At 75.4% G+C, this 56,116-nt stretch carries 57 protein-coding genes (1 of these 57 only partly in view); 25 read left to right on the top strand and 32 right to left on the bottom strand.

All coding sequences use genetic code 11. The annotated features are described in order from the left end of the window. Nucleotides 1-101: 101 nt before the first annotated feature. From ACI79R_RS01305 to ACI79R_RS01290, 4 genes are all read right to left on the bottom strand, one after another. Entirely contained in the window at nt 102-1,304 is a 1,203-nt protein-coding gene (locus ACI79R_RS01305; RefSeq protein ID WP_456571766.1) for an MFS transporter, read from the bottom strand. 121 nt (nt 1,305-1,425) lie between these two features. Next, on the bottom strand, nt 1,426-2,739 hold the full coding sequence (locus tag ACI79R_RS01300; RefSeq protein WP_456571765.1) for a GAF domain-containing protein: 1,314 nt from the start codon (nt 2,737-2,739) through the stop codon (nt 1,426-1,428). 88 nt (nt 2,740-2,827) lie between these two features. Then, nucleotides 2,828-4,276 (bottom strand): mycofactocin biosynthesis glycosyltransferase MftF, encoded by a 1,449-nt coding sequence (gene mftF / locus ACI79R_RS01295; RefSeq protein ID WP_456571764.1) that lies wholly within the window; start codon nt 4,274-4,276, stop codon nt 2,828-2,830. Then, a complete protein-coding gene (locus tag ACI79R_RS01290; protein WP_456571763.1) occupies nt 4,273-4,812 on the bottom strand; it encodes a cysteine hydrolase family protein in 540 nt (179 codons plus the stop codon). The genes mftF and ACI79R_RS01290 overlap by 4 nt, the downstream gene beginning before the upstream one ends. Before the next feature lie 97 nt (nt 4,813-4,909). On the opposite strand from ACI79R_RS01290, the gene ACI79R_RS01285 reads away from it, so the two are divergent. Continuing rightward, nucleotides 4,910-5,914: an iron-siderophore ABC transporter substrate-binding protein gene (locus tag ACI79R_RS01285; protein WP_456571762.1), complete on the top strand. Its 1,005-nt coding sequence runs from the start codon at nt 4,910-4,912 to the stop codon at nt 5,912-5,914. Nucleotides 5,915-6,028: 114 nt separating this feature from the next. Here ACI79R_RS01285 and mftE read toward each other — a convergent pair whose 3' ends face one another. From mftE to ACI79R_RS01270, 3 genes are read right to left on the bottom strand one after another with little or no spacing between them, the layout of a single operon-like run. After that, entirely contained in the window at nt 6,029-6,724 is a 696-nt protein-coding gene (gene mftE / locus ACI79R_RS01280) for a mycofactocin biosynthesis peptidyl-dipeptidase MftE (RefSeq protein ID WP_456571761.1), read from the bottom strand. A 58-nt stretch (nt 6,725-6,782) separates the two neighbouring features. Further along, the gene (locus ACI79R_RS01275; RefSeq protein WP_456571760.1) at nt 6,783-7,649 is read right to left on the bottom strand and encodes an ABC transporter permease; all 867 of its coding nucleotides are present in this window, start codon (nt 7,647-7,649) and stop codon (nt 6,783-6,785) included. Between the two features lie 2 nt (nt 7,650-7,651). Then, nucleotides 7,652-8,656, bottom strand: a complete 1,005-nt coding sequence (locus tag ACI79R_RS01270) for an ATP-binding cassette domain-containing protein (RefSeq protein WP_456571759.1) — start codon at nt 8,654-8,656, stop codon at nt 7,652-7,654. A 29-nt stretch (nt 8,657-8,685) separates the two neighbouring features. Between ACI79R_RS01270 and ACI79R_RS01265 the strand changes: the two genes are divergently transcribed. Next, entirely contained in the window at nt 8,686-9,363 is a 678-nt protein-coding gene (locus tag ACI79R_RS01265; RefSeq protein ID WP_456571758.1) for a TetR/AcrR family transcriptional regulator C-terminal domain-containing protein, read from the top strand. 6 nt (nt 9,364-9,369) lie between these two features. Here the strand turns inward: ACI79R_RS01265 and ACI79R_RS01260 are convergent, their stop codons facing one another. Beyond that, nucleotides 9,370-10,647, bottom strand: a complete 1,278-nt coding sequence (locus ACI79R_RS01260) for a multidrug effflux MFS transporter (RefSeq protein ID WP_456571757.1) — start codon at nt 10,645-10,647, stop codon at nt 9,370-9,372. 80 nt (nt 10,648-10,727) lie between these two features. Between ACI79R_RS01260 and ACI79R_RS01255 the strand changes: the two genes are divergently transcribed. Next, nucleotides 10,728-11,210 carry a pyridoxamine 5'-phosphate oxidase family protein gene (locus ACI79R_RS01255; protein WP_456571756.1) on the top strand — a complete coding sequence of 161 codons (483 nt, stop codon included), beginning with the start codon at nt 10,728-10,730 and terminating at the stop codon, nt 11,208-11,210. A gap of 24 nt (nt 11,211-11,234) precedes the next feature. Here the strand turns inward: ACI79R_RS01255 and mftC are convergent, their stop codons facing one another. The 3 genes from mftC to mftA are packed head-to-tail and all read right to left on the bottom strand — an operon-like array spanning nt 11,235 to nt 12,942. Beyond that, nucleotides 11,235-12,449, bottom strand: a complete 1,215-nt coding sequence (mftC, locus tag ACI79R_RS01250) for a mycofactocin radical SAM maturase (protein WP_456571755.1) — start codon at nt 12,447-12,449, stop codon at nt 11,235-11,237. Then, nucleotides 12,446-12,808 carry a mycofactocin biosynthesis chaperone MftB gene (gene mftB / locus ACI79R_RS01245; protein ID WP_456571754.1) on the bottom strand — a complete coding sequence of 121 codons (363 nt, stop codon included), beginning with the start codon at nt 12,806-12,808 and terminating at the stop codon, nt 12,446-12,448. Before mftB ends, mftC begins: the two co-directional genes overlap by 4 nt. A gap of 8 nt (nt 12,809-12,816) precedes the next feature. Further along, on the bottom strand, nt 12,817-12,942 hold the full coding sequence (gene mftA, locus ACI79R_RS01240; protein ID WP_456571753.1) for a mycofactocin precursor MftA: 126 nt from the start codon (nt 12,940-12,942) through the stop codon (nt 12,817-12,819). A gap of 107 nt (nt 12,943-13,049) precedes the next feature. On the opposite strand from mftA, the gene mftR reads away from it, so the two are divergent. Beyond that, nucleotides 13,050-13,649, top strand: coding sequence for a mycofactocin system transcriptional regulator (gene mftR, locus ACI79R_RS01235; RefSeq protein ID WP_456571752.1), 600 nt, complete (start codon nt 13,050-13,052; stop codon nt 13,647-13,649). A 20-nt stretch (nt 13,650-13,669) separates the two neighbouring features. On the opposite strand, the gene ACI79R_RS01230 is transcribed toward mftR, so the two are convergent. Then, entirely contained in the window at nt 13,670-15,103 is a 1,434-nt protein-coding gene (locus ACI79R_RS01230) for a bifunctional 3-(3-hydroxy-phenyl)propionate/3-hydroxycinnamic acid hydroxylase (protein WP_456571751.1), read from the bottom strand. Between the two features lie 120 nt (nt 15,104-15,223). Between ACI79R_RS01230 and ACI79R_RS01225 the strand changes: the two genes are divergently transcribed. Further along, nucleotides 15,224-16,351, top strand: a complete 1,128-nt coding sequence (locus ACI79R_RS01225) for an NDMA-dependent alcohol dehydrogenase (RefSeq protein WP_456571750.1) — start codon at nt 15,224-15,226, stop codon at nt 16,349-16,351. Nucleotides 16,352-16,417: 66 nt separating this feature from the next. Beyond that, complete coding sequence (locus tag ACI79R_RS01220; protein ID WP_456571749.1) at nt 16,418-16,786, top strand: response regulator transcription factor; 369 nt, start codon at nt 16,418-16,420, stop codon at nt 16,784-16,786. On the opposite strand, the gene ACI79R_RS01215 is transcribed toward ACI79R_RS01220, so the two are convergent. After that, complete coding sequence (locus tag ACI79R_RS01215; protein WP_456571748.1) at nt 16,783-18,660, bottom strand: AAA family ATPase; 1,878 nt, start codon at nt 18,658-18,660, stop codon at nt 16,783-16,785. The genes ACI79R_RS01220 and ACI79R_RS01215 overlap by 4 nt on opposite strands. Nucleotides 18,661-18,685: 25 nt before the next feature. Next, the gene (locus ACI79R_RS01210) at nt 18,686-19,825 is read right to left on the bottom strand and encodes an NDMA-dependent alcohol dehydrogenase (protein WP_456571747.1); all 1,140 of its coding nucleotides are present in this window, start codon (nt 19,823-19,825) and stop codon (nt 18,686-18,688) included. Between the two features lie 177 nt (nt 19,826-20,002). Here ACI79R_RS01210 and ACI79R_RS01205 point away from each other — a divergent pair, with 177 nt between their 5' ends. After that, entirely contained in the window at nt 20,003-20,611 is a 609-nt protein-coding gene (locus tag ACI79R_RS01205) for a hypothetical protein (RefSeq protein WP_456571746.1), read from the top strand. A 14-nt stretch (nt 20,612-20,625) separates the two neighbouring features. Here ACI79R_RS01205 and ACI79R_RS01200 read toward each other — a convergent pair whose 3' ends face one another. The 5 genes from ACI79R_RS01200 to ACI79R_RS01180 all read right to left on the bottom strand — a co-directional run bounded on the left by ACI79R_RS01200 (nt 20,626) and on the right by ACI79R_RS01180 (nt 25,491). After that, on the bottom strand, nt 20,626-21,231 hold the full coding sequence (locus ACI79R_RS01200; RefSeq protein WP_456571745.1) for an MOSC domain-containing protein: 606 nt from the start codon (nt 21,229-21,231) through the stop codon (nt 20,626-20,628). 23 nt (nt 21,232-21,254) lie between these two features. Next, entirely contained in the window at nt 21,255-22,376 is a 1,122-nt protein-coding gene (locus ACI79R_RS01195) for an XdhC family protein (RefSeq protein ID WP_456571744.1), read from the bottom strand. A 41-nt stretch (nt 22,377-22,417) separates the two neighbouring features. Further along, the gene (locus ACI79R_RS01190) at nt 22,418-23,533 is read right to left on the bottom strand and encodes a vWA domain-containing protein (RefSeq protein ID WP_456571743.1); all 1,116 of its coding nucleotides are present in this window, start codon (nt 23,531-23,533) and stop codon (nt 22,418-22,420) included. Further along, on the bottom strand, nt 23,526-24,434 hold the full coding sequence (locus tag ACI79R_RS01185; protein ID WP_456571742.1) for an AAA family ATPase: 909 nt from the start codon (nt 24,432-24,434) through the stop codon (nt 23,526-23,528). Before ACI79R_RS01185 ends, ACI79R_RS01190 begins: the two co-directional genes overlap by 8 nt. Nucleotides 24,435-24,564: 130 nt before the next feature. Next, nucleotides 24,565-25,491, bottom strand: coding sequence for a DUF2382 domain-containing protein (locus ACI79R_RS01180; RefSeq protein WP_456571741.1), 927 nt, complete (start codon nt 25,489-25,491; stop codon nt 24,565-24,567). Between the two features lie 316 nt (nt 25,492-25,807). Between ACI79R_RS01180 and ACI79R_RS01175 the strand changes: the two genes are divergently transcribed. Beyond that, nucleotides 25,808-26,617: a DUF3097 domain-containing protein gene (locus tag ACI79R_RS01175; RefSeq protein ID WP_456571740.1), complete on the top strand. Its 810-nt coding sequence runs from the start codon at nt 25,808-25,810 to the stop codon at nt 26,615-26,617. A gap of 60 nt (nt 26,618-26,677) precedes the next feature. On the opposite strand, the gene ACI79R_RS01170 is transcribed toward ACI79R_RS01175, so the two are convergent. Then, nucleotides 26,678-27,517, bottom strand: a complete 840-nt coding sequence (locus ACI79R_RS01170; RefSeq protein ID WP_456571739.1) for an aldo/keto reductase — start codon at nt 27,515-27,517, stop codon at nt 26,678-26,680. Nucleotides 27,518-27,590: 73 nt separating this feature from the next. Next, a complete protein-coding gene (locus ACI79R_RS01165) occupies nt 27,591-28,826 on the bottom strand; it encodes an MFS transporter (protein ID WP_456571738.1) in 1,236 nt (411 codons plus the stop codon). Nucleotides 28,827-29,020: 194 nt separating this feature from the next. Here ACI79R_RS01165 and ACI79R_RS01160 point away from each other — a divergent pair, with 194 nt between their 5' ends. The 4 genes from ACI79R_RS01160 (at nt 29,021) to ACI79R_RS01145 (ending at nt 31,512) form a co-directional block, all read left to right on the top strand. Next, complete coding sequence (locus tag ACI79R_RS01160; RefSeq protein ID WP_456571737.1) at nt 29,021-29,890, top strand: hypothetical protein; 870 nt, start codon at nt 29,021-29,023, stop codon at nt 29,888-29,890. 96 nt (nt 29,891-29,986) lie between these two features. Further along, entirely contained in the window at nt 29,987-31,039 is a 1,053-nt protein-coding gene (gene moaA / locus ACI79R_RS01155; RefSeq protein ID WP_456571736.1) for a GTP 3',8-cyclase MoaA, read from the top strand. 7 nt (nt 31,040-31,046) lie between these two features. Next, nucleotides 31,047-31,292 carry a MoaD/ThiS family protein gene (locus ACI79R_RS01150; protein ID WP_456571735.1) on the top strand — a complete coding sequence of 82 codons (246 nt, stop codon included), beginning with the start codon at nt 31,047-31,049 and terminating at the stop codon, nt 31,290-31,292. Between the two features lie 13 nt (nt 31,293-31,305). After that, nucleotides 31,306-31,512 (top strand): hypothetical protein, encoded by a 207-nt coding sequence (locus tag ACI79R_RS01145; RefSeq protein ID WP_456571734.1) that lies wholly within the window; start codon nt 31,306-31,308, stop codon nt 31,510-31,512. Nucleotides 31,513-31,516: 4 nt separating this feature from the next. Here the strand turns inward: ACI79R_RS01145 and ACI79R_RS01140 are convergent, their stop codons facing one another. Then, on the bottom strand, nt 31,517-33,103 hold the full coding sequence (locus ACI79R_RS01140; protein ID WP_456571733.1) for a SpoIIE family protein phosphatase: 1,587 nt from the start codon (nt 33,101-33,103) through the stop codon (nt 31,517-31,519). Nucleotides 33,104-33,245: 142 nt separating this feature from the next. On the opposite strand from ACI79R_RS01140, the gene ACI79R_RS01135 reads away from it, so the two are divergent. Then, complete coding sequence (locus tag ACI79R_RS01135; protein ID WP_456571732.1) at nt 33,246-33,737, top strand: GAF domain-containing protein; 492 nt, start codon at nt 33,246-33,248, stop codon at nt 33,735-33,737. 19 nt (nt 33,738-33,756) lie between these two features. On the opposite strand, the gene ACI79R_RS01130 is transcribed toward ACI79R_RS01135, so the two are convergent. The 6 genes from ACI79R_RS01130 to ACI79R_RS01105 form a co-directional block, all read right to left on the bottom strand. Continuing rightward, complete coding sequence (locus ACI79R_RS01130) at nt 33,757-34,167, bottom strand: molybdenum cofactor biosynthesis protein MoaE (RefSeq protein WP_456571731.1); 411 nt, start codon at nt 34,165-34,167, stop codon at nt 33,757-33,759. Continuing rightward, nucleotides 34,164-34,754: a nucleotidyltransferase family protein gene (locus ACI79R_RS01125; RefSeq protein ID WP_456571730.1), complete on the bottom strand. Its 591-nt coding sequence runs from the start codon at nt 34,752-34,754 to the stop codon at nt 34,164-34,166. Before ACI79R_RS01125 ends, ACI79R_RS01130 begins: the two co-directional genes overlap by 4 nt. A gap of 12 nt (nt 34,755-34,766) precedes the next feature. Further along, nucleotides 34,767-35,819, bottom strand: coding sequence for an ABC transporter ATP-binding protein (locus ACI79R_RS01120; RefSeq protein WP_456571729.1), 1,053 nt, complete (start codon nt 35,817-35,819; stop codon nt 34,767-34,769). Beyond that, a complete protein-coding gene (locus tag ACI79R_RS01115) occupies nt 35,816-36,646 on the bottom strand; it encodes an ABC transporter permease (RefSeq protein ID WP_456571728.1) in 831 nt (276 codons plus the stop codon). The genes ACI79R_RS01120 and ACI79R_RS01115 overlap by 4 nt, the downstream gene beginning before the upstream one ends. A 91-nt stretch (nt 36,647-36,737) precedes the next feature. Continuing rightward, nucleotides 36,738-37,520 (bottom strand): molybdate ABC transporter substrate-binding protein, encoded by a 783-nt coding sequence (gene modA, locus ACI79R_RS01110; RefSeq protein ID WP_456571727.1) that lies wholly within the window; start codon nt 37,518-37,520, stop codon nt 36,738-36,740. A 70-nt stretch (nt 37,521-37,590) separates the two neighbouring features. After that, entirely contained in the window at nt 37,591-37,986 is a 396-nt protein-coding gene (locus ACI79R_RS01105; RefSeq protein WP_456571726.1) for a TOBE domain-containing protein, read from the bottom strand. 120 nt (nt 37,987-38,106) lie between these two features. Here ACI79R_RS01105 and ACI79R_RS01100 point away from each other — a divergent pair, with 120 nt between their 5' ends. Further along, nucleotides 38,107-39,195 (top strand): DUF2786 domain-containing protein, encoded by a 1,089-nt coding sequence (locus ACI79R_RS01100; RefSeq protein WP_456571725.1) that lies wholly within the window; start codon nt 38,107-38,109, stop codon nt 39,193-39,195. Nucleotides 39,196-39,241: 46 nt separating this feature from the next. Here the strand turns inward: ACI79R_RS01100 and ACI79R_RS01095 are convergent, their stop codons facing one another. After that, the gene (locus tag ACI79R_RS01095) at nt 39,242-40,984 is read right to left on the bottom strand and encodes a DUF222 domain-containing protein (RefSeq protein ID WP_456571724.1); all 1,743 of its coding nucleotides are present in this window, start codon (nt 40,982-40,984) and stop codon (nt 39,242-39,244) included. A gap of 372 nt (nt 40,985-41,356) precedes the next feature. Between ACI79R_RS01095 and ACI79R_RS01090 the strand changes: the two genes are divergently transcribed. From ACI79R_RS01090 to ACI79R_RS01075, 4 genes are all read left to right on the top strand, one after another. Next, entirely contained in the window at nt 41,357-43,060 is a 1,704-nt protein-coding gene (locus ACI79R_RS01090; protein ID WP_456571723.1) for a RecQ family ATP-dependent DNA helicase, read from the top strand. A 112-nt stretch (nt 43,061-43,172) separates the two neighbouring features. Further along, nucleotides 43,173-44,816: a carbamoyltransferase family protein gene (locus ACI79R_RS01085; protein ID WP_456571722.1), complete on the top strand. Its 1,644-nt coding sequence runs from the start codon at nt 43,173-43,175 to the stop codon at nt 44,814-44,816. A gap of 233 nt (nt 44,817-45,049) precedes the next feature. After that, a complete protein-coding gene (locus tag ACI79R_RS01080) occupies nt 45,050-45,496 on the top strand; it encodes a DUF4383 domain-containing protein (RefSeq protein WP_456571721.1) in 447 nt (148 codons plus the stop codon). A 131-nt stretch (nt 45,497-45,627) separates the two neighbouring features. Next, on the top strand, nt 45,628-46,836 hold the full coding sequence (locus ACI79R_RS01075; RefSeq protein ID WP_456571720.1) for an acyl-CoA dehydrogenase family protein: 1,209 nt from the start codon (nt 45,628-45,630) through the stop codon (nt 46,834-46,836). A 78-nt stretch (nt 46,837-46,914) separates the two neighbouring features. Here the strand turns inward: ACI79R_RS01075 and ACI79R_RS01070 are convergent, their stop codons facing one another. Both ACI79R_RS01070 and ACI79R_RS01065 read right to left on the bottom strand, forming a co-directional pair. Further along, a complete protein-coding gene (locus ACI79R_RS01070; RefSeq protein WP_456571719.1) occupies nt 46,915-47,115 on the bottom strand; it encodes a hypothetical protein in 201 nt (66 codons plus the stop codon). 78 nt (nt 47,116-47,193) lie between these two features. After that, entirely contained in the window at nt 47,194-47,385 is a 192-nt protein-coding gene (locus ACI79R_RS01065) for a hypothetical protein (RefSeq protein WP_456571718.1), read from the bottom strand. 163 nt (nt 47,386-47,548) lie between these two features. Here ACI79R_RS01065 and ACI79R_RS01060 point away from each other — a divergent pair, with 163 nt between their 5' ends. Both ACI79R_RS01060 and ACI79R_RS01055 read left to right on the top strand, forming a co-directional pair. After that, nucleotides 47,549-48,727 carry a hypothetical protein gene (locus ACI79R_RS01060; protein ID WP_456571717.1) on the top strand — a complete coding sequence of 393 codons (1,179 nt, stop codon included), beginning with the start codon at nt 47,549-47,551 and terminating at the stop codon, nt 48,725-48,727. A gap of 118 nt (nt 48,728-48,845) precedes the next feature. Beyond that, entirely contained in the window at nt 48,846-50,033 is a 1,188-nt protein-coding gene (locus ACI79R_RS01055) for a fibronectin type III domain-containing protein (RefSeq protein ID WP_456571716.1), read from the top strand. A 7-nt stretch (nt 50,034-50,040) separates the two neighbouring features. On the opposite strand, the gene ACI79R_RS01050 is transcribed toward ACI79R_RS01055, so the two are convergent. Continuing rightward, nucleotides 50,041-51,639 (bottom strand): LCP family glycopolymer transferase, encoded by a 1,599-nt coding sequence (locus tag ACI79R_RS01050; protein ID WP_456571715.1) that lies wholly within the window; start codon nt 51,637-51,639, stop codon nt 50,041-50,043. Between the two features lie 217 nt (nt 51,640-51,856). Here ACI79R_RS01050 and ACI79R_RS01045 point away from each other — a divergent pair, with 217 nt between their 5' ends. The 5 genes from ACI79R_RS01045 to ACI79R_RS01025 form a co-directional block, all read left to right on the top strand. Then, on the top strand, nt 51,857-52,792 hold the full coding sequence (locus ACI79R_RS01045; RefSeq protein WP_456571714.1) for an acyl-ACP desaturase: 936 nt from the start codon (nt 51,857-51,859) through the stop codon (nt 52,790-52,792). A 79-nt stretch (nt 52,793-52,871) separates the two neighbouring features. Next, nucleotides 52,872-53,675, top strand: a complete 804-nt coding sequence (locus ACI79R_RS01040) for an exodeoxyribonuclease III (protein WP_456571713.1) — start codon at nt 52,872-52,874, stop codon at nt 53,673-53,675. Nucleotides 53,676-53,714: 39 nt separating this feature from the next. Beyond that, complete coding sequence (locus ACI79R_RS01035) at nt 53,715-54,800, top strand: spore photoproduct lyase family protein (protein WP_456571712.1); 1,086 nt, start codon at nt 53,715-53,717, stop codon at nt 54,798-54,800. A 34-nt stretch (nt 54,801-54,834) separates the two neighbouring features. After that, complete coding sequence (yaaA, locus tag ACI79R_RS01030) at nt 54,835-55,593, top strand: peroxide stress protein YaaA (RefSeq protein WP_456571711.1); 759 nt, start codon at nt 54,835-54,837, stop codon at nt 55,591-55,593. Between the two features lie 152 nt (nt 55,594-55,745). Then, nucleotides 55,746-56,116, top strand: partial view of a SpoIIE family protein phosphatase gene (locus ACI79R_RS01025; RefSeq protein ID WP_456571710.1) — the 5' end (the start) only. The gene runs 2,212 nt beyond the window's last position; the window shows 371 of its 2,583 coding nt (coding positions 1-371); the start codon lies at nt 55,746-55,748; its stop codon lies off the right edge, out of view.

The following is a 56,116-nucleotide window of genomic DNA, read 5'->3' as shown; positions in this document are numbered from 1 at the left end:
CAACGGGGCAGTGACTTAGGCCACGCTTAGCTGGGTCGGGCACGGCTGCGGTTCCGCGGATGCGGATCGCTCGTCGTCGTCGGGATCCGCTGTTGCGGAGGTCAGGCGCGCGTCGTCCCCGCGACCGCGCCGGCCCGCAACGTTGCAGCGCCGTTGCAGCCCCGCTGCTCGCGGCGGCGCACCAGCGCCGAGACCGCCAGCGTCGCCAGCCCGATGGCGGCCAGCACCGCTCCGGCGACCGCGGGCGCGGTGTAGCCGGCGCCGGCGGCGATCACCACGCCGCCGAGCCACGCCCCGAGCGCGTTGGCTGCGTTGAGCGCCGAGTGGTTGAGCGCCGCGCCCAGCATCTGCGCCTCGGCGGCGACCTCCATGAGCCGCATCTGCAGGCACACCACCAGCGCCGAGGCGGCGGCCGCGAGCACGAAGACGGCGGCGAAGAGGCCGACCGCGGTCTGCACGGCCGCCGGGAAGGCGGCCAGGAGCACGCCGAGGGCCACCATCGCGCCGACCAGCGAGCGGAACAGCGCGAGGTCGGCCAGCCGGCCGCCGAGCACGGTGCCGAGCACCCCGCCGACCCCGAAGGCCAGCAGCACCCACGGCACCACGCTGCGGCCCAGCCCGGTGACCTCGGTGGTCACCGGCGCGATGTAGCTGTAGACGGCGAACATGCCGCCGAAGCCGACCACGCCGACGAGCAGGGTGAGCAGCACCTGCGGACGGCGGAAGGCGCCGAGCTCGGTGGCCAGCGACGCCCCCGGCTGCGGCGGGGACGCCGGCACGACGACGGCGACCGCGGCCACGGTGAGCGCGGCGAGCACGACGACCGCCCAGTAGGCCGAGCGCCACCCGAGCGACTGCCCGAGCCAGGTGGCCGCGGGCACCCCGGCGACGTTGGCGATGGACAGCCCCAGCATCACCGAGCTGACCGCGCGGCCCCGCAGGTGGGCGGGCACGAGCGAGGCGGCGACCAGCGAGGCGACACCGAAGTAGGCGCCGTGCGGGAGGCCGGCGACGAACCGGGCCACCAGCAGGCTGCCCTGTCCCGGCGCCAGCGCGCTGGCGGCGTTGCCGACCAGGAAGGCCACCATCAGCGCCAGCAGCAGGAACCGGCGGGGCAGCCGCGCGCCCAGCGCCGCGATCACCGGCGCCCCGACGACGACACCGAGGGCGTAGGCGGAGATCACGTGCCCCGCGGAGGGGATGTCGACGTCCACGCCGCGGGCGATGTCGGGCAGCAGGCCCATGGTGACGAACTCGGTGGTGCCGATCGCGAACGCGCCGAGCGCCAGGGCGACGACCGCCACAACCACCCGCCGGGTGCTGGGGAGGGCGGGGGCGGCTGCGGGGGACGGAACGCTCACATGGGAGGGGCAAGTCCGCCCGGTCGTGCGGGTATTCCCGACGCGCCGGCTCGGGCGACGGCGGTCAGTGCACGCGCCGGCCGCGGCGCAGCCGGCCGAGGTGGGCGGCGACCGCGGTGCGCCGCGGCGAGGTGGGGGGCAGCCACTCCAGGCAGGTCTGCCAGACGGCGACGTCGTCCCGGGCCTCGGGCAGCGCGCTGTACCGCAGCAGCAGCTCGGGACGGCGGCTGCCGAGGACCGCCTGCCGCAGCAGCGCGCCCACCCGTTCGCGGGCGACCGCGACGCCGGGGGCGGTCGAGCGGGGCAGCACCGCGCCGGCGTAGCGCTCCAGCGCCTGACCGACGGCGCCGCGGCCCAGCAGCCGGCGCACCTGGTCCAGATCGGTGTCCAGCCGGCCGAGCAGCCGGTAGGGCCGGGAGCCGACCAGGTCGGCGCCGACCAGCCGGCGCAGCCGGGAGAGCTCGGCGCGCACGGTGACCGGTGCGGCGTCGCGGGCGTGGCACTCGGCCGCCAGCTGCTCGGCGGTGCGGCCCTCCCCCGTCACCGCGGCTTCGGCGAGCAGCAGGAGCAGCTCGGAGTGGCGCAGCGACAGCTCCAGCGGCGCGACGCCGGGTCGCACCAGCCGGGCCCGCTCGCGGCCGAGGACGTCCAGCCGGGGAGCCGGGGGCACCGGCGCGGCGGCCGGCGGGCGGCTGCCGGCCCGCTCCAGCCGCTCCCGGTGCAGCCAGCGCAGCTCCGACTCGACGGCCGCGACGGTCGCGCGGACCAGGGTGAGCACGTGGGGGCTGGCCACCGCGTCGCCGCCGGTGACGTCGATCGCGCCGAGCAGCACCCCGGTGACCGGGTCGTGCACCGGCGCGGCCGAGCAGCTCCACGGCTGCACCGAGCGGCGGTAGTGCTCGCTGCCGTAGATCTGCACCGCGTGGTCGACCGCGAGCGCCGTCCCCGGGGCGTTGGTGCCGGCCACCTCCTCCGCCCAGCGGGCGCCCTCGACGAAGTTCATGCCGGCGGCCCGGCTGCGCAGCCGGGAGTCGCCCTCCACCCACAGCATCCGGCCGTCGGCGTCGGTGACCGCGACGATCATCCGGTCGTCCTCGGCGTCCTCCACGAGCAGCCGGCGGATGACCGGCAGCACCGGGGCGAGCGGGTGCGCCGCCCGGTAGGCGGCGAGGTCGTCGTCGAGCAGGTCCACCGGCGGGGCCTGGCCGTCGGGGTCGACCCCGCTGCCGAGGCTGCGCCGCCAGGAGTCCCAGACCACCGGGCGGACCGGCTCGCGCGGCGGGCCGCCGGCGGTGACCAGCGCCTCGTGGGCAGCCCGCAGCCGCCGCGCGAGAGCGGGGCTCGGCCGACCGTCCGGCAGCGCCAGCCACGGGTTCATCGGCGGTCGGCCGCGGTCCGGGGGCAGTGGCTCATGTCACGCCCATCGTCGCTGGTCGCGCGCGATTCCACCAGGCCGGGCCGTGCGGTCAGATCCGCGGTGGCCGCGCGGGCAGCAGCGCGCGGGGGCTGCGGGCCCGGGCGGCACCGGTCCACAGCCCCGCGCCGTAGGCGAGGTCCTCGAGCAGCCGGGCGGCCAGGAAGCGGCCGGGGCCGATCCGGTCGCGGTGCGGCCACCAGCCGGCCAGCCCGTCGGCGACCGCGGCGGCGGCCAGCAGCCGTCGGGCCCGGCGGGAGCGCAGCGCGGCGGCCCCGGCGACGGGCCAGTGGTGCCGGGTGGCGGCCCGGGCCAGGGTGCGTCCGGCCACCAGGCTGCCGCGGGCGACCAGACCCGCGGCCAGCGCGTACGGCCGCGGCTCCCCCGGCGCGGCCAGCCGGCCGGCCAGCCGGCGGGCCGCCTCGGCGAGCACGCCGGCGGACACCACGCGGCCCGGCCACCCGCCGGTCAGCGCGAGCCCCCAGGCGGCCGCCGACCACGGCGAGACCACCAGCGGGGCCACGGCGGCGCCGTGCCGGGCGGCCAGCGGCGCGGCCCCGGTGCCGTAGAACGCGCGGCGGCGCAGCCAGTCGCGCACGCCGGTGCGGTGGTCGTGGGCCACCTGGGCGGCCGGCTCGTAGCGCACCCGCCAGCCGGCGGCGCACAGCCGCCACACCAGGTCGACGTCCTCGGCCACCGGCAGGCGCTCGTCGAAGCCGTCACCGAGGGCGTCGCGGCGGGCCAGCAGGGCCGCGCTGGGCACGTAGGACAGCGCCGTCCCCGGGCGGACGGCGCGCGGCCGGGCGCCCATGTCGAGCGCACTGGCCAGCGCCTCGTAGTCGGCCGGCCAGCCGGAGCCGGGGCCGAGCGCGACGATCCGGGGGGCGACCAGCGCCAGCCGGGGATCGGCCAGGTGCCGCAGCAGCGGCGCGAGCCACCCCGGCCGGGGCACGCAGTCGGAGTCGAGGAAGGCGACGACCGGCGTCCGGGCCGCCCGCAGGCCGCGGTTGCGCGCCGCGGCCGGACCGCCGGACCGCTCGGCGCGCAGCACCTCGGCGCCGTGCGCCGCGGCGGCCGCCGCGACCCCCGCGGCGTCGGCCGACCCGTCGTCGGCGACCAGCACCGGCACGGTGGCGGTCGCCGGATCGGCGCGCACGGCCGCCAGCAGGCGGACCAGCCCCGCGGTGCGGTCCCGCACGGGGACGACGACGGTCACCGCCGGGCCGCCGTCCGCGACGTCCGGGAGCTCGGGATTTGCCAGCCCGGTGTCCAGCAGCCGGGCGGCCAGCGTGGCGGTGGCCCGGTCGGCGACGACCAGCCGGTCACCGTGCAGCAGGTCGCGGGCGCGCGGGCGCAGCCGCAGCTGGCGCATCGGAGAGCCGCCGAGCAGCACGGTGCCGCCGTTCCGCCGCCGGGTGCCCGGCGCCAGCCGGACCGCGTAGCCGGCAGGCAGGGGCAGGTCCGGCGGAGCGCCGACGGCGGGGCCGGGCGGGGGCGTCACGCCCGTCCCAGCACCTCGGCGGTCGACACGACCTCCACCAGCGGCGCGTAGCAGCCGAGGATCCGCAGGGTGTCCTCGTGCGCCTCGTCGTCGGCCCCGGCGCAGGCGTCGGACACCACGCGCACCCGCATGCCGGCATCGGCGGCGGGCACGACGGTGGAGAGCACGCAGCAGTCGGTGGCGACGCCGGCGACGGTCAGCGGCCCCTCCCCCACGAGGTCGACGACCTCGGGCACCCACTTGCCGAAGGTGGGCGCGTCGACGACCGGCGCGCCGCCCGGGTCCTCGACCAGCTGCCACAGCGGGGCGTCGGGGGGCTGCAGGGCGAAGTCGTACTTCTCGTAGTAGTCGACCCAGGCGCCGGTGGGCTTCTCGGGGGCCACGAACCGGGTGAAGACGACGCGCGGGCCGAAGGCCTCGACCAGCTCCCGGACCCGTGGGCGGATCTCGTCGAAGCGGGGCGCGGTCCACGGGGAGCCGGTGTCCCGGAAGACCTCCTGCAGGTCGACGACCACCAGCCAGCCCTCCGGACGCACCCGGGCAGCCTAACGAGCCGGTCACGATCGCCCCCCGGCCAGGGACGGCATTTCCCTCGAGTGGTTAGGTCAGGCTAACCAAGCCCGAGGAGAGTCCATGTCGTCCCGACCCCTGCTGCGCGGCGCGGCCGCCCTGCTGGTCGCCACCCTGTCCCTGGCCGGTTGCGGCTCCGACTCCGACCCGGGGTCGGGCTCCGGTGGCGATGGGGGCGGTGGCGGCTCGTCCTCCGGCGCCTTCCCCGTGACCGTCGAGACCGCCTTCGGCGACGTCACGGTCGAGGAGGAGCCGGCACGGGTGGTCGCGCTGGGCTGGTCCGACGCGGAGACGGCGCTGGCGCTCGGCGTGCAGCCGGTCGGCGCCAGCGACTGGCTGGGCTTCGGCGGTGACGGCGTCGGCCCGTGGGCCGAGGGGCTGTACGACGAGTCGCCCGAGATCATCGAGACCCTCGAGCCGAGCCTGGAGCAGATCGCGGCGCTCGAGCCCGACCTGATCCTCGACACCCGCTCCGACGGCACCCAGGAGCGCTGGGAGTCGCTGAACGCCATCGCGCCGACCATCGGCCAGCCCGAGGGCGTCGACGCCTACCAGACCACCTGGCAGCAGCAGCTCGAGCTGGTCGGCCAGGCGCTGGGCAAGGCCGACGAGGCCGCCCAGCTGCAGGAGGACGTCGAGCAGCAGATCGCCGACGCCGCGGCCGCGCACCCCGAGTTCGCCGGCACCGAGGTCGTCGTCGCCGCCTACAGCTCCGAGGGCTTCGGCGCCTACGTGCGCGGGGACGGCCGGGTCGACCTGCTCGAGGCCCTCGGCTTCGAGAACAAGCAGGCCATCGAGGACCTCCGCACCGACAGCTTCTTCGTGCCGGTGAGCGACGAGGAGGTGTCGCTGCTCGACTCCGAGCTGCTCGTCACCTTCCCGATCTTCGTGGACCCGGGGCTGATCACCAGCAACCCGCTGTGGCCCACGCTGACCGCGGTCCAGCAGGGGCGGGCGATCGTCCTCGACGACGAGACCGTGGTCAACGCGTTCTCGAGCTCGTCGGTGCTGGGCATCGGCTACGCCCTGGACCAGACGGTGCCACTGTTCGCCGAGGCGCTCGGCTAGATCGCGGTCCTGCAGGACCGCACCGCGGCCACGTGCCGTCCCCCGGTGGGCGGAGCCCCCCTGAGCCACTCCTCGGGGAGGGCTCCGCCCCCCGCCTCGTCGGGCTCCGACTGCTCACCCCAGCAGCCGGCCGGCCGGGTCCACCCGCCAGGTGCCGACCGCGGCCACCAGCCGCGTCACCATCCCGGCCAGCAGCTGCGCGCCTTCCTCGGCGCTGGCCCCGGCCGGGTCGCCGAGCACGCCGGTCGGGCTCACCCCGTGCACGCCGTCGGCGCGCAGCCGCGGCAGCAGCTCCTGGATCGGGGCGGTCTCGCCCGCCACGGCGCGTGACCCCAGCACCCCCTGCGGTTCCACGTGCAACATCAGCGACGTCTCCGTGCGGCCGGCGTGCGCGTCGCCGCCGGGCACCCCGCAGGGGAACCACGCGACGTCCCGGCCCTCGCTGCGCAGCAGCGTCCCGGCGGTGCGCAGGGCGTCGGCGTTGCCGCCGTGCCCGTTGACCAGCAGCACCCGCCCGGCCCAGCGGCTGGCCGACCGGCCGTACTCGACCAGCAGGCCGGTCAGCGCCTCGGTGCCCAGCGAGATCGTGCCCGGGAAGCCCTCGTGCTCGCCGCTGGCCCCGTACGCGAGTGCGGGCGCCAGCAGCGCGCCGTCCAGACCGTCGGCCGCCGCCTCGGCCACCGCGCACGCGACGCTGGTGTCGGTGGTCAGCGGCAGGTGGTGGCCGTGCTGCTCCACCGAGCCGAGCGGCACCACCAGCAGTGGCGACCCGGGGACGTCCGGCCAGACGACGGCGGACAGGGAGGGCACCGCCGCAGCCTAGGTCGCCACCCCCTGCCCGCCGCGCCGGGCTCCTCGGCGGTGCGGGCTACTCGGCGCTGCGGAACAGCCGGGCCGCCAGCGCGACCAGCCCCAGCGTCAGGACGGCGACGGTGAGCAGCTGGACGCCGACCGGCACCTCCCAGCCGAACCAGCTGAGCACCGGCAGCAGCCGCTCGCGCTCGGCCGCCGTGAGCGACAGCCGGTCGAGGGTGAGCTGCCGCATCGGCTGGACGACGTAGGTCAGCGGGTTCAGCCGGGTGAGCACCGCCAGCCAGTCGGGCAGCCCCGAGACGGGGAACAGCGACCCCGACAGGAACATCATCGGCATGATCAGCAGCTGGCTGACCGGCATCGCGGCCTGGATGGTCCTGATGCGGGTCGACAGCAGCACGCCCAGCGCGGTGAGCAGCAGCGAGCCGAGGAACAGGCAGCCGACCAGCTGGAGGATCAGCAGCGGGTCGTAGGGGATGCCCACGGCGCCGAGCAGCGCGAGCAGCACCAGGCTCTGCCCCGTGGCGACGACCGCGCCGCCCAGGCACTTGCCCCAGATGATCGACGCCCGCGAGATCGGCGCCACCATCATCTCGCGGAGGAATCCGAACTCCCGGTCCCAGACCAGCGAGATGCCGGCGAAGGCCGCGGTGAACAGCACCGACGTCGCGAGGATGCCGGGATAGAGGAACGTCGTGAAGTCGGTGCCGCCGCCGGTGTCGACGATCGTGCCCAGGCCCGTGCCCATCACGAAGATGAACAGCAGGGGCTGCAGCAGCATGGTGAGCACGCGCGCGCGGTCCTGGCGGAAGCGGAGCAGCTCCCGGCGCATGACCACCCAGGTGGCGCGGGCCTGGTGGGCGAGGTCGCTGCGCACCTCGGGCAGCGCGTCGACCGGGGTCGGTGCGGTGTCGGTGGTCATGCTCATCGCCTCCCGGCGAACGGGGGCATCCGCATCGCCTGCGGGCCCTCGGAGTCACGGATGGTCCGGCCGGTGTAGGTGAGGAAGACGTCGTCCAGGCTCGGCCGGGTGACGGTGACGGACCGGATGCCGACACCGAGCTCGCTGAACAGCCGCGGCACCACCTGGGCGCCGTCGGCGACGGCGAGGGTCACCTGCCCCTCGTGGATGCCGGCCTCGATGCCCAGCCGCTCGCGGACGCGGGCGATGGCCAGCTCGTCGTCGTCGGTGCGCAGGGCGATCCGGTCGGTGCCGATGCTGGACTTCAGCGCCTCCGGGGTGTCCTCGGCGACGATCTCGCCGTGGTCCATGATCGCGATGCGGTCGCAGTGCTCGGCCTCGTCCATGTAGTGCGTGGTGACGAAGACGGTGATCTCCGTGGTGCGCCGCAGGTCGTGCAGGTAGTCCCAGATCGCCGCGCGGGTCTGCGGGTCCAGGCCGATCGTCGGCTCGTCGAGGAAGAGCACCTGCGGGGCGTGCACGAGGCCCCGGGCGATCTCCAGCCGGCGCTTCATGCCGCCGGAGAAGCGCATCACGACGTCGGAGCGCCGGTCGGCGAGGGCGACCATCTCCAGCACCTCGGCGATCCGCCGGTCGGCCTCGGCACGGGGCAGGCCGTAGAGGTCGGCGTGGAAGCGCAGGTTCTGCTCGGCGGTGAGCTGCAGGTCCAGCGTCTGCTGCTGGAAGACCAGGCCGATGCGGCGGCGCACCCGGTCGCGCTCGCGGACGACGTCGAAACCGGCCACCCGGGCGGTGCCCGAGGTGGGGTTGCGGATGGTGCACAGCATCTCGATGGTCGTCGACTTGCCCGCGCCATTGGGCCCGAGGAAACCGAACGTCTGACCGGCCTCCACCCGCAGGTCGATGCCCTTGACCGCCTCGACGACCGAGTCGCCCGAGGTGTAGCGCTTGCGCAGCCCGGCGACCTCGATCGCGGGCCCTCTAACGGTGTTAGACACGGCGGCCACCGTCCTCTAACACCGTTAGGCTGTCAAGCGTGAAACCGGAGTCCCCGCCGCGCGCCGCCGTCACCCGCGCGGCGATCGTGGCGGCCGCGCTGGAGCTGCTCGCCGAGCACGGCCTCGAGGGCGTCTCCTTCCGCCGGATCGCCGCCCGGCTGGGCGTCTCCGGGCCGACCCTGTACTGGCACGTGGACAGCAAGCGCCAGCTCATGGACCTCATGGCCGAGGAGCTGGTCCGCCGCGCGGGCCGCTCCTACACCGTCCCCGAGCCCGGCCAGCCCTGGTGGGAGTGGCTGCGCGAGGACGCCCGCCGGCTGTTCGAGGCGCTGATCGCCGTCCGCGACGCCCCGCGGGTGCTGGCCGGCAACCGGCCCAGCCAGGAGTCGTTCACCGGCATCGAGCGGGTGCTCGGCGTGCTGGTCGGCGCCGGCCTCACCCCCGGTGACGCGCAACAGGCGCTGTTCGCGCTGGGCGCCTACGTGATCGGCAGCGCCACCGAGTGGCAGGCGGAGGCCGAGCGGCAGCGCGAGCAGCCCCTGCCCGCCGCCGGCGACGAGGACCTCAACGCCCTCCGCGCCCGCGCGCTGGCCGACGAGCCGGTGCTGCTGGCCGCGATCGCCGAGCTGCTCGACCGGCCGCACGACGCCGCCTTCGAGTTCGGCCTCGACCTGCTGATCACCGGCCTGAAGTGGCGGTTCGCCCCGCTGGACTGAGCCGGGTCAGTGGGCGACGGCCACGGCGGCGTCGGCGTCGGCGTCGGCGTCGGGCTCGGGCAGCCGCCACGGCTGGACGACGACGAGCAGCACGCCCAGCGCCAGGCCCAGCGCTCCGACGACGACGGCGCCCATCGCCACGGCGTCGTTGCCGAGCAGCCCGACCAGCGGCGCCACCGCGGCGCCCACGCCGAACTGCACCGCGCCGAGCAGCGCCGCCGCGGTGCCCGCGGACTCGCCGTGCCGGGACAGCGCCAGCGCCGGCGCGTTGGGCAGCGCAAGGCCCGAGGCGAACAGGACCAGCCACAGCGGAGCGGCGACGCCCGGCAGCCCGCCGGTGCCCGTGGCGCTCAGCACCACGAGCACGACGCCGGCGACCGCGCCGGCCACCGTGCCGCCGACCAGCACCTGCGCCGAGGACCACCGGCGCAGCAGCACCGGGTTGAGCTGGGTGGCGGCGATCAGCCAGAAGGCGCCGGCGCCGAAGAGCAGCCCGAACTGCTGCTGGTCCAGGCCGAACTCGTCCTGGAAGACGAAGGAGGAGCCCGAGACGTAGCTGAACAGCCCGGCCATCGTCAGCCCGGCCACGACCACGAGGCCGACGTAGATGCGGTCCCGGAACAGCCGCCGGTAGTCGCGCAGCGTGCCGGCGACGCCGCTGCTGCGCCGGCGCTCGGCGGGCAGCGTCTCCCGGACGGCGAACCAGCCGACGGCCACCAGCAGCAGGCCGTAGATCGCCAGCAGCACGAAGACCCCGCGCCAGCTGGTGAACCGCAGCACCTCCCCGCCGATCGTGGGCGCCAGCACCGGCGCTGCCCCGATGACGAGGAACAGGCGGGAGAGCATGGTGGCTGCGGCCCGGCCGTCGAACAGGTCGCGGACCACGGCCAGGGCGATCACCGCGCCGGCCGCCGTGCCGACGCCCTGCAGCACGCGCAGCGCCGACAGGGTGACGACGTCGGGCGCGACGAGGACCAGCAGCGAGGCGAGCACGTGCAGCGCCGTGCCGGCCAGCAGCGGACCGCGGCGGCCCAGGGCGTCGGAGAGCGGCCCGAGCACCAGCTGGCCGAGCGCCAGCCCGACCAGGGTGCCGGTCAGGGTCAGCTGCACCGCCGACGACGTCGTCTCCAGGTCGGTGGCGACGCTCGGCAGCGCGGGCAGGTACATGTCCACGGTCAGCGGGCCGAGCGCCACGAAGGCCCCCAGCGTGAGGGCGGTGCGCGCGGTGCCGGATCGGGGCTGCGCCTGGTCGGCGGCAGCGGGCCGCTCCTGCGTCGTGGTCACGAGAGGGGCCAAGTCGCGGGCACCGGCCGGCATTCCGGGACCGGCGTGTTCCCCCGGCCGGACCTGGGCAGGGACGCTCCATGACCACCGACGCCACACGCAAGGTCGCCGAGCTCATCAAGGGCGAGCGGTTCGGCTTCCTCACCACCATCACGCCCGAGGGCAAGCTGACCAGCCGGCCCATGACGCTGCAGGAGGTCGAGTTCGACGGCGACCTCTGGTTCTACGCCGAGCGCGGCTCGAACCCCGTCGCGCACATCGCCACCTCGCCGCAGGTGAACGTCGGCATCGGGTCCGGCGGCACGTGGGTGTCGCTGACCGGGCGGGCGATCGTCGTCGACGACGTCGCGAAGAAGAAGGAGCTGTGGAACAGCGGCGTCGAGGCGTGGTTCCCCAACGGCCCGGAGGACCCGGACGTCGTCCTCATCAAGGTCGACGGCGACTCCGCCGAGTACTGGGACAGCCCCGGCGGCCGGCTGGCCACCGTCTTCAGCTTCGTCAAGGCCAAGGCCACCGGCGAGCGGATCGACGCCGGTGACAACCAGAAGGTCGACCTGGACTGAGCACCGGGCGGGCCCGGCCGGGCATCAGCCCCGGCCGAGCCCGGCCAGCGGGGACTCGTCGCAGATCTTGCTGGGGATGCTCGGGATGCCGAGCAGCGTCGGCTGGCCGCGCACCGGGCCGCTGTGCGAGTGGTCGAGGTGGCTCTTCGGCTTCACCGTCGTCTCGTCGCGGGCGGCCAGCAGCCCCTCGGCGTGGCCCTGCACGCACTCGGGGTCGGGGCCGTCCAGCGGCAGGCCGGTGAAGAACTTCGCCGCCATGCAGCCGCCGCGGCAGGCGTCGTAGTGCGCGCACCGCGAGCAGGCGCCGCCGGTCTGCGGGCTGCGCAGCTCGGCGAACAGGTCGGAGGACTGCCAGACCCGCTGGAAGCCGCCCTCGTCCCGCACGTTGCCGGCGAGGAACTGCTCGTGGATGGCGAAGGGGCAGGCGTAGACGTCTCCGACCGGGTCGATCAGGCAGACCACGCGACCGGCGCCGCAGAGGTTGAGCCCCGGCAGCGCCTGCCCGTAGGCCGACAGGTGGAAGAACGAGTCGCCGGTCAGCACCTGCTCGCCGTTGGCCAGCAGCCAGGAGTACAGCTCGCGCTGCTGGGCCTGGGTCGGGTGCAGCTGGTCCCAGACGTCGGCGCCGCGGCCGGACGGGCGCAGCCGGGTGATCCGCAGCTGGGCGCCGTAGCGGTCGGTCAGCGCCTTGAACGCGTCGAGCTGGCCGACGTTCTCCCGCGTGACGACGACGGAGACCTTGAAGTCCTTCATCCCCGCCTCGGTGAGGTTCTCCAGCGCGCGGGTCGCGGTGGCGAACGAACCGGTGCCACGCACGCGGTCGTTGACCTCCGCCGTCGCGCCGTCCAGGGAGATCTGGACGTCGACGTAGTCGGTGGCCGCCAGCTGCGCGGCACGCGCCCGGTCCAGCTTCACGCCGTTGGTGGAGAACTTGACGCCGACGTCGTGGCCGATGGCGTAGTCCAGCAGGTGCCAGAAGTCCGGCCGGACGGTGGGCTCGCCGCCGCCGACGTTGACGTAGAAGACCTGCATCCGCTGCAGCTCGTCGATGACCCGCTCGGCCTCGGCGGTGCTCAGCTCGCGGGGGTCGCGCCGTCCGGAGGAGGACAGGCAGTGCACGCAGGCGAGGTTGCAGGCGTAGGTGAGCTCCCACGTCAGGCAGATGGGGGCGTCCAGGCCGTACTCGAACTGGTCGACCAGCCGGCCGCCGGTCGGGCGCTGCGGGAGCACTGCGGTCATCGGGAAGCCTCCGGGACGGCCTCGTCGCAGGGGCCCACCGCGAGCTCGCGAGCGGTGGGGGGCGACGAGGTCCTTCTCTCGATCATCTGGGAACGGGCGAGATCGGCCAGCGCCTTGACGTAGGCGGGCCGCTGGGCCTCGGGGACGCCGCACGCGACGAGCGTGGCGTCGGCGCTCGGGTGGTCGGCCAGCGTCTCCACGACGCTGACCAGCGTCTTCGACTTGAGGAACGACAGCTTGCGGTTGCCGAAGTGGTAGACCAGCGCGCCGAAGGGCTCCGGGCGCAGCGCCACCGACCGGGCGCGCCGCCACGGCAGCTCCGGGTCGAAGCCCTCGGCCGCCGCGGCCGCGTCGCTCACCGGGCTGCTCAGTAGACGCCGCACATGCCGTCGATGGAGACCTCCTCGACGAGCTGCTCCTCGACCAGGGCCTCCTCGGCGGCAGGGGCGGCGGTCGCCTCGGCGTCGGTGGTTGCGGTCGTCGTCTCGGGCATGAGGGGCCTCCGTCGGTCGGCGTGCGGGATGCCGGGGACGTTAGAGACACCGAGTGCCATGGGCAACACCTGCCTCCGGTGGCCGGGCGGAGGAGCAAGATGGCGCGGTGACGGTGGCGGCGGTGGACGTGCGGGGTGCCGCGGTGCGGGCCCGCATCGAGCAGGTGGCCCTGGACCTGTTCGGGCGCGAGGGCTTCGAGCGGGTCACCAGCGACGCGATCGCCGACGCCGCGGGCATCAGCCGGCGCACCTTCTTCCGGTACTTCGCCACCAAGGCCGACGCCGTCTGGGGCGACTTCGGCGCCCACGTCGACCGGCTGGCCCGGCTGCTCGAGGCCACCGATCCCCGCCAGCCGGTGCTCGCGTCGGTCTGCGCGGCCTACCTCGAGGTCAACGACTACGCCGCGGCCGACCTGCCGATGCTGCGGCAGCGGATGCGGCTGATCCTCGCCGAGCCGGCGCTGCTGGCCCACTCGCAGCTGCGCTACGCCGACGTCGACCGGGTGGTCGCCGAGCACGTGGCCCGCCGCACCGGCGCCGCGCCGTCGGCGCTGCTCCCCCGGCTGGTCGCCACGAGCACCCGCGCGGCGGCCACCACGGCGTTCGAGGTGTGGCTGGCCGCGGAGGGAACGCCGCTGGGCACCGCGCTGCGGGCGGCGTTCGACGAGCTGGCGGCCGGTTTCCCGGGGCTGCTGACCACGCGCTGAGCGCCGGCGACCCGCGTCGTTCAGCGGGCCGCGCGCACGATCCGGTCCGGCCGGACGGCCACCGACCGCGCCCCGGCGCGCCGCAACGCCCCGGTCAGCACGCCGTCCGGGTCGCCGACCTCGGTCCGGCGCCCGCCGGCGGTCACCGCGAGCCGGTCGCCGGCCAGCAGCGCCACCTCCGCCGGGCCGGGGCCGAGGACGTCGTCCAGCCGGCACCGGCGGCCGTCCGGGAGCGTGACGACCGGCTGCGGCAGCAGCGAGCCGGCCAGCCGCCGGCCGGGCCGGCCGCGCCGGTCCACCAGCGGCCCGCGGCGCAGCGGCGGGGTGCGGCTGTCGGTGGCGTACGCGGCGATCGTCGGCACCCGCCCGACGGCCGCCAGCACACCCCGGCGGACGGCGGCGCCGCCGCGCCCGCCCCCGGTCATCAGCCGGCCGACCAGCCCGGCCAGCCGCACCAGCGCCGCGGCGTGCGGCGCCCGCTCGGCCTGGTGGGTGTCGAGCAGCTGCTCCCCCGCCCGCCCGGTCACGACGTCGGCGAGCTTCCACGCCAGCTGGTGCACGTCGCGCAGCCCCAGCCCGAGGCCCTGCCCCACGAACGGCGGGGTCAGGTGCGCGGCGTCGCCGGCCAGCAGCACCCGCCCCGCCCGCCACCGGTCGGCGACCTGGGCCCGGTAGACGTACTCGGCGGTCCGCACCACCTCGGCGCCCCCGGCACCGAAGGGTGCCAGGAGCGCGCGCAGCCGGGCGGGTGCGGTCAGCGCCGCCGCGCTCTCCCCCGGGCCCAGCCGGGCCTCGAACCGGTAGCGGTCACCGGCCACCGGCATGAACGTCGCGGCCCGCTGCGGATCGCAGACCTGGTGCACGCCCGGCCAGACCGGCAGCGGCTCCGGCGCGCGCAGGTCGACCACCAGCCAGCGGTCGGCGCGGCCGAGGTCGCGCATCGAGGCGCCGATCATCCGGCGCACGGTGCTGTTGGCCCCATCGCAGCCGAGCACCGCCGCGGCGGCGATCCGCTCGCCGCCGCGCAGCGTCACGCCCGTACCGGTCAGGTCGACGCCGGTCACCTCGGCGCCGGTGCGCACGGCGATGCCGGACGTGCCGGCCACCGCGTCGCGCAGCAGCTGCTCGAGGTCCGGCTGGTGGAACATCGACGCCTGCGGCCAGCCGTGCACCCCGGCCGCGGGGTCGCGGCCGAACTCGGCGAGCGTGCGGTGCCGCGCGTCGAGCAGCCGCAGCCCGCGCATCGGCCGGCTGACCCGCGCGAAGGCCTCGGCGACCCCGGCGTCCTGCAGCACCCGGACCGCCTCGTCGTCCAGGTGGACCGCCCGCGGGGAGCCGTAGGGCTGCGCGTGCCGCTCCAGGACGACGACCGGCAGCCCCCGCCGGGCCAGCAGCAGCGCCGCCGTCAGCCCCACCGGCCCGGCCCCGACCACGACCACCGGGGCGCCGGACACCGGCCCAGTCTCCCCGACCGCTGCACGACGTTGCATCGCCGGCCGCTGGGCTTGACGCTCGCCGATCCCCGTCCACAGGCTGTGGCCTGGAGCACACCGGTGCGAGGAGAGGACGACTGCGTGAAGACCAAGGGCGCGATCCTGTGGGGCGTCGGCGAGGAGTGGTCGGTCGAGGAGATCGAGCTCGGGGACCCGCGCGAGGGCGAGGTGCAGGTCCAGCTGGCCGCCTCGGGGCTGTGCCACAGCGACGAGCACCTCGTCACCGGCGGCACCCCGGTCGCCTCCTACCCCGTGATCGGCGGGCACGAGGGCTCCGGCGTGGTCACCAAGGTCGGCCCGGGCGTGACCGGGCTGAAGGAGGGCGACCACGTGGTCACCGCCTTCATCCCCGCCTGCGGGCAGTGCCCGCCGTGCTCGAAGGGCATGCAGAACCTCTGCGACCTCGGCGCGACCCTGCTGGCCGGCACCGCGATCTCCGACGGCACCTACCGGGTGCGGGCCCGCGGCAAGGACGTCGTCCCCATGTGCCTGCTCGGCACCTTCGCGCCCTACATCACCGTGCACCAGGCGTCCGTGGTGCGGATCGAGCCCGACATCCCGCTCGAGGTCGCCGCGCTCGTCGGCTGCGGCGTGACCACCGGCTGGGGATCGGCCACCAAGGTCGCCGACGTCCGGCCCGGCGAGAACGTCGTGATCATGGGCGCCGGCGGGGTCGGCATGAACGCCGTCCAGGGCGCGGCGGCCGCGGGCGCCAAGCGGGTGATGGTGATCGAGCCGGTCGCGAAGAAGCGCGAGTGGGCGATGGACCTCGGCGCCACCCACGTCTACGAGTCGGCCGAGGAGGCCGCCGGCCCGATCAACGAGCTCACCTGGGGCCGGATGGCGGACAAGACGATCATCACCGTCGGCGACATCCAGGGTGAGGACATCCAGACGGCCCTGTCCCTGACCGGGAAGGGCGGCCGCGCCGTCGTCACCGGGATGGGCAACGCGGCCAACGTCGACGTCAAGCTCAGCCTGTTCGAGCTGACCCTCCTGCAGAAGGACCTGCAGGGCGCCATCTTCGGCGGGCTGGCGCCGCGCGCGGCGATCCCCGAGCTGCTCTCCCTCTACCAGGAGGGCCAGCTCAAGCTGGACGACCTGGTGACCACCCGGTACTCCCTCGAGGAGGTCAACCAGGGCTACCAGGACATGCGGGACGGCAAGAACATCCGCGGGATGGTCGTCTACACCGACGCCGACCGCTGACCGCCGCCCGTCCTCCCGGCCCGGCCGGGAGGACGGGACCGGTCCGTCCGCGCCGAGGAGGTGCCGGTGACCCGAGCCGTGCCGCGGCCGGAGACCGCCCGCTGGGAGGAGGTTCGGGCCGTCCACGCCGAGCTGCGCCTGCTCGCCGCCTCGCTGGACGACGAGGCGCTGCGCCGGCAGGTGCACGCGGCCTGCCGCCGGCTGGCCGGCGTCGCGGCCGGCGCCCCCTCCCCGCCGGCCGTCCCACTGTCGGCGCGGGAGGTCGACGTGCTGGCGCTCGTCGCGCTCGGCTGCAGCAACCGGACGGCGGCCGCCCGGCTGGCACTGCGCCCGGAGACGGTGAAGAGCTACCTGAGCAGCGCCATGGCGAAGCTGGACGCGCACACCCGGCTGGAGGCGGTCGTCCGCGCGCGGTCGCTGGGGTTGCTCCCCTAACCCAGGAGCCGGGTGAGCGCGGGGCCGAGGTCCCGGATGCCGCGGACCATCTCCGCCGTCCCCGCGCCCCGGGCGGCCAGGCGGCGGGCCGCCGCCTCGGACTCCTCGGTCGGCAGCGGGCACAGCACGTGCAGCCGGTCCAGGCCGCCGAGCGCGGTCTCCGGCGGGTCGCCGGTGGTGTGCAGGCAGTCCGACAGCAGGACGACGACGCGCTCGTCCGCGACCGCCGGCAGCAGCTGGGCGCGGGCGGCCCGCAGCGCCCCCGCGAGATCGGTCATGCCGTGCCCGCGCAGCGTGACGAGGTGGCGCACGAGGTCCTCGGCGGCCCGGCGCTGCCCGTGCCGCTGGACGACGTCCACCTCGCGGCCGAAGGTGAGCACGCTGGTCTGCAGCTTCTCGTCGGCGGTGAGCACCACGCCGGCCGCGGCGACCGCGGCGATGGCCACGCCGAGCCCGCTCATCGAGCCGGAGGTGTCCACCGCGAGGCAGACCGCCCGGCGAGCACCGGTCCAGCCGCGGGTGACCAGGTCGTCGGCCGACAGCGGGGTGGCGGCGTCCCAGCGGTCCAGCGTGCGGTCGAGGTCGAGGTCCCCGTCGGCGCGGCGGTTGGGCTCGATCCGCCGGGTGCCGCGGGCGCGGGTCCGGCCGACCCGCCCCACCTGCACGAACACCCGGGTGGCCAGCCGCTGGGCGGCGGCCCGCAGGTCGCGGTCGGTGGCCAGGGCCAGGTCGGCCAGCAGCGCCGCGGCGGCGTCGGCGTCCGCGGCGACCAGCTGGGCGAAGGCCTCCTCGTCCAGCTCGCCGACCTGCGGGCTGACCTCCTCGAAGGCCTCGTGCCGGGCGCTCATCTCCCGTCGGCTGGTCTGCCGTCGGCCGCCGCCCGAACGGCGGTCTCGGCGCAGGGAGGAACCGGTGTCCGGGCCCGCCGCCTGGTCAGCGGACGGGCCCGGCGCTTTTCCCGCGTCGCCCGGATCGGCCGGTGCGCCGTCGGCGGGCTCCCCGGGCGGTGGGCCCCCGGGCGGCCACACCTCGTCGAGGATCTCGTCGATCACCGCCTCGGGCGTGCGCTCGACGCCCTCGGTGATCCGGATGCGGCCGGAGAGCGCGGCGTGCGCGGCGTCCCGGGCGGCCTCCCGCGCGCCGTCGTCGGCCAGGCCGGTCAGCCCGCGCAGCCGCAGCAGCCCGCCGAGGAGCAGGACCAGGTCGTTGGCGCCGCGCACCGACGAGCCCATGCGCACGTCGCGGTGCGCGCGGGTGGCGCGGACCAGTCGCACCGCGAGCGCGACCAGCGCCGGGGGCGCCCCGGTGACGGCGTCCACGATGGCCCGCTCGGCGGGCTCGTCCTGGTAGCCGAGCACCACCCGGCACATCCGGTCGGCGATCGCCTGGCCCACGCGCGCGGTGCCGATCGCGTCGAACGGGTTCATCGCCGCGATCAGCCGGAAGCCGGCCGCGGCGTGCACCGAGCCCAGCCGCGGCACGGTGATCTCGCCCTCGGTGAGCACGGTGATCAGGACGTTGAGCGTCTCCTCGGGGATCCGGTTGAGCTCCTCGAGGTAGAGCAGCCCCGAGCCGCGCATCGCCGTCAGCAGGGGGCCGTCGGTGAAGCTCTCCGGCACGTACCCGGAGGCCAGCACCGCGGCCGGGTCGTACTGGCCGATCAGCCGGGCCGGCGTGAGCTCGGCATTGCCCTCGACGAAGACGACCTCCTGGCCGACGTCGGCGGCGATCGCGCGCAGCAGCGTGGACTTGCCGGTGCCCGGCGGCCCCTCCAGCACCACGTGCCGGTTGGTCTGCAGCGCGACGGTGAGCACCTCCCGCTCGCGCCGCAGACCGATGACCGGACCGGGCCCGTCCGGCGTCCCCCGGGTCACGCGGCCCCTCTCCCGCAGCGCACGGTCAGGCCGGCGCTCCGTCCAGCGGCGGCGTGTCGAACAGGACGACGCCGCGGATGTTCTTGCCGGCCACCAGGTCCTCGTAGCCCTGGTTGACCTCGTCGAGGGTGTACGTCGTGGTGATCAGCTCGTCGAGCTTGAGGTCACCGGACTGGTAGAGCCCCACCATCTTCGGGATGTCGTGGAAGGGGTCGCCGGAGCCGAACAGGCTGCCCTTCACGGTCTTCTCGAAGAGGGTCAGCAGCGAGCTGTTGAGCTCGATGTTGTTCTTCGTCGGGTCGGCGAGGCCGGTGATGACCGCGGTGCCGCCCTTGCGGATGACGTTCACGGCGGCCGAGACGACCTCGGCGTCCACGACGCCGACGGTGATGATCGCCTTGTCCGCGCCGACGCCGCGGGTCAGCTCCTGGACCAGCTCCTGCGCCTCCTCGGCGGTCTCGCAGCTGTGCGTGGCACCGAGCTGCTCGGCGGCCTCCCGCTTGTTGGGCAGCGGGTCGACGGCGACGACGTTGCGGGCGCCGGCCAGCGCCGCGCCCTGCACGCTGTTGATGCCGATCCCGCCGATGCCGTAGATGACGATCGTGTCGCCGGGCTCGGTGGCCGCGGCGTGCACCGCCGAGCCCCAGCCGGTCGGCACGCCGCAGCCGATGAGCACCACCTTGTCCAGCGGCAGGTCGGGGTCGACCTTGACCGCGGAGTTCTCGCTGATGACGGCGCGCTCGGAGAACGTGCCCAGCATGCACATGCCGCCCAGGTCGTTGCCCTGGTCGTCGTGGAAGCGGTAGGTGCCGTCGGCCAGGCAGCCGTCGAGGATGGTCGCGCCCATGTCGCAGAGGTTCGACTTGCCCGTCGAGCACCAGCGGCAGTGGCCGCACACCGGCAGGAACGAGCAGATGACGTGGTCGCCGGGCTGCAGGCGGGTGACGCCCGGGCCGACCCGCTCGATGACCCCGGCCCCCTCGTGACCGCCGACGATCGGGAAGCGCGGCACGATGTCGCCGTGCCGCAGGTGCTCGTCGGAGTGGCACAGCCCCGCCGCGACGAAGCGGATGAGCACCTCCCCGGCCTTGGGCTCGTCCAGTTCCAGCTCGGTGATCTCGAACGGCCGGCCGGTGTCGCGGAGTACGGCTGCCCTGGTCTTCATCGACGCTCCCGTTCCCCGGCGAGGACGCCGGATCTGCTCTCCGGACCGCCATCGTCGGGGGCGGGGTGTGACCCGGACCACCCCCGGACGGGGGTACGCGGATCGGGGGAGACGGCTGGGACGCAGCCTGCGGTTCGACGACGATGCCCGGGTGCCGCACCGCGCGAGGAGGACGACGTGACCGGTCCGCTCGGCTGGCAGGTGCCCGACCCTCGCGCCGCGACGGCGGTCGTCCCCGCCGTCCGGACGCCCACCGCGGCCTGGTCCCCCATGCCGGCCGTGGCCTCCTCGCCGCCACCTCCGTCCCGACCGCGGCGGGCCTGGGGTGCGACCGTCGGCCGGTGGGCGACGACCGTGCTGGTGGCTGCCGCTGTCGCGGCCGGCACGGTCTGGGCGCTGCCCTCGACGGCGACGTCCACGGGTCTTGCCGACGGGGCCAAGGCCGCCTCGGTGGCTCCGCGCGCCGACACGTCCTGGCAGGACCTCGAGGTGACCGGCGGGTGGGTGGTCACCGGCGACGGCGCCCGGTACCGGGTGGTCGACGGCATCTGCTACCTGCAGGTGCACATCCGCGACCTCGACGGTGCCTGGGGACCCAACGCGGTGGTCGCGATCCTGCCCGAGTCCGCGCGGCCTGCCTGGAACCACGGGTTCATCGCGACGCACGACGGCGTGCCGTTCGGCGAGCTCGGCGTGTTCAACGACGGTCAGGTGCTGATGGTGCGACCCGGCACCGGGAACGCCGGCTACGTGACCCTCTCGGCGTCCTTCCCCGTGGGGGTCTGACCCTCTGCTGCTGCTCAGCCCCGCGGTCGCGGCGCCGGGCGGACCGCGTCGCCCGCGCGGGCCGGGTCCAGCGGCACGGCGCTGCGCAGCACCGCCGGCCCCAGCCGCAGGACGCCGTCGGTCAGCGGCGCGCAGCGGACGCCGCCGCGCCCGCGCATGCCCCGGTGCGCCCCGGGTGCCAGCACGGTGTCCATCCAGGCGCACGGGTTGGCCGGCCGCCCGCCGCGCAGGACGACGACCCCGGAACCGCAGTCGAGCGAGAACTCCCGCCCGCGCAGCGCCTCCACCTCGGCGCCGCGGAGCACGACGTTGCGCCGGGCCAGCAGCGGGTCGAACGGCGGGACGCCCAGCTCCGCGGCCAGGGCGTCGAGCGACTCGGCGGCCAGCACGGTGACCGCGGCGTCCCGGTGCGCCGGGCGGCCGGCGTACCGGTCGCCCACGATGCCGTGCCCGGCGCGCACCTCGATCCGGTCGGCGCGGTCGGCGGCCTGCTCGGCGTGAGGACCCTCGTGCCCCCCACCGCTCGCACGCTCGCGGCGGGCCCCTGCACGAGGGCCATCAGCGCCCGGGCGCCCGTCGTAGCGGTGCACCGGCGAGACGAGCAGCCCGACGACCTCCACGGGAACGGCGAACGGCAGCTCCGTCAGCGCTCGGCCGTCCGGTGGATGGGCCCCTCGGTGCCGGCCAGCCGCTCCCCGGTGCCACCCCAGCGCCCGGCGATGATCTCCGCGGCGATCGAGACGGCGGTCTCCTCGGGGGTGCGCGCGCCGAGGTCCAGACCGATCGGCGAGGAGAGCCGGGCCAGCTCGGCCTCGGACAGCCCGGCCTCGCGCAGCCGGGCCAGCCGGTCGTCGTGGGTGCGCCGGGAGCCCATCGCGCCGACGTAGGCCACCGGCAGCCGCAGGGCCACCTCCAGCAGCGGGACGTCGAACTTCGGGTCGTGGGTGAGCACGCACAGCACCGTGCGCTCGTCGATCCGCCCGGCGTCGGCCTCGGCCTGCAGGTAGCGGTGCGGCCACTCGACGACCACCTCGTGGGCGTCGGGGAAACGCCGGGCGGTGGCGAACACCGGCCGGGCGTCGCAGACGGTGACCCGGTAGCCGAGGAACGCCCCGACCCGGGCGACGGCGGCGGCGAAATCGATGGCGCCGAACACGACCATCCGCGCCGGCGGGGCGAAGGAGGAGACGAACAGGGTCAGCTCGTCGCCGCGCCGCTCGCCGTCGTGGCCGTAGGTCAGCGTGCCGGTGCGGCCGGCGGCCAGCATGCCGCGCGCGTCGTCGGCCACCGCGTCGTCCAGCCGCTGCAGGCCGAAGGTGCCCGAGGCGCGGTCGGGCCAGAGCACCAGCCGCTTGCCCAGCCGGTCGTCGGGACCCTTCACGCAGGTGACGACGGCGACCGGCTCGTGCCGGCCGACCGACTCGGCGATCTCGCCGAGCTCGGGGAAGGACTCCCGGGAGACCGGCTCGACGAAGACGTCGAGGATGCCGCCGCAGGTCAGGCCCACGGCGAAGGCGTCGTCGTCGCTGATGCCGTAGCGCTCCAGCGTCGGGACGCCGGTCTCGACGACGTCCCGGGCCTCCTCGTACACCGCGCCCTCGACGCAGCCGCCGGAGACGCTGCCGACCGCCGTGCCGTCGGGGCCGACCAGCATCGAGGCGCCGGCCGGGCGCGGCGCGGAGCGCCAGGTGGCCACCACGGTGCCCATGCCGACGGTCTCGCCGGCCTGCCACCAGCCGATCAGGTCGTCGAGGACCTCACGCACGACGGACCACCTCCCCGGGGTGCTGCAGTCCACCACAACCCTCAGGCACGCTGGATCACTCCCGACAGCTGCTCGAACGCCGCCAGGCTGTGCCCGGCGACGAAGTGGTCGACCGACGGCAGCGCCGCCTGCATGCCGCCGGTCAGCGGCTCGTAGCCGGCCCGGCCCTTGTGCGGGTTCACCCAGACGACGGCGTGCGCCAGCCGCCGCAGCCGGGCCATCTGCTCGGCGAGCAGCTCGGTGCCGCCGCGCTCCCACCCGTCGCTGCAGACGACCACCACGGCGCCCCGCGCGGTGCCGCGCTGGCCCCAGCGGTCGAGGAAGGCCTTGAGCACCTCGCCCAGCCGGGTGCCGCCGGACCAGTCGGGGATGGCGCTGCCACTGGCGGCCAGCGCCCGGTCGGGGTCGCGCAGCCGCAGCTCGCGGGTGACCCGGGTCAGCCGGGTGCCGATGGTGAACACCTCGGTCGCCGCCGGGTGCGCGCGGACGGCGGCGTGCGCGAACCGCAGCAGCGCGTCGGCGTAGGGGCTCATCGACCCCGAGACGTCGACCAGGAGGACGACGCGGCGCGGGCGCGGCCGGCGGCGCCGGTAGGCCAGCCTGGAGACCTCGCCGCCCTCGCGCATGGCCCGCCGCACGGTGCGCGCCGGGTGCACCGAGCCGCGCAGGCTGGGCCGGCGCCGGCGGGCCGGGCGCATCGGCGCGGCCGGCTGCAGGAGCGCGAACAGCCGGCGCAGGTGCTCCCGCTCGGCCACGGTGAGGTCGGCGACGTCGCGGTGGCGCAGCACCTCGTCGCCGCTGGCCCGGCCGGCGACCTCGGGGCTGTCGTCGGTCTTCTGGCCCTCGCCGGACGCGTCGGCCAGCGGCGCCGAGCTGGTCAGCCGCTGCACCGACACCGGCGCGGGCCGCCCCGCCCGCGGCGCCTCGCCGCCGAAGTACGCCGCGAAGGCGGCGTCGTAGCGCTCGAGGTCGTCCGGCCCGGCGCACAGGGTGAGCCGGCCGGCCCAGTAGACCGCGGTCGGGTCGAGGACGCCGAGAGCGCCGGCCGCCCGGAGCATCGCCTCGACGCGGTCGGGTGAGGCGGCCACCCCCGCCACGCGCAGCGTCCGTGCGAAGCCCAGGACGGTCGCGACGACGTCCCTGCGCTGTTCAGGCACCGAAGAGCACGCCCCGGGTCAGCGCGTGCACGCGGTCGGTGTCCTCCCGGTACTTGAGCACCGCGCCCAGCGTGCGGGCGGCGAGGTCCGGGTCGAGCTCGCGGGCGCCGAGGGCGTGCAGGGCGCTGGCCCAGTCCATCGCCTCGGCCACACCCGGGGGCTTGAGCAGGTCCAGGTCGCGCAGCTTCGCCGTCGCCCGAGCGACGTCGCGGGCCAGCCGCTCGGTCACCTCCGGCAGCCGGGTGCGCAGGATCGCCACCTCGCGGTCGAAGTCCGGGTGCTCGAGCCAGTGGTAGAGGCAGCGGCGCTTGAGCGCGTCGTGCACCTCGCGGGTGCGGTTGGAGGTGAGCACCACCAGCGGCGGGGTGGTCGCCCGGATCGTGCCGAGCTCGGGGATGGAGATGGTGAAGTCCGACAGCACCTCGAGCAGGAACGCCTCGAACTCGTCGTCGGCACGGTCGACCTCGTCGACCAGCAGCACGCTGGGGGCGTCCTCCAGGGCCTGCAGCAGCGGGCGGGCCAGCAGGAAGCGGCGGTCGTACAGCGAGGCCTCGAGCGCCTCGGTGTCACCGGTCGCGTGCGCGGCCTCGGCGGCGCGCAGGTGCAGCAGCTGGCGGCCGAAGTCCCAGTCGTAGAGCGCCTGGCTGGCCTCCAGGCCCTCGTAGCACTGCAGCCGGTACAGGGGCCGGCCCGTGACCTCGGCCAGCGCCCGGGCCAGCGCGGTCTTCCCGACCCCGGCCTCCCCCTCGAGGAACAGCGGGCGGCGCATCACCAGCGCGAGGTAGGCCGCCGTCGACAGGCCCTCGTCGGGCAGGTAGCCGGTGGCCTCCAGGGCCGCGGCCAGGTCGTCCGGTCCGGCGAAGGGGCCGGCCGCGGCCGGGGACACCGTGGTCTCGCTCACGTCGCCGAGCATCCCACCTGGCGACGGAGGAGGCGGCCCGGTCGCCGGACCCCGGACGGCAGATGGCCGGCCGGAGCGAGTACTCGGCCGGCCACCGCCGTCGGGAGCCCGGCACTGCCGGGCGGGGAGGTCAGAGTCGACGGTCGGCGTCGTGCGCGCCGTCGACCTCGATCTCCTCCTTGCGGACGGTGTCGTTCACCGTCTCGGTGTCGGTCACCGTCTCGGTGTCCAGGCGCACGCGCTCGACCGGCACGGCCTCCTTGGCGACCACGGGGCGCTCGGCGTGCAGCGTGACCTCGTGCTCCTCCTCGGAGATGGCCGGGCCGTCCATCGCGTTGCCGATGTTCGCGTCGGTGATGGGCTCGCGCTCGACGCGGACCTCCTCGCGGGAGACCGGCACGGTCTCGGTCACGTTCTCGGTGACCACGTACTTGCGGAGCCGGGCGCGGCCGATCTCCTCGGCGCGGGTGCCGACGGACAGCCGCTCCTCCGAGCGGGTCATGGCGTTGTCGGTGGTCGGGCCGGAGGTGTCGTGCCCGACCGCGCCACGGGTGTCGCGCTCGTACCCGGTGCCGGTCTGCTCGTAGTCGGTGCCGGTGGTCATGCCGCCGGCGGCCCCGGTCGTGCTGGCCATGCCCGTCGTCGACTCGGTGCCGGTCATCGTGCCGGTGCGGGTCGTGTCCGTGTGGGTGGTGGTGTCCGTCCGCGTGGTGTCGGTGCCGGCGAACTGCTGGCCACCGCCGCTGACGTCCATGCCGTAGTAGCGGTAGAGCTCCTGCTCCTCCTGCGGCGAGAGGTGCCCGTCGGTGTCGATCTTCGGGGCGTCCTTCACGCGGTCCTTGCTGACCGGTACGCGCAGCCCGTTGTCGGTCAGGTCGGCGTTCCGGATCGGGACGAAGGACTCCTTGGTGCCGAAGAGGCCGGTGCGCACGGTCACCCACTCGGGCTGGCCGGTCTCGTCGTCCAGGTAGACCTCGGAGGCAGAGCCGATCTTGGTGCCGGACTCGTCGTACACGTCCTGGCCGATCACACGGCTGATGGTGTCGGTGCCGATCATCGTCGCGGTCGCTCCCGTCTCTGGGTGGTGTGGAACGGTCACCGGGATGGGTGACCGTGACGGGCGCCGCGAAACGACCCGGGCACGGTCGACACGGCGGCCCGGGCGTGTCGCGGACCGTGGCCGGGGCGCGCCGGACGGTCATCTCGGGCATCCGCGCAGGTGGAATCGGGGGGGAACCGGGGGTTGCCCCGCCGAGGATCTGTCAATGGGTGACCCGTGACGCTAGGTGACGACGGTCACCCCGGGCGTGTCGGACGACTCCGTCCCGGCGCGCCGTCCCGGGGCCGCGCCCCGCCCGTCGGAGACTCGGGCCGTGCCACCCCGTTCGCCCTACGACAACCTCGTCCACCCCCGCACGGTCAAGAAGCCCGCACCGCAGGTGGCGGCCGAGCGCGACCTCGTCGTCGAGGACCCGAGCAGCGGGTTCGTCGGCGCGGTCGTGCGCTGCGAGAAGGACGTCGTCCACCTCGAGGACCGCTTCGGCAAGGTGCGGGCCTATCCCCTGGGCCCCGGCTTCTGGGTCGACGGCCGCCCCGTCGTCCTCGTCCGCCCGACGCCGAAGGGCCCCGCGACACCCACCCGGAGCGCGTCGGGGTCCACCTACGTCGCCGGCGCCCGCGCCCGGGTGGCCCGCGAGGGGCGCATCTACGTCGAGGGCAAGCACGACGCCGAGCTCGTGGAGAAGGTGTGGGGCCACGACCTGCGCATCGAGGGCGTCGTCGTCGAGCCGCTGCACGGCGTGGACGACCTGCCGGGCATCGTCCGCGAGTTCCGTCCCGCGTCCGGACGGCGGCTCGGGGTGCTGGTCGACCACCTGGTGACCGGCTCCAAGGAGTCGCGGATCGCCGGGCAGGTCACCGGCGAGCACGCGCTCGTCGTCGGCCACCCCTTCATCGACATCTGGCAGGCGGTCAAGCCCGCCGTCGTCGGCATCCGGGCGTGGCCGACCGTGCCCAAGGGCGAGGACTGGAAGACCGGCGTCTGCCGCCGCCTGGGCTGGGAGGACGACACCGGTTACGTCTGGGCCCAGCGGATCCTCGCGCGGGTGCGCACCTGGACCGACCTGGAGCCGGCGCTGATCGGCCGGGTCGAGGAGCTCATCGACTTCGTGACGACCGACTGAGCGCCGGGTGGAGTGCCAGGGCGCGGAAAATGCGTCCCTGGCACTCCACCCGGCCCTGTCTCAGCCCGGGATGTAGTTGAACGTGTCCGGGTCGGGCCCGGTGCGCTCACCGCGGTCGAGCGCGGAGATGTCGCCCATCGCGTCCTCGTCGAGGGCGAAGTCGAACAGCGCGAAGTTCTCCTCCATGCGGGCCGGCGTCACCGACTTCGGGAAGACGACGTCGCCGCGCTGCACGTGCCAGCGGAGCACGACCTGGGCCGGGGTCCGCCCGTAGCGCTCGGCCACGCGGGTGACCACCGGGTCGTCGAGCACCTTGCCCTGCGCGATCGGCGACCACGCCTCGGTGACGATCTCGTGGTCGGCGTCGAAGGCCCGCAGCTCCTCCTGCGCGAGGTAGGGGTGCACCTCGATCTGGTTGACCGCCGGGCGGATCTCGGTCTCGGCGAACAGCCGGCGCAGGTGGTGGGCCTGGAAGTTCGAGACGCCGATCGCCTTGGCGCGGCCGCTGGCGTAGATCTCCTCCATGGCCTTCCACGTCTCGACGTAGTCGACGTCGATCCCCGGCAGCGGCCAGTGGACGAGGAACAGGTCCAGGTAGTCGAAACCGAGGTCGGCCAGGCTCTGGTCGAAGGCGCGCAGCGCGGCGTCGCGAGCGTGGTAGCCGTTGTTCAGCTTGCTGGTCACGAAGACCTCGCCGCGGTCGATGCCGGAGCGCCGGACCGCCTCGCCGACCTCCTTCTCGTTGCCGTACATCTCGGCCGTGTCGATGTGCCGGTAGCCGATCTCCAGCGCCTTCGTCACCGCCTCGACGGTGTCGGCCGGGTCGATCTGGAAGACGCCGAAACCCAGCTGGGGGATCTCGACGCCGTTGTTGAGCCGGATCGTGGGCACGGTTGCCACGGGTGCTCCTCTCGCGGGGGGTTCGGGGGGCGCCGCGCACGACCGGATGGCGCGCGACGTGCCGCGTGTCCCGCTACCCGGCGACCGGCTGCTCAACCCGTGACGGAGGCGACTCGCGCAGCAGGGGCGCGCCCGCCAGCGCGAGGACCGCGGCCAGCGCGGCCGCGATGGCGGGAACGGCGAACGCCGCCTCCGCCCCCCACCGGTCCACCGCGGCACCGGCCACGGCCGCCCCGACGGTCACCCCGGCGATCAGGCCGGTGGAGGTCCAGGCGAGGGCCTCGGTGAGGCTCGCCCGCGGCACGCGGGACTCGACCAGCGACATCCCCGAGACCAGCGTGGGGGCCACCGCCAGTCCGGACAGGAGCGCCGTCGGCACCAGCCACGCCAGGGAGTCCACCGCCAGCAGCAGCTGTCCGGACAGGCCGAACAGCAGCGAGCAGGCGACGAACCGCGCGGCCAGCGTGCCGGGCAGCCGCAGCAGGCCGTAGACCAGCCCCGCGAGCAGGCTGCCGCCGGCGAACAGGGCCAGCACCAGGCCGGCCGACGTCGGCGACCCCTCCGCCTCAGCGAAGGCCACCACGACCACGTCGATCGCGCCGAAGGTGATCCCGACGCCGACCGAGGAGATCGCCACGACCAGCACCGGGGCGGTGAGCAGGCTCCACCGCCGGCGCGGCGTCCCGGCGTCGGGCCGGGTCACCGGCGGCTCGCTGGCCCGCAGCCCGCCGAGCACCCAGCCGCCGACGATGCCGCCGAGCAGCCCGGTGAGGAAGCCGGCCGGCGGGGTGACCATCGAGGCGAGCACGGTCACCAGCGGCGGGCCGACGACGAAGACGACCTCGTCGACGACGGACTCGAAGGCGAACGCGGTCTGCCGCTGCCCCGCGTCGGGCAGGGCGCTCGCCCAGCGGGCGCGCACCAGCGAGCCGACGTTCGGCGAGGAGGCGCCGGTCAGCGCGGCGAGCAGGAACCAGCTCCACAGCGGCGCCTCCGCGACGACGACCGCGAGGAACGCCGCGCCCGTGACCGCCTGCAGCACCATGGCGAACCGCAGGACACCGCCCTGGCCGCGCCGGTCGGCGAGCCGGCCCCACAGCGGAGCGGCCAGGGAGAAGGCGAGCGCCAGCGTGCCGGAGACCGCGCCGGCCAGGCCGTAGCTGCCGGTCTCGGCCGCGACCAGCAGCACGGTGCCCAGGCCCAGGGTGGAGAGCGGCAGCCGGCCGATCCAGCCGGCCAGCGCGAACGCGCGGCTGCCGGGCACGGCGAACAGGCGGAGGTAGGGGGCGAAGAGAGTGCGGGGTGACACGGGTTCTTCTCGCGCTTCCTGGCCACAGGCGAGTGCGGGGGTGCCCGCAGGTCCCTCGGGTGACACCGCACCGTAGCAACGCCCGGCTGCGCGGCGCGCCCGCGTTCTCGCCGGTCCCGCCGTTTGCTTGAAGTTTCATGCATCCTTCTGTGAGCCGCTGCACACGCACGGTGATCAACGACGGAGGGACCACCGTGGCCCGCACCTTCCCGCGCCGCCTGCTCGCGGCACTCGCCCTGTCCACCGCCGTCGCCCTGGTGCCGGGCGTCGCCGCCGCCAAGGGCGACGACGGGGGGTCCGACGACCGGGGGACGCCGTCGGTCGCCACCACCGCCGGCGACTTCAGCGTCACCGTCAACGGCGCGACGACCAACCCCGCGCCCGGCCGGGACGTGCGGCTGCGCGGGATCACCCCGAACGGGCGGATCGTCGTGCAGGGCGTGCACGTGCGGTTCGCCATCGACCCGGCGACGCTCGGCGTCTACGACTACACGCTGACCGGGGCGCCGGACCCGCAGCGGATGGTCACCGCTCCCACGGTCGTCTTCGCCTCGAAGGTGCCGGTGCTGACTCCGGCCCAGCTCAGCGGGGTCCGGATCGAGCAGCTGCAGGTCCGGGACGGCGACCTCGTCGTCGTCTTCAGCACCGCGCGGGGCAAGCTCAAGGTGCAGGCCAAGGACGCGCCTCAGGGCGGCATCTTCCAGATGGAGCAGGAGTTCGGCACGGCGGTCGAGTACGTGCACACCCTCGGCCCCGGGCTCTACTACTTCGTGAACGAGTACACCGGGAAGATCAACTTCGGCGACGGGATCGCCGGCGACGCCACGCACCAGATGCTGCTGGGCAAGGACAGCCCGCAGGTCGCCACGAAGCTGGCACAGACCGCGACCACCACCCGCTGGTCGGTGACCTCCGGCGGCCGCATGGGCGGCGTGCTCGGCGAGGACGCGATCGAGCTGTCCGCCGGTGCCACGAACTGCACCAGCGACTGCCAGGCGCGCAACCGGATCCAGGGGTCGGTGCCGGTCCCGCCGGACCCGATCGCGCCCACGCCGATCGGCTGACGCACCCACCCGACGGGGGCGGCCGGCATGCCCGGCCGCCCCTGTCGGCCGTCCGGAGGACGGCACGAACGTCGTCCCGAGCACTACATTCGGGACATGACCTCGCCGAGCCCGCTCCCGGACCCGGTGCTCCGCCGCCCCGACCCGGTGCCGGGCACCGGCGGTCTGGTCGACCGGCACGGCCGCGTCGCGACCGACCTGCGGGTCTCGCTGACCGACCGCTGCAACCTCCGCTGCACCTACTGCATGCCTCCCGAGGGCCTGCAGTGGCTGCCCAAGGTGGAGGTCCTCACCGACGAGGAGGTCGTCCGGCTGGTCCGCATCGGCGTGGAGCAGCTCGGCATCCGCGAGGTCCGGTTCACCGGCGGCGAGCCGCTGCTGCGCCCCGGGCTGGTCGGCATCGTCCAGGAGACGACCGCGCTGCGGCCGCGCCCCGAGGTCAGCCTGACGACGAACGCGATCGGGCTGGCCCGCGTGGCCCCGGCGCTCGCCGCCGCCGGCCTGGATCGGATCAACGTCAGCCTCGACACCCTCGACCGCGAGCGCTTCCGGCAGCTCACCCACCGCGACCGGCTGGACGACGTCCTCGCCGGGCTCGCCGCCGCCCGCGACGCCGGGCTCACCCCGGTCAAGGTCAACGCGGTGCTGCTGCACGGCATCAACGAGGCCGACGCCGTCCCGCTGCTGGACTACTGCCTCGAGCACGGCTACCAGCTGCGGTTCATCGAGCAGATGCCGCTGGACGCCCACCACGCGTGGACCCGCGGCCGCATGGTCACCGCCGAGGACATCCTCGAGCGGCTGTCGGCGGCACACACGCTTACCCCCGATCCCGAGGAGCGCGGCTCGGCGCCGGCCGAGCGCTGGCTGGTCGACGGCGGTCCCGCGACCGTCGGCGTCATCGCCTCGGTGACCCGCTCGTTCTGCGGCACCTGCGACCGCACCCGTTTGACCGCCGACGGGCAGATCCGCAACTGCCTGTTCGCCCGCGACGAGTCCGACCTGCGGACGGCGATGCGCGAGGGCGCGACCGACCAGGAGCTGGCCGACCGCTGGCGGATCGCCACGCTGGGCAAGCTGCCCGGCCACGGCATCGACGACCCCAGCTTCCTGCAGCCCACCCGGCCGATGTCGGCCATCGGGGGGTGAGCCCCCGGTGGAGCAGGTGACCGTCCGCTACTTCGCCGGGGCCCGCGCCGCCTCCGGCGTCGACACCGAGACCCGCGCGGCCGCGACCCTCGAGGAGCTGGTCGGCCAGATCGTGGCCGACCACGGCGAGCGGCTGGAGCGGGTGCTCACCGCCTGCTCGTTCCTGGTCGACGGCACCTCGACCCGCGACCGCGCCCAGCGGCTCGCGCCCGGAGCCGTCGTCGACGTGCTGCCCCCGTTCGCGGGCGGATGAGAGAGGACACCACGTGAGCGGTTGGGACAAGGTCAAGGCCAAGGCCGAGGAGCTGGTCGGCCACGCCGAGGAGGTCTACGGGCAGTCGCACGGCGACGCCGCGGCCACCATCGACGGCGAGGCGCGCCGGCTGGAGGGCGAGGCCGAGGAGGAGGCGCTCGAGCGCTCCGAGCCGGGCTCCCAGCGCGACCCCGGCACCGGCGGCGTCCCGGCGCGCTGACGCCTCAGCGCGCCGCGGGGTGCAGCCGCATCGCCACCAGCGCGACGTCGTCGTCGGGCCGGCCGTGCACCAGCCGCTCGATCACCTCGTCGCACAGCTCCGCGAGCGGCCGTCCGGCGAGCTCGCCGGCGGCCTCGGTGAGCAGCGCCAGCCCGGCGTCCAGGTCGCTGGTGCGCCGCTCGACCAGGCCGTCGGTGAACAGCAGCACCGTGCTGCCGCAGGCGAGCGAGACCACCGACTCGCTGCGGCCGGCCGGTGAGCCCAGGCCCAGCAGCAGGTCGCTGCGCCAGCCCGGCGGCGGCGCCACCGACCCCGCGGGGTCGATCACCAGCACCGGCAGGTGCCCGGCGTTGGACCAGCGCATCCGGGTGATCCCTCGGGCGCGCTCCGCGTCGGTCTGCTCGAAGCGCGCGACCGTGGCGGTCGCGTAGGTCTGCACCCGCAGCTGCGTCATCGCCGCGTCCAGACCGCGCAGCACCTCGGCCGGCCCGGCGTCGCTGTAGACCGCGACCCCGCGCAGCAGCGAGCGGAGCTGGCCCATGGCCGCGGCGGCGGCGGTGTCGTGGCCGACGACGTCCCCGATGACCAGCATCGTGGCGCCCGAGGGCTGCAGGAACGCGTCGTACCAGTCGCCGCCGACCCGCGCGGCCTCGGCGGCCGGGGTGTAGCGGACGGCGATCTCGGCGTCGGCCGGCTCCACGGGGTCGCTGAGCAGGCTGCGCTGCAGCCCCTCCGCCAGCCGGCGCTGCTGCCCGTAGACCCGCGCTCCGTCGAGGGCCGCCCCGACCCGGTCGGCGACGTCCCGGGCCGAGGGCAGGTCGACGTCACGGACGCCGAGCAGCAGGGTGAGCGCCCCGACCACCCGGTCCAGGCCGCGCAGCGGCATGGTCACCACCGTGCGGGGGGCCAGCCGCGCGAACAGGTCGTGCACCTCGCCGGACGGCACCCCGGCGAGCACGTCGGGCCCGGTCATGACCACGGTCTCACCGGCCAGCGACCGGATGACGGGGGCGGTGGCCGGCACGACGCCGAGCCGCAGGACCGCGTACCGGTGCAGCACCTCCCGGCGGTCCGGGTCGGCGTGCCAGGTGCCCAGGTCGTGCGGCCGCCCGTCGTCGTCCACCACGGTGACCAGGCAGCCCTCGGCCAGGGCCGGCACGACCAGCCCCGGCACCCGGCGCGCGGCCTCGGCCGGGTCCAGCGCGCCGGAGAGCACCTCGCCGACGCGGGCGAGCATCGTCAGTCGGTCCTGCGCCTGGCGCCGCTCGGTGACGTCGGAGAAGTAGAGGAAGAGGCCGGAGTCCGACGGCACCGCCTGGACGGCGAACCAGCGGAACAGCGGCGCGGGGTAGAACGCCTCGAAGGTCTCCTCCGTCCGCCGCTCCATGACCCGGCGCACGCTGTGGCCGAACTCGTTGTGCGCGTTGTCCGGGTACACCGACCAGTAGCTGCGGCCCACGAGGTCGGCCGACGGCGCGCGGGCGATCCGCTCACCGGCCGGGTTGACGTGGGTGATCACCCAGTCCGCGCCGATGGCCATGAAGCCGACCGGCATCGACGCCAGCACGCGCTCGCTGTCGGGGTGTGGCACCGCGTGCGCTCCCCTTCCTGGCCCGGATGCGGACGATCAGGTTGCGTATGGTGCCGCGCTCCGCGGCGAATGAGGCAGCGCCGCGCGGGGAACACCGGACGACATGGTTCCACCAGGGATCGCAGGCGCCGAGATGCGGGACATGGCGCCGTGGCGGGACTGGTCGTCCGCCGCCACCGGCGCCCTGGAGTTCCTGCACGAGCAGCTCGGCTGGGACATGTGGATGGTCACCCGCGTCGTGGACGGCCGTCAGGTGGTCGTCCACGCCGAGCCACCGGACGCCGTCCGGCCCGGTGTCTCGCTGCCGTGGGAGGACAGCTTCTGCAAGCAGATGGTGAGCGGGGCGGCGCCGCGCGTGGCCACCGTGACCGCCGCCGTGCCGGCCTACGCGACCCGCAGTACCGGGCCGCTGCTCGGTGGCGTCGCCGCCTACCTCGGCGTGCCGATCGTCGGGGCGGACGGCGGTCTGTTCGGCACCGTCTGCGGGGTGGCCGCCCGGGCCCGGCCGCGCAGCGCGGCGCGCGACCTGCCGCTGGTCGAGCTGGTCGCCCGCATGCTCGCCACCCTCCTCGCCGCGGGCTACGACCCGGGCGAGGTGCCGGGCGATCCGCGCCGGCCGAGCGTGCAGGCCTGACCGCCGGCGGCGCCGCCCCTCAGGGGCAGGCCACCCACTCCTCGTCGCCGTCGGTGAAGACCTGCCGCTTCCAGATGGGCAGCCGCTTCTTCACCTCGTCGACCAGCTCGGCGCAGGCGGTGAACGCCGCGCCGCGGTGCGCGGCGCTGACGGCGCAGGCCAGTGCGACGTCGCCGATGCCGAGCAGGCCGATCCGGTGCGAGACGGCCACGGCCTGGACGTCGGGCCGCGCGGCGAACTCCCGCGCCAGCTCCTCGATGACCTCGCCGGCCGTCGGGTGGCCGACGTACTCCAGCTCGGTCACCGACCGGCCGCCGTCGTGGTCGCGCACGACGCCCGCGAAGGAGACGACGGCGCCGGCGGCCTTGTCGGCCACCGCGTCCTCGTGCTCGGCGACCGACAGCGGCTCGTCGACGACCCGGGCGATCACGGCGCCGACGGTACCCCGCCCGGGGGCACGTCGAGGTCCACCGGATCGGCCAGGCCGGTGCAGTCCACCTCGGTGACCGCCCGCCCGGCCAGGTAGCGGCGGGCGCCCTCGTCGCCGGTGGCGGTCTCCGCCACGCCGGCCCAGTGGTCGCGCCCGAGCAGCACCGGGTGCCCCCGGACGCCGTCGTAGGTGGCGACCGCCAGCGCGCCGGGGCCCGCGTGCCCGGCCACCCGCGCCAGGGCGGCGGGGGTCATGCCCGGCATGTCCACGAGCAGCACCAGGGCCGCGTCGACCCGACCCGGCCAGCCGCGCAGCCCGTCCAGGCCGACGCGGAGGGAGGAGGCCATGCCGGTCTCCCAGTCGCGGTTGGCCAGCACCGTCGCGCCGCTGAGGTCGGCCGTGCGCCACACGTCGACCGCGCGGGCGCCGAGCACCACGAGCACCGGGTCGCAGACCGCGGACGCCGTCCGCACCGCGCGCTCGACCAGCAGGCTGCCCTCGTACTCGACCAGCGCCTTGGGCATCCCGTACCGGCGGCCGCCGCCGGCGGCGAGCACGAGCCCCGCGACGGGGCGGTCGGACGTCATGCCCCCACCCTCTCAGCGGGGGTACACCGCGACCTCGCTGGCCTTGACGCTGGCCCACAGCTCCACGCCGGGCGCCAGCGCCAGCTCGGCGAAGGCGGTCGCGGTGACGTCGGCGAGCAGCGCCACCTCACCCTCCAGTTCGCACCGCACGGTGGTGCCCGACGGCGTCGCGCCGGCCAGCCGGACCGGCCAGACGTTGCGCGGGCTGCCGGACGGTCGTTCCGGGTACAGCGCCACCGACTCCGGGCGGACGGCGACGAACACCGGCCCGCGCACCTCCCCGGCCACCGCCACGGTGCCGCCGCCGTCGAGCCGCACCGCCGTCCCCTTCCCCGTGCCGGGCAGCAGTGCCAGGCCCACCAGCCGGGCGACGTAGTCGGTGCGCGGGTGCCGGGCCACCTCGCCGGGCGGACCGGCCTGGACGACGACGCCGTCCTCGACGACCAGGACGCGGTCGGCCAGCGCCATGGCGTCGACGGGGTCGTGCGTGACCAGCACCGTGCTGCCGCCGAACGCGGCGAGGTGGCGGCGCAGCTCGGCGCGGACGGCGAGCCGCGTGCGCGCGTCGAGGGCGGACAGCGGCTCGTCGAGCAGCAGCAGCGCGGGGTCGCCGACCAGCGCGCGGGCCAGCGCCACCCGCTGCGCCTGGCCGCCCGAGAGCCGACCGGGCCGGCGGTCGGCGAACTCGGCGAGGCCGACCCGGTCGAGCCAGGCGGCCGCGGCGGCGCGGGCCTCGGCGCGGCGCATGCCGCGGCTGCGCAGGCCGAAGGCGACGTTGTCGGTGACCGACAGGTGGGGGAAGAGCAGGTGGTCCTGGAAGACCATGCCCAGCCGGCGCGCGTGCGCCGGGCGGTGCACGCCCGCGGCGACGTCGTCCCAGACCTCGCCGGCGACCGCGACGCGGCCACCGTCCGGGCGCAGCAGGCCGGCGAGCACCCGCAGCAGCGTGGACTTGCCCGCGCCGTTCGGGCCGAGGACGGCCAGCACCTCCCCGTCGGCCACGGCCACCTCGAGGTCGACGGTCATCGCCCCGCGGCGCACCCGCACCGCCGCCTCGACGCTCACCCGGCGGCTCCCGTGCGCCCCAGCCAGCGGTCGCGCAGCAGCAGCAGGGTGGCCAGGGAGACGCCGAGCAGGACCAGGGAGAGCACGATCGCCGCGCGCGGGTCGTCCTGCAGGGCGAGGTAGACCGCGAGCGGCATCGTCTGCGTCGTCCCCGGGAAGTTGCCGGCGAAGGTGATCGTCGCGCCGAACTCGCCCAGCGCCCGGGCCCAGCAGAGGACGGCGCCCGCGGCGATCCCGGGGGCGACCAGCGGCAGCGTGACCCGGCGGAACGTCGTCCAGCGGTCGGCGCCGAGGGTCGCGGCGGCGTCCTCGAAGCGGGCGTCCGCGGCGCGCAGCGCACCCTCGACGCTGATCACGAGGAACGGCATCGCCACGAAGGTCTCGGCGATGACGACGGCGGTGGTGGTGAACGGGATGGTGATCCCGGTGGTCTCGGCCAGCCAGGAGCCGACGAGCCCCTGCCGGCCGAGCACGAGGAACAGCGCGACGCCGCCGACCACCGGCGGCAGCACCAGCGGAACGGTCACCAGGGCGCGCAGCACCCCGCGGCCGCGGATCCGCGAGCGGGCGAGCACCCAGGCCAGCGGGACGCCGAGCACCAGGGAGACCAGCGTGGCCAGCGTCGCCGACACCAGCGACAGGCGCAGCGCCTCGCCGACCTCCGGGGTGGTCAGCAGCGGCCAGAGCTCGCCCCAGGGCGCCCGCACCAGCAGGCCGACCAGCGGGAGGACGAGGAAGGCGACGGCGACGACAGCGGGGACGAGGAGCGGCGCGGGGACCGCGCGGTCCCCCCTCGCTCGCCGGCGCCCGCTGCGATGCTCACGCACCCGTCCGCTCACGGTGCCCACGGTTCGCTCCCGCGGCGCGCTCCGCTCCTCGCTCGCCGGCGCTCGCTGCGATGCTCGCGCACCCGTCCGCTCACGGTGCCCGGAATCCGGCCGCCGCCAGCGCCTCCTGCCCCTCCCCCGAGCGCACCAGGTCGACGAACGCGCGGGCCGCCGCGGGGTTCGGCGCCTCCGCCAGCGTGCACATCGGGTACTCGTTGACCGCGTCCTCCGCCTCGGGGAAGGGGATGCCCTCGACGGCGTCCCCGGCCGCGGTCACGTCGGTGGCGTACACCAGCGCGGCGTCGACCTCGCCGAGCTCCACCTTGGTCAGGGCCGCGCGGACGTCCTCCTCGAGCGTGTCCGGCCGCGGGGTCACGCCCGCGGCGGCGAAGACGTCGTCGGCGGCGGCGCCGCACGGCACCTCGGCGGCGCACACGGCCAGCGCCAGCTCCTCGCGGGCGAAGTCGGCCAGCCCGGTCACCCCGGCCGGGTTGCCGGCGGGGACGGCGATCTCGAGGACGTTCGCGGTGAACACCTGCGGGTCCTCGGCCAGGCCGGCGTCGGTGACGACGGTCATCTGGCTCTGGTTGGCCGACGCGAACACGTCCGCCGGCGCACCCTGCGTGATCTGGGTGGCCAGAGCCGAGCTGCCGGCGAAGTTGAACCGCACGTCGAGACCGGGGTGGTCGGTCTCCAGGCGCTCCCCGAGGTCGGTGAAGACGTCGGTGAGCGACGCGGCGGCGAAGACGGTCAGGGTGCCGGAGGGGCCGCCCGATCCGGCGGACGCAGCGGCCTCCGATCCGCCGTCCGCTCCGCAGCCGGCCAGCACGACCGCCACCAGCGCTCCGGGCACCACGAGGATCTGCCTCCGCATGCGCGGGACACTATCCCGATGAGGGCCGCAGAAGCGCCTCGTCTGCGCATCCGAGTTCCGCGGGCGCGGATCAGGCGGTGTCGACGCTGACCTGGGTGGCCTTGACCGTCGCCACGGCGCGCACCCCGACCTCCAGGCCCAGTTCGTCGGCGGCCTCGCGCGACATGAGCGACACGAGCCGGAAGGGCCCGGACTGGATCTCGACCTGCGCCATCACCGTGTCGCGGACCACCCGGGTGACGATGCCGGGCAGCCGGTTGCGGGCCGAGGAGTGCCGGGTGGCCCCTGGCTCGGGGGCCTCGTGCAGCGCGGCGGCGACCCGGGCGAGCTCCGGGCCGTCCACGACGGCCGGGCCGCCACCCTCGCGGCGGGCCGGCAGGCGGCCGCTGTCGATCCAGCGGCGCACGGTGTCGTCGCTGACGCCCAGCAGTTCCGCGGCCTCGGCGATGCGGTAGGTGGCAGCCACGGCGGGACGCTATCGGCCGCCGCCAGGGCCGCACCGCACCGGACGGAATCCGTGGACGCCGGGCCGGCGTCCACAGGGGCCGGCCCCGCCGTCTCGGCCCCCTGGGCGAGGCTGGCCCGCATGACCGCCACCTCCGCCGTCGACCGCCGCCTGCTCGACGCCGTCGCCTCGGTCTGGGAGCGCGGCTGGCGCCCCGCCGACCTGGTGCACGTGCTCGCCGGCACCGCGCCGGAACTCGTCGCCCTGGCCGCGGAGGCGGCGGTCGCGAGCGTCGAGGCCCTGGGGGAGACGGTGGACCTGCCCGGGTCGTGGGTGGCACAGCTGGACACCGTGCGCCAGCGGGCGCGGGGCTCGCGCGCGACAGCCGGGGACGTCGCCCTCCTCCTGGCGCACCTGCGCGCGCTGCCGCGCCTCCCCCACCTCGGCGAGGTGCCGTCGCGCTGGCCCCGGAGGCGTCGCGCCGCGGAGGCGGCGGGGCAGGGTGCTGCGGGCGACGCCGGGGACGCCGGGCGCGACGCCGACCGCGCCCTCCGGCGGATCCGGTCGCTGCTGGCGAAGGCGGAGTCCACCGAGTTCCCCGACGAGGCGGAGGCGCTGTCGGCGAAGGCGCAGGAGCTGATGGCGGCGCACGCGATCGACGCGACCCTGCTCGCCGCCGCGCCGGGCCGGGCGGCACCCCCACCCGGGGCGGCGGAGCGCCGGCTGCACCTGGAGGCGCCGTACCTGGACGCCAAGATGCACCTGGTCAGCGCGGTGGCCCAGGCGAACGGCGTCCGCGCGGCCTGGTTCTCCCGGTACGGGATCGCCGTGCTGGTCGGGATGCCGGCGGACCTCGACGCGACCGAGCTCCTGGCGACGTCGCTGCTGGTCCAGGCGGCGCGCGCCATGCTGGCCGCCGGACGGCAGGGCGGTGGGCACGCCCGCTCGCGCGCCTTCCGCCGGGCGTTCCTGCTGGCGTACGCGGTGCGCGTCGGCGAGCGGCTCACCGCCGCCCGCGACGCCGCGACGGAGCGGATGGCGGCCGAGCGGGGCACCGACCTCGCGCCGGTGCTGCGGAACCGCGACGCGACGGTCACCCGGGCCTTCGAGGAGCTCTTCCCGCGGCTGCGGACCAGACGCAGCACGACGGTCGATCCGTCCGGCTGGCTGTCCGGGCGCGCGGCCGCCGACTCCGCGGACCTGGCCGGCACGCGCCGACTGGCCCCCTGACCGGCAGCCCGCACGGCCACGGGCCGACCGCCGGGGTCCCCCTTCCTCAGAAGGGAGCGTCGGCGGCCGCGCCGCCGTCGGATCTCGTCCCGGAGCCGCGCCCGTCGACCGTCAGGAGGTCCCGGATCCACGCCCGGCGCCCGATCGCGTCCAGCGTTCCCCAGTCCGGACGCGCCGCGCTCGGAGCCGTCTCGGCGGTTCCGGTCTCCGTCGGAGCGGTCCCGGCCGGCGCGCTGCCGTCGTCGGTACCGAAGCGCGGGGGGACCGTGGTGATCGTGGTGCCGCCGGGCAGGGTCCACACGAGGCCGCCGTCACCCGACCCGGTCAGCCGCCAGCCCGGCGCCTGGTGCTTCAGGCGGTGGTGGAACTCGCAGAGCCCCTCGAGGTTGTCGTGCGACGTCGGACCATGCGGATGGGGCACCCGGTGGTCGAGGTCGCAGCGGCGGATCCGGGCCCTGCAGCCGGGGAACCGGCAGCGCCGGTCGCGCAGGCGGACGAACCGGTCCAGCGGGTCGGAGGGCCAGTAGCCGGGATTCTCCGCCGGCGGGCCCAACCCCCGCCCGTCGCGGGCGGCCGCACGCAGGGTGGTGACGTCGGCGAGCGCGAGCAGGCATCCGGTGAGCTGGTCGACCATGGCGATGCCGGGCCGCTCGGCCAGCGCGGTGCCCGCGAGCCGTCGCGGCTCCAGCAGGGCGGTCAGCGCCGCCGGGGCCTGGTTCCCACGCTCCCCGGATCCGGCGGATCCGGGCGCAGCGGCGCTCCTGGCGTCGCAGCCGCCCTCGCCGTCCGCGCCAGCGCCTGCTTCTGCCTCGGCTCCCTGGCCCGGCGCCGGCTCCGCGCCCTCGTCAGCGCTCCCGGGCATCTCCGCGCACTGCGGGCGGGGCATCAGCCCCAACGAGTACGCCAGCTCGCGCACCAGCGGCGCGGGCACGGTCTCGCCGTCGACCTCGCCCGGCTCGTCGGCGTCGGGCCCCGAGCCGGCCAGGGTGTCCACCCCGGCCACCAGGGTGAGGAGCACCCGGACCGGCAGCCGCCCCTCGGCGTCGGGTCGCAGGATGAGGTCGGCCAGGCAGTCGGCCATGCGCTCGTCCAGGCTGCGCGGATCGGGGTGCCCGTCGGCGGTCGAGCTGCAGGCCTCGGCGTACGCCCGGAGTGCCTCGTGGCAGGCACGGGCCACCGGGGCCGCCAACACCGCGGTCAGCACCGCCATGCCGTCCTCACCCGGGTGACGGGTCACCCGGCGGTCGCGGACCGCCTGGGCCAGCCGCCGGAGGGCGGCGTCCGCGTCGATCTTCGCGATCGCCCGCCGCGTGCACTCGCGCAACTGGGCGACGGTCTGCCGGGGCGCCCGCGGCAGCACCCGGGCCTCGACAAGCGTCTTCTTCCCCGTGGCGACCGGCCGCAGCAGCTCCACCAGCGCCCGGGCGTGCGTCCAGGAGATGCGGCCGGCCTCGAGCGCGGCGAGCGTGCCCGGCAGCTGCTCCACCAGCTCGATCGACTCGGCGAGCAGCGTGCCGGCGGTGCGCTCCGGCACGCGCAGCCGGGCCGCGACCTCGGCCGCGGCCCACTCACTGACCTCCGACAGCGCCTGCGGCCGCGCCGCTCGGGATGCCTCCGACGCGGCACCGCGCTCCCCGGGCTGCCGGTCCCACGACGACGGCCGGCAGCCGGCGAACGCGGCCAGCGCCCGCACCCGGGCGCCCGCGAGCTGGGCCAGCCCTCGCTCGAGCTCCGCCACCGCGTCGAGCCACTCGGCGCCCTCGTCGAGGAGCCGCGCCCGACCGTCCACCGCCGCCGCCTGCCGGGCCCGGGACCCGGACACCCCGTGCCGGCCATGCACCGCCGTGACGATCCACCGCCCTTGGGGGCGGTACAGCCGCGGCCCGGCCAGCCAGGCGCGGAGGGCAGCCTCCAGCGGCGACGCCGCCGCGCCACCGAGAGCCCCGCATCGGTCGAACGTGTGTTCGATGATACCGGCGGACGAGCCGCCTCACCAGCGAAAACGGATCTGTAGACGGAGCGGGCTCCTGTGGACGGAGCGGCCGCGTCCGCGGTCGCCCGCGGCCAGGATCACCCCATGCACTGGTCGACCCGCTCCGCGCGCCACGCGCCCCCACCCGGGCCTCGTTTGCCGATCACCGGCGGCGGGCAGCGGCACGCGGTGCCACCGACGAGCAACCCCGCGGGCAACTCCGCCTCCGTCCGTACCCGCCGGCTGCGCGAGACCGCTCGCGAGGTGCTGGGCTTCGACGACTTCCGCCCCGGTCAGGAAGAGGCGATGAAGGGGGTGCTCGCCGGCCAGGACACCCTGGGCGTCCTGCCCTCCGGCGCCGGAAAGACGGCGGTCTACCAGGTCGCCGGCCAGCTCCTCGACGGGCCGGTGCTCGTCGTCTCCCCGCTGATCGCCCTGCAGCGCGACCAGGTGCAGCGACTGGAGGAGCTCGACGAGCTGGAGGGCACCCCGGCCCAGCTGAACTCGAGCCTGTCGGCCGGCGACCAGCGCGCCGCCCTCGAGGGCCTGGCGGACGGAACGGTCCGCTACCTGTTCCTGGCGCCGGAGCAGCTGACCAAGCCCGACGTCGTCGAGGCGATCGCCGCGGCCGCCCCCGCGCTGTTCGTCGTCGACGAGGCGCACTGCGTCTCCGCGTGGGGGCACGACTTCCGCCCCGACTACCTGCGGCTGGGCAGCGTCATCGAGCAGCTGGGCCACCCGACGGTGCTGGCGCTCACCGCCACCGCCGCCCCGCCGGTGCGAGCGGAGATCATCGAGCGCCTGGGCATGCGGGATCCGGCCGTGGTGGTGGCCGGCTTCGACCGGCCGGAGATCCGGCTGGAGGTCGAGCAGCACGCCGACGCGCACGGCAAGCACCAGGCGGTCCTCGACCGCGTGCTCGCCGAGGTCGGCGAGGGCCACGTGCCCGGCATCGTCTACAGCGCCACCCGCAAGGGCACCGAGGAGCTCGCCGCCGACCTCACGGAGCGGGGCCTGCGCGCCCGGCCGTACCACGCCGGGCTGCGCAAGGCCGACCGCGAGGACACCCAGCGGGCCTTCATGGACGACGAGCTCGACGTCGTGGTCGCGACGACCGCGTTCGGCATGGGCATCGACCAGCCCGATACCCGGTTCGTCGTCCACGCCGAGCCGGCCGACTCCATCGACAGCTACTACCAGGAGATCGGCCGCGCCGGCCGGGACGGCGAGCCGGCCCTCGCCGTCCTCGTCTACCGGCAGGAGGACCTCGGCCTGCGCCGGTTCTTCGCCGCGGGCGCCCCCGCCGAGGAGGAGCTGCAGCAGGTGGCCGGGCTCGTCGCCGCGGCCCCCGCGGCCGGGCTCGAGGAGGGCATCGACGTCACCCAGTTGCGCGAGGAGACCGGCCGCGCGGCCACTCCCCTGGTGCGGGACCTGAACCTGCTGGAGCAGGTGTCGGCCGTCGTGCTCGACGAGGAGGGCGCCGCCCACCCCGCCGAGGGCGCGCCGCCACCCGGCGAGGCCGCCGCCGCGGCCCGCGAGCTGGCCGAGCACCGGGAGCGGGTCGACCAGAGCCGCGTGGAGATGATGCGCGGCTACGCCGAGACCACCGAGTGCCGGAGGCAGTTCCTGCTCGGGTACTTCGGCGAGCAGCTGGAGCAGCCCTGCGGCAACTGCGACAACTGCTCGGCCGGCCTCTCCGAGGAGCACCCGGCCGACGAGGGCGCCGACACGCCCTTCCCCCCGCAGACCCCGGTCGAGCACAGCGAATGGGGCCCCGGGCTGGTGATGCGCGTGGAGGACGACCGGGTGGTCGTGCTCTTCGACGAGGTCGGCTACAAGACGCTCGCGCTGGCCGCCGTCCTCGAGCACGACCTGCTCCGCGCCCGCACGTGAGCGGCGCGGCTGTCACCCGGTCGGGCTCGCTCGTCCTGCGGAGCGGGCGTCCCGCCGGGAAGATCATCCGCGGACATGCCGGGCACGGCGCCCGGCCGGGAGGAGCAACAGCGTGAAGGTCCTCGGCATCAACGCGATCTACCACGACCCGGCAGCGGCGCTCGTCGTCGACGGGCGGATCGTGGCCGCCGCGGAGGAGGAACGCTTCAGCCGGCGCAAGCACGGCAAGCGCCCCCTGCCGTGGAGCGCGTGGGAGCTGCCCGAGCTCTCGGCGGCCTGGTGCCTGGCCGAGGCCGGCATCCACCCCGAGGAGCTCGACGCCGTCGCCTACTCCTTCGATCCGGCGCTCATGGGGACGCCGGAGGAGTCCGGCCTGTTCGACGACGGCGACGTGATGCGGAAGATGTACGCCGAGAAGGCGCCGGACTTCCTGGCCCACGCCCTCCCCGGCCTCGACCCGGCCAAGGTCCGCTTCGTCAAGCACCACGTCGCGCACGCGGCCTCCGCCGGTCTGGCCGCGCCGACCGCCGACAACTCCGTGCTCGTGCTCGACGGCCGCGGGGAGGCGCACAGCCACCTGGCCGGCCGCTACGTCGACGGGCAGCTCGAGGTGCTCGCCGGTCAGGCGCTGCCCCACTCCCTCGGCCTGCTCTACGAGGACCTCACCGACCACCTCGGCTTCCTGCGCAGCAGCGACGAGTTCAAGGTCATGGCGATGGCCTCCTACGGCAAGCCGCGCTTCCTGGGCGAGCTGTCGGACCTCGTCGTGGCCACCGACGACGGCGGCTTCCGGACGCCGAGGATCGACTTCTCCGAGTTCGCGCCGCGCCTGACCAAGGGCGACGACTGGACGCAGGACCACGCCGACCTCGCCGCCAGCGTCCAGCAGCGCGTCGAGGAGGTGCTGCTCGACCTGGCCCGGTGGCTGCACGCGCAGACCGGCGACCGCACGCTCACCCTCGCCGGCGGCGTCGCCCTCAACTGCGTGGCCAACACCCGCATCTTCGCCGAGACGCCGTTCGAGCACGTGTGGGTGCAGCCGGCCGCCGGTGACGCCGGCACCGCACTGGGCAGCGCCCTGCACGTCGCCCGCGGCCTGGGCGAGACGACCCACCCGATGCCGGGCGCGGACCTCGGGCGCGGCTGGTCCGACGACGAGATCGAGCAGTTCCTCAAGACCGCCGCCATCGACTACGAGCGCCCGCGCGACGTCGCCGACGCGGTGGCGGAGGTCCTCGCGAACAACGGCATCGTCGCCTGGTTCCAGGGCCGCAGCGAGTACGGCCCCCGGGCGCTGGGTCACCGGTCGCTCCTGGCCCACCCCGGCTACGAGGCCAACCTCGAGCGCATGAACAACGTCAAGGGCCGGGAGCAGTTCCGCCCGGTCGCGCCGATGGTGCTCGCCGAGCGGGCCGAGTCGATCTTCAGCCGCGGCCCGATCCCGTCGCGCTACATGCTCTTCGTGCACGACGTCGCCCCCGAGTGGCGCGACCGCATCCCCACGGTCACCCACGTCGACGGCACCGCGCGGATCCAGACCGTCGACCGCGCCGAGGAGCCCCTGGTCGCGCGCATGCTCGAGTGCTTCGAGCGGCGCACCGGCCTGCCCGTCGTGGTGAACACCAGCCTGAACACCGCCGGCCGGCCGATGGTCGACGATCCGCGCGACGCCCTGGAGTGCTTCGGCTCGGCCCCGGTCGACCTGCTCGCGATCGGCCCGTTCGTCATCCGGCGCAGCCGCTCGACGCTCGGCTGACCGAGGTCGGCGACGGGCCGGTTCCCCGGGCGCAACCGGCCCGGTGAACCGCCGGGCCACCGGGCCGCGAACACCTCCTGCGCGGCACGACACCGTTCCGCGCGCCCGCGCCGACCCAGGTGGATCGAGCACAACACGATTAGGTGACGACCGGTTGTCCGCAGGTCAGCAGGGGTAATCCGTCGCTCGGTCCGTCGAGATGGGGCGGAACTCACACCACCACAGGAGGACCCATGTCCACGTCCGGCCACACCCGCTCGGGTGCCGGTGCGGGTGCCCGCGCCTGGCCCCAGCTCCTCGCGCTCGTCTTCGGCGTCGTCTACCTGCTCGTCGGAATCGCCGGCTTCTTCGTGACCGGCTTCGACGACTGGACCGGACGCACCCACGAGGAGCTGCTCGGCTTCGGCGTCGACCCGATCCACAACGTCGTCCACATCCTCATCGGTGTGGCCGGCATCGCCCTGTCCCGCACGCTCGCCGGTGCCCGCACCTACGGCTGGCTGCTCGCCATCGGCTACGGCGCGGTCTTCATCTACGGCCTGTTCGCCATCAACGAGTCGTGGGACTTCCTCAACATCAACGCCGCGGACAACGTGCTGCACATCCTCACCGCCCTCGTCGGCCTGGTCATCGCGCTCGGCCCGGTGAAGACGGCGGTCGACGGCCGCACCCGCGTGTAACCACGGCCCGCCGCGCCGCTCGTCGGTGCGACCGGCACGGAGCCGGGTCCCTCCACGGAGGGGCCCGGCTCCTGCATTTCCGGGGCGACCCCGGTGCGACGCCGGTCACGTCGCCACGTACGTTCCCAGGCATGGACTTCGCCCTCTCCGCCCGAGCCGAGGACGTCTGCGGCCGGATGTGGGACTTCATGCGCGAGCACGTGTTCCCCGCCGAGCCGGTCTACGAGAAGTGGCGTGCCGACCGCGGCTACGACCACGCCCACCCGCCGGTCCTCGAGGAGCTCAAGGCCGAGGCCCGCCGCCGCGGCCTGTGGAACCTGTTCCACCACGAGCACGGTGGGCTGTCCAACCTCGAGTACGCCTCCGTCGCCGAGATCACCGGCTGGTCGCCCACGATCGCCCCGGAGGCGATCAACTGCGCCGCGCCGGACACCGGCAACATGGAGACGCTCATGATGTTCGGCACCCCCGAGCAGAAGGAGCGCTGGCTGCAGCCGCTGCTCGAGGGCGAGATCCGGTCGGGCTTCGCCATGACGGAGCCGGACGTGGCCTCCTCCGACGCCCGCAACATCCAGACCTCGATCCGGCGCGACGGCGACGAGTACGTCATCAACGGCCGCAAGTGGTGGACCAGCGGCGCCGCCGACGAGCGCTGCCAGGTCTTCATCCTGATGGGCAAGACCGACCCCGACGGCGCCCCCCACCGGCAGCAGTCGATGGTCCTCGTCCCGCGGGACACCCCGGGCGTGGAGATCATCCGGCACCTGCCGGTGTTCGGGTACCAGGACCAGCACGGCCACTCGGAGATCGTCTTCAGCGACGTCCGGGTGCCGGTGTCCAACATCCTCGCCGGCGAGGGCGACGGCTTCATGATCGCCCAGGCCCGGCTGGGCCCCGGCCGCATCCACCACTGCATGCGGGCGATCGGCATGGCCGAGCGGGCGCTGACGCTGATGGTGGAGCGGGCGAAGTCCCGCACCGCGTTCGGCCGGACCCTGGCCGAGCAGGGCACGGTCCGCGAGACGATCGCGCAGTCGCGCATGGAAATCGATCAGGCGCGGCTGATGGTGCTCAAGACCGCCGACCTGATCGACAAGCACGGTGCCAAGGGCGCCCGCACGGAGATCGCCGCGATCAAGGTCATCGCGCCCAACGTCGCCTGCGACGTCATCGACCGCGCCATCCAGGTGCACGGTGGCGCCGGGGTCAGTGGCGACACGCCCCTGGCCCGGTTCTACGCCTCGGCGCGCACGCTGCGCATCGCCGACGGCCCCGACGCCGTGCACCTGCGCTCGGTGGCCCGCGAGGAGCTCCAGCGGGAACGGCCCTACTACGGCTGAACCACCCACCGCACGCGTCCGACGGGGCGCCGGACCTGCCCGGTCCGGCGCCCCGTCGGCTCATGGGGCCGGCGCCGGCTAGGGCGAGAGCGTCGAGCCGAACCCGCCGCCGGCGAGCTTGGCCATCAGCTGGGTGGCGTCGAGCCCCAGCGCGGAGAGCGCGTCGCCGTCGCGGTCGGTGTCGATCTCGTCCGGCAGCCGGCCGTCGACCTGGTCGGCCGTGTCGTTGTCACCCTGGGTACGCAACACCTTGAGCAGTTCCTGCTTGTCGAGCTTCACGGGCGCCTCCGTCGGTCGTGGGCTGTACCGCCCGGAGTGTGTTCCCGGTTACCGGTCGCGCGCCACTCGCGCCGGGACTCAGCCCTTGGCCGAGCGCCGCAGCAGGAAGACGCCGGCCGCGCCGTCGATCACCCCGACGACCACCTGGGCGATGCCGACGACCGGCTGACCACTGGCGAACCAGGTCACCGACGACACCAGCAGGACGACGGCGATGCCCAGCACCAGCAGGCCGACGAGCCGCTCCCGACGCGGGTCCCGCGTGACCATCAACCGTTCTCCACCGTCATGCGCGCCTCCGCTCTCCGCTGCGTCGGGTCAGCGTCTCAGACCGGTAACGGCTGGGCGCTCCCGCCCCGGTGGTGACGTAGCGTCACCACCAGGCGCAGAGCCCGGCGGAGCTGCGCGTGTGCCGACTGGATGGGGGCGTCCCGTGAGCGATCCGTACGGTGGCCAGCCCGGCTGGGGCCCGGGGCAGCAGCAGCCCGGCTGGGGGCAGCAGCAACAGCAGCAGCCGGCCTGGGGCCAGCAGCAGCAACCGTCCTGGGGCGGGCAGCCGCAGCAGGCCTGGGGCCCGCAGTACGGCGCGACGCCGCCGGCCGGCCGCTCCCGCAAGGGCCTGTGGTGGTCGCTGGGCGCCCTGCTGCTGGTGCTGGTCGTCGGCGCGGGCGTCACCGTCTTCCTGCTCACCCGCGAGGTCGACCCGCCGACCGGCGTGGCGGCCGCGCTGGACGGCGAATCCGTCGTCGTCAGCTGGCAGGCCGTCGAGGGTGCCACCGAGTACGACGTCTTCCGCGGCGACGAGCAGCTGGGCAGCACCGCCGAGACCAGCTACGTCGACACCGAGGCGCCCGGCGGCACGGAGCTGCGCTACTCCGTCGTCACGGTGGAGGACGGCGACCGCTCCACCGAGGTCGAGACCGACCCCGTCGTCACCCCGGTCGACCCGCCGACCGGCTTCGGCGCCGCGGCCGCCGGGACCGACGTCGAGCTCGCCTGGGACGAGGTGACCGGCGCCGACCGCTACGAGGTCAGCCGGAACGGCGAGCTGCTCGCCGACGACGTCACCGGCACCTCCTACGTCGACGAGGAGGTGCCCCTCGGCGACCACGAGTACCTGCTGACCGCCGTCGACGAGGACGGCGAGGGCAGCACCTCCGAGACCAGCCTGTCCTTCTTCGCCCAGGGGCCGTGGCAGGAGGCCTACCAGATCGGCGAGAACTTCTCCGAGCTCGTCGGCAGCGAGCCCGGCGCGCCCGCCTGGAACGGGGCGACCTGCAGCCCGTCGACCTCCGGCGACACCGCCGCGCTGGTGACCTGCGACTACCCGAACGGCATCTACGTCGAGGTCCTCCAGTTCACCGACGCCACCCAGCGCGACGCCAACACCGCGGCGATCAGCGCGGGCGCCGACCCGGGCCTGTCCGGCACGTGGTCCTACGGCGACGGCCCCGCCGAGGGCGACCTGTTCGTCAGCCCGCCCACCGGTCTGGCGTGGCGGTACCTGACCTTCTACGGCGGGGGGCTGGAGCTGTTCGCCGTGTACGCGGCCTGGGAGGGCCACAGCGGCGACGAGCTGCGTGACGCGTGGTTCGTCAACGCGCCGTTCTGAGCCCGTCCCCCCGGTCGGGGGAACGGGGGTCCGCTCCCCGCCGACGGCCGCCCTTGCCACGTAGCGTGACCTCCGCTCCGCCGGCCGGTGCGGAGGTCACGGGGACGGGGTACCGGGGATGAGCGACGCGCACGGGCAGTGGCGGCCGGAGGGCCCGGCCGGGGGAACGCCCCCGCCGCCGCTGCAGTGGTCCCCCGCGCCGCCGACCTGGGTGCCCGAGCCGCCCACGATCCGGCGGGTGCTGCCCGATCCGCAGTGGCAGCCCCCGGCGCCGGCGCCGGCCCGCCGCTCGCGCCGCAGCCTGTGGTGGACCCTCGGCGCCCTGCTGCTGGCCGCCGCCGTCGCGGCCGGGGTCTTCGTCGTCCTCACCACCCGCGGCCTGGCCGAGCCGGGGGGCCTCACCGCCACCCCGGAGGACGGCGGCGTCCGGCTGACCTGGGAGGCCGTCGACGGTGCCCTGCGCTACGAGGTCTACCGCGGCGAGCGGCTGATCACCGAGACGGAGTCGACCGAGTACCTCGACGAGCAGGCGCCGCCGGCCAGCGAGCAGACCTACGCCGTGCGCGCCGTCGGGGACGACGACGAGCGCTCGGCCCGCGCCGTGGCCGATCCCGTGACCACCCCGCTGGGCCGGCTGGTGGGGCTGGAGGCCACGCTCCAGGGCGCCGACGTGCTGCTCACCTGGGCGGCGCTCGAGGGTGCGGAGAGCTACGAGGTCCGCCGGGACGACGAGCTGCTGGCCGAGGGGCTGACCGAGCCCCGCTACACCGACCAGGTGCCCCCGCTGGGCGAGCACGGCTACGAGGTGACCGCGGTCGACGAGGACGGCGGCGCCGGCAGCTCCTCGTCGGTGGCGGCCATCCAGACCCCCGGACCGTGGCTCGACGACTGGCGGATCGCCGCGGCCTTCCCCGACCTGGTGCCGGAGGAGCCCGGCGGCACCGCCCCCGACGGCGCGGTGTGCACCAGCGGCGTGCCGCAGGGCGCGGCGCGGCTCGTGGTCTGCGACCGCCCCGACGGCCTGCACCTGGAGATCGCCCAGTTCGCCGACGGGGCGCAGCAGGACGCCGCCGTGGAGCGCGTGCGCGACGTCGCCGAGCCGGGCAACCGCACCTGGCTGAGCGCCTCCGGTGACGAGGAGGGCGGCCTGTTCCTCAGCCGGCCCGACAGCCCGGCCCCGTGGCTGTTCCTCACCTTCTGGGACGGCGGCTACGAGCTGTTCGCCGTCCAGGCCACCTGGCCCGGGCACACCCTGGAGGAGCTGCAGACCCGGTGGCTGGCCCAGGCGCCGCTGCGCGACCAGTGACCGGCCGTCAGCTCGCCTTCGACGGCGGCTCGCCGGCGTCGATCGCCGCCTGGGCCTGCGCCGGGTCGTAGGCGCAGGCGTCGCCGACCTCGGTGACCGGCTGCGGGGCCGGCGCCTCCCCCGCCGGTGACGGCGGTGCGGACGGCGGCGGCGTGGTCGTGGGCGTCGTCCCGCCGCCGGAGAGCGCGTCGGCCACGATGGCGCGCATCCGGTCGTAGTCCGGGTACGCCGGGTTGATCAGCGTGTTGTCGAAGACGACGCTGCGCACCTCGGCGTCCTTGACCAGGAAGCCCAGGTCGACGAAGTCCTGCAGGGCCGAGCGGGGGATGTCGGTGGAGACGATGTCCTGCGTGGTGGCGGCCAGCTCCTGGTAGCTCTCCAGCAGGGTGACCGGATCGGCGGCGTCGATGATCGCGTCGATGGTGCAGCGCTGGCGGGCCATCCGGTCGTAGTCGGTCAGCCCGAACCGGCCGCGGGCGAACTGCAGCGCCCGCTCGCCGTCCATCAGCTGGTCGGGACCGGGGTCGATGTAGTCGTCGGGGAGCTCACCGGTGCCCGGGTCGCCGTTGATCGGCACGTAGTAGTTGACGTTCACGGTGATCCCGCCGAGGGCGTCGACCAGCCGCGCGAAGCCGTCGAGGTTGACCAGCACGAAGTAGTCGATGTGCAGGCCCAGGGCCTCCCCGACGCCGAGCTTGAGGAAGTCGGCGCCCGGGTCGTCGGTCGGGCCGAGGATGTCGGGGTACATCGCCGGGCCGTTGCGGTAGACGGCGTTGAGCAGGCTCTCGCTCTCGCTGCCGGCGTCGAAGCCGTCGGGGTAGACCTCGGCCAGGGGGCTGTCGGCCGGGAACGGCAGCTCCTCGAGGTTGCGGGGCAGGCTGAACAGCGTGGTGTCGCCCGTGCTGGTGTCGATGCTGGCGACGATCACCGTGTCGGTGCGCACGCCCTCACGGCCCGCGCCGCCGTCGCCGCCGAGCAGCAGCACGTTGACCCGCTCCTGGTCGCCGAACGGGTCGGGGACGTCCTCGACGGTCGCCGACTGGCGATCGTCGGCGAAGACGTCCTCGATGAGGCCGCGCTGGGCGACCGCGACGGTGCCGACGCGGTAGGCCGGATAGGCGATGCCGGCGACCAGCAGCGCCACGAGCAGCCCGCCGACGGCGTGCCGGCCGGCGGAGGTCCGGCGCGGGGTCAGGCACAGGTACTGCAGGACGACGGCCCCCGCCCACAGCACCGCGACCGCGACGAGGACGCCGAGCAGCCAGTTCAGCTGCTGCGGGTCGACCGCGATGCCGATCGCCGTCCGCCGGCCGGCCGTGGCCAGCCAGATCCCGGCGCCGACCAGGGCGAGGAAGAGCACGAGCACCGCGGCGCCGGTCCTGCGCCAACCGGCGGCCAGGAAGCCGGTGCCCGGGACGACGGCGCCGGCGACGGTCCACCCCAGCACCGCGCCCAGGCCCCGCCGCCGTCCGTCGCCGGCGCTGCGCCGCTCCGGGCCGTCGTCGGCGTCCCCGCGGTCGGAGCCGGCACCGCGCGGGGGTGGCGGGGGCGGCAGTGACGAGCGCGGCGACCCGATCGGTCGGGTCGCGTCGTCCGCATCGCTCACGCGCGGACTCCGGTCCGCAGGGCGGTCATCGGACCATCGTCCCATCCGAGGTGGCCCGGGAGGCGCGCTGCGGACGCCGGCGCCGGACGGCGACCTGATCACGCGCACCGTCCGCCACACCCGCGCGTGACACCGGTCGGACGGGGAACCCACAGGGGGCCGCCGGCGTCGTCCCGGGAGGGACCGGCCGGCCCCGCCCCGAGCCCCGGAGGTCCCCATGTCCCAGACGTCGGCGCAGGCAGCGGTCCTGATCGAGCTGGAGCCGGTCGTCGCGCAGAACCTCGACCGGCACATCGGCACGGCCAAGGAGTGGCACCCGCACGACTACGTGCCGTGGTCGGAGGGGCGGGACTTCGCCTTCCTCGGCGGCGAGGACTGGGCTCCGGAGCAGTCGCGGCTCGACGAGACGGCGAAGGCCGCGATGGTGACCAACCTGCTCACCGAGGACAACCTGCCCAGCTACCACCGGGAGATCGCCACCCGGTTCGGCCGGGACGGCGCCTGGGGGCAGTGGGTCGGCCGCTGGACGGCGGAGGAGAACCGGCACGGCGTGGCGCTGCGCGACTACCTGGTGGTGACCCGCGGCGTCGACCCCGTGGAGCTGGAGCGGGCCCGGATGGACTACATGACCGCCGGCTACGACTCCGGGGACAAGACCCCGCTGGAGGCGCTGGCCTACGTCTCCTTCCAGGAGCTGGCCACCCGTGTCTCGCACCGCAACACCGGGCGGGCCACCGGCGATCCGGTCGCCGACCGGCTGCTCGCCCGCATCGCCACGGACGAGAACCTGCACATGGTCTTCTACCGCAACCTCATGGCCGCGGCGTTCGACATCGACCCGGACCTCGCGATGCAGGCGGTGACCACGGAGGTCGTCGGGTTCGAGATGCCCGGCGCGACGATGGCGAACTTCCGGCGGAACTCCATGCTGATCGCCAAGGCCGGCATCTACGACCTGCGGCTGCACCACGACGAGGTGGTCAGCCCGGTGCTGCGCGCCTGGCGGGTGTTCGACCGCACCGACCTCGGCCCGGCCGGGGAGAAGGCGCGGGAGGAGCTCGCCGCGTTCCTCGCGGGGCTGGACGCGCAGGCGACCCGGTTCGTGGAGAACCGGGAGCGGTCCCGCGCCCGCGCGGCGGCGCGAGCGGAGTAGGAGGGCGCGGAAGACGCTCCCGTGGCACTCCACTGGGGCACCTGGCCGCGGTGTCGGCCGGTGGGCCGACAATGCCGTCGTGCGACTGGCCACCTGGAACGTGAACTCCATCCGCACCCGCGCCGACCGCGTCGCCGCCTGGCTGCAGCGCTCGGACGTCGACGTCCTGGCGCTGCAGGAGACGAAGTGCCGCGACGACCAGTTCCCCGAGATGGTGTTCAGCGCGCTCGGCTACGAGGTGGCCCACGTCGGGCACTCGCAGTGGAACGGCGTCGCGATCCTGTCCCGGATCGGGCTGGACGACGTCGAGGTGGGCTTCCCCGGCATGCCGACCTGGTCGGCGAAGGAGGGGCAGGAACCCGCCGCCGAGGCCCGGGCGCTCGGCGCGACCTGCGGCGGCACCCGCGTGTGGAGCCTGTACGTGCCCAACGGCCGCACGCTGACCGATCCGCACTACGAGTACAAGCTGCGCTGGCTCGAGGCGCTGCGCACCAGCGCGGCCGGCTGGCTGGCGGCCGCGCCGGAGCTGCCGGTGGCGCTCGTCGGCGACTGGAACATCGCCCCGCAGGACGACGACGTGTGGGACATGTCGGTGTTCAGCCACTCCACGCACGTCTCCGCACCGGAGCGGGAGGCGTTCCGCGCCGTCGTCGACGCCGGGTTCGCCGACGTCGTCCGGCCGCACGCGCCGGGGCCCGGGGTCTACACCTACTGGGACTACACGCAGCTGCGCTTCCCGCGCCGCGAGGGCATGCGGATCGACTTCGTGCTCGGCTCCCCCGCCCTGGCCGCCCGGGTGACCGGCGCCCGCATCGACCGCGAGGAGCGCAAGGGCAAGGGCGCGAGCGACCACGCGCCGGTGGTGGTGGACCTCACCGAGTAGGCGGGTCCGGCCGGCGGCCGGCCGGTGTTGTACGAGGTGATGACCGCTCCCGCGCTCGCCCCCTCCCGCCTCTGGACGCCGTCCCGCGTCCTCGTCACCCGCTCCGCCGCCGAGCGGCCGCACGGCCGGCGGATCCTCGACCGGCTGTCCGCCGCCGGCGTCTCCGACGTCGAGCTGCTCCGCGGCGACCGGTTGCCGAACCTGCGCGGGGACGGCGACCGCGCGGCGTTCATGCGGGCCAAGGACACCCTCGCCGTGGTCGTCGGCGCGCCGTCCCGGCGCAGCCTGCAGCCGATCCCGCCGTCGGCGGACTGGCGGTTCGACCTGGCCGAGGGCTGCCCCGCCCACTGCCAGTACTGCTACCTCGCCGGCTCGCTGTCCGGCCCGCCGGTCACCCGCGTGTTCGCCGACCTCGACGAGGTGCTCGACGGCCTGGACGGCTACGTCGGCCGCGGCGCGGTCACCTCGGGCACCGTCGAGCGCGGCGGCGAGGGGACGACGTTCGAGGCCTCCTGCTACACCGACCCCCTGGCCATCGAGCACCTGACCGGCGGGCTGGCCGCGGCGATCGCCCATTTCGGGACGCACGACTGGGCGGGCCCGGTGCAGCTGCGGGCGACCACCAAGTTCGACGACGTCGCCGGCCTGCTCGACCTCCCGCACGGCGGCCGCACCCGGCTGCGGTTCTCGGTGAACGCGGCGGCCGTCGCCCGCCGGTTCGAGGGCGGCACCGCTCCGGTGCCCGGCCGGCTGGCCGCGCTCTCGGCGGTGGCCGGCGCCGGCTACCCGGTCGGCGTCACGATCGCGCCGATCATGCCGGTGGAGGGCTGGCGCGAGGGCTACGGCGAGCTGCTCGACGGCATCGCCGCCGCGCTGCCGGCCGGTGCCGACCTGACCGTCGAGTGCATCACCCACCGGTTCACGCCGGGCTCGAAGAGCACGCTGCTGGACTGGTACCCCCGCACCCGGCTCGAGATGGACGAGGCCCGGCGGACGACCAAGCGCGGCAAGTACGGGGCGGTCAAGCACGTGTACCCGCGGGAGACGATGACCGAGCTGCGCTCCTGGTTCGAGCGCGAGATCGACGCCCGGCTGCCCGGCGCGCGGCTCCTCTACTGGACCTGAGGGCGGGCACCGGGCCCACGTAGGCTGGCGCCCCGTGCTCGTCCTGCTCCCCCCGTCCGAGACCAAGCACCCCGGCGGGGGCGGCGGCCCGCTCGACCTCGCCGCCCTCTCCTCCCCCGAGCTCACCGGGCCGCGGGCCCGCCTGGTCGACGCGCTGGTCGAGCTCGCCGGAGACCTCCCGGCCGCCCGCGCCGCGCTGGGCCTCTCCCCCCGCCAGGACGGCGAGATCGCGCTCAACGCGGCGCTGCGGACCAGCCCCACCCTGCCGGCGATCGAGCGCTACACCGGCGTCCTCTACGACGCCCTGGACGTCCGATCGCTGACCCGGGCCCAGCGTGCCCGCGCCGACCGGCGGCTGGCCGTCGGCTCGGCGCTGTTCGGCCTGGTGCGCGCGGGCGACCCGATCCCCGCCTACCGGCTGTCGGCCGGATCGGCCCTGCCGGGCCTGCCCACCCTGCGCTCGCTGTGGCGCCCGGCGCTCGGCCCGGTGCTCGCGGCGGTCGACGACCTCGTCGTCGACCTGCGCAGCGGGTCCTACGCCGCGCTCGCGCCGGTGCCGGGGGCGGTGACCGTCGACGTGCTCAGCGAGCGCCCCGACGGCACCCGGTCGGTGGTCAGCCACTTCAACAAGGCGCACAAGGGCCGGGTGGCGCGGCTGCTGGCCACCACGACGGCCGAGCCGGCCGACGTCGTCCGTCTCCGGGCACTGCTCCGGCGGGCGGGGTTGCACGTGGAACACGACGGCGGCACCGCGCTCACCCTCGTCGTCCCCGCCGACGCCGTGGCGTCGTAACGGTCACTAAGCGTCACGGGCGTAGTGACTTCCGTCGGATCGGTTGCCCGCAACGCGCATGCCGTGTCATAACTGACGCGTCGCGTCGCGATCGAGACGGGGTCCGCGACCATCTGCCCGCCACCACGGCCCTCGCCGGACAGGGAGCACGAGTGACGGAGTCCGCGACGGGCGGGCGCGCCTTCGCAGCGGAGCTGCGGGCCGACCGCCATCGCGTCCTCGCCGCCCGGCGGCTGCGGCCGGCCGACGCCGGCGTGCGCGCCCTCGACCGGCTGGCCGAGCTCGCCGCCCGGCTGCTCGGCACGCCGTCCGGCCAGGTCGCGCTGCTCGAGGACGTCCAGGTGGTCGCCGGCGGCGCCGGGCTGGCCCCCGGCGCGGTCGGCGGCGAGAGCCCGCTGGAGGACTCGCTGTGCTCGGTCACCGCGGCCGGTGGCGTCGACCTGGTCGTCGGCGACGCGCCGTCCGACGACCGGGTGCGCGAGCTGCCCCCGGTCACGTCCGGGCAGGTCGGCTCCTACCTCGG

The sequence above is a fragment of the Blastococcus sp. SYSU D00820 genome, assembly GCF_054050695.1.
Note: the sequence above shows the minus strand (reverse complement) of the source record. Positions and strands in the feature narration are given on the sequence as shown.

Bases quoted from the DNA above. Each gene is read 5' to 3' on its own strand.
- ACI79R_RS01300 (WP_456571765.1), bottom strand. From the start codon at position 2,739: ATGAACCCGTGGCTGGCGCTGCCGGACGGTCGGCCGAGCCCCGCTCTC.
- ACI79R_RS01285 (WP_456571762.1), top strand. From the start codon at position 4,910: ATGTCGTCCCGACCCCTGCTGCGCGGCGCGGCCGCCCTGCTGGTCGCC.
- ACI79R_RS01275 (WP_456571760.1), bottom strand. From the start codon at position 7,649: ATGACCACCGACACCGCACCGACCCCGGTCGACGCGCTGCCCGAGGTG.
- ACI79R_RS01255 (WP_456571756.1), top strand. From the start codon at position 10,728: ATGACCACCGACGCCACACGCAAGGTCGCCGAGCTCATCAAGGGCGAG.
- mftC (WP_456571755.1), bottom strand. From the start codon at position 12,449: ATGACCGCAGTGCTCCCGCAGCGCCCGACCGGCGGCCGGCTGGTCGAC.
- mftA (WP_456571753.1), bottom strand. From the start codon at position 12,942: ATGCCCGAGACGACGACCGCAACCACCGACGCCGAGGCGACCGCCGCC.
- ACI79R_RS01210 (WP_456571747.1), bottom strand. From the start codon at position 19,825: ATGAAGACCAGGGCAGCCGTACTCCGCGACACCGGCCGGCCGTTCGAG.
- ACI79R_RS01180 (WP_456571741.1), bottom strand. From the start codon at position 25,491: ATGATCGGCACCGACACCATCAGCCGTGTGATCGGCCAGGACGTGTAC.
- moaA (WP_456571736.1), top strand. From the start codon at position 29,987: ATGACCTCGCCGAGCCCGCTCCCGGACCCGGTGCTCCGCCGCCCCGAC.
- ACI79R_RS01135 (WP_456571732.1), top strand. From the start codon at position 33,246: ATGGCGCCGTGGCGGGACTGGTCGTCCGCCGCCACCGGCGCCCTGGAG.
- ACI79R_RS01125 (WP_456571730.1), bottom strand. From the start codon at position 34,754: ATGACGTCCGACCGCCCCGTCGCGGGGCTCGTGCTCGCCGCCGGCGGC.
- modA (WP_456571727.1), bottom strand. From the start codon at position 37,520: ATGCGGAGGCAGATCCTCGTGGTGCCCGGAGCGCTGGTGGCGGTCGTG.
- ACI79R_RS01100 (WP_456571725.1), top strand. From the start codon at position 38,107: ATGACCGCCACCTCCGCCGTCGACCGCCGCCTGCTCGACGCCGTCGCC.
- ACI79R_RS01080 (WP_456571721.1), top strand. From the start codon at position 45,050: ATGTCCACGTCCGGCCACACCCGCTCGGGTGCCGGTGCGGGTGCCCGC.
- ACI79R_RS01075 (WP_456571720.1), top strand. From the start codon at position 45,628: ATGGACTTCGCCCTCTCCGCCCGAGCCGAGGACGTCTGCGGCCGGATG.
- ACI79R_RS01065 (WP_456571718.1), bottom strand. From the start codon at position 47,385: ATGGTCACGCGGGACCCGCGTCGGGAGCGGCTCGTCGGCCTGCTGGTG.
- ACI79R_RS01055 (WP_456571716.1), top strand. From the start codon at position 48,846: ATGAGCGACGCGCACGGGCAGTGGCGGCCGGAGGGCCCGGCCGGGGGA.
- ACI79R_RS01045 (WP_456571714.1), top strand. From the start codon at position 51,857: ATGTCCCAGACGTCGGCGCAGGCAGCGGTCCTGATCGAGCTGGAGCCG.
- ACI79R_RS01035 (WP_456571712.1), top strand. From the start codon at position 53,715: ATGACCGCTCCCGCGCTCGCCCCCTCCCGCCTCTGGACGCCGTCCCGC.